This is a genomic window from Pyxidicoccus sp. M6 (assembly GCF_055568925.1).
Genome location: NZ_CM145714.1, coordinates 13,110,001 through 13,167,003 on the forward strand (window position 1 = coordinate 13,110,001; position 57,003 = coordinate 13,167,003).

Genomic DNA, 57,003 nt, shown 5'->3' on the forward strand with positions numbered 1-57,003 from the left:
CCCAACCCTGCCGCCCGTTCAACTTCTTCCCGGGCTTTTTGCTTCGTCGGGGTCGCGGCTTCTACCATCACCGCGTCTTCTGTCAACTCGCTTCGTTGACCGCCGTATTCCGTTTGTCGGTGCTGCAGCTCGCCTCCGAAGTGCCTTCCGCGCCAGTGCGCGGGCTTCGGTGCGAGGGGCGCGGCTTCTACCACCACCGCGTTTCGAGTCAACCGCTACTTGCTGACTCTTTCTTCCAGCGTGCTTCTACGACTTCCGCCCCGGCGAGCTGCTGAGATCAGCGGTTCGTTCGGAGGGGCGCGGCTTCTACCACCACCGCGTCCGAGGTCAACAAGCTTCGTCGACCTTTTTCTTTCCCCCGTTCGCCACCCGGATGAACTGCGCAGCCCGGCGACGAGCAGAGGTCCAGTATCTAACGCGTCGTGACGAGACCGTCAATTCTTCTCGATCGAAGGTACAGGTCACGCCTTCGCAAACCGGGATATATGCAGCCCGTTTCGAGGTGTGAACCCCCCTCCCCCGAAACCCACTTCCTCAGCAATTTTCGAGGTTTACCGCTCGGAGACCTGGCGGGCAGGCCCGCTCAGGCGTCCATTCCGGCCCGGGAGCTCGAGGGCTCTGGATGATCTACCCGGTTGGGAGCTCCCGGCCGCCAGGCGGTTCCAAAGAGCCAGTCCGAGAGCGGGAAGGTGATGTTGAAGTTGTACCGCTGCATCTTCGAGGGGTCGTGGTGCGTCTGGTGGTGGTGCCGGAGCCGCGCCATGACGGGCAGCCGGGCCACCGGATGCTCGGGCGGCAGGTGGTGGCAGAAGTGGAGCCACTCGTAGGTGAGGTAGTAGCCCACCGCCGAGGCCGCGAAGAGCCAGCCCACGTTCGGCGAGACGAGCGCGAAGCACAGCGCCCCCAGCGGCGTGGCGATGGCCCCCAGGAAGAAGAGCAGCAGCACGGGCGGGAAGAGCACCATCTTCACGTCGCGAGCGGACTCGTAGGCGAGCGCGTCGTGGGTGAAGAAGCGGTGGTGCTGCTCGGTGTGCCGCTTGAAGAGCAGCCCCAGCCCGCGCCGACGGTGGTGCATGGGCCCCCGGTGGCCGAGGAACTCCACCACGTTCCCCAGGAGAAAGACCGCGGGCACCGTCAGCCACTCCAGGGGACGCACCGAGTCCAGACGGGAGAGCGAGAAGCCGATGGCCGCCAGTGACGCCAGGCTGGTGAAGGCGAAGTGCGAGTGCCCGGAGTAGCGCGGGCTCACGTACTTGCGGCGGTAGTCCTCCCGGAAGGCCTTCACCCGCTCGGGAATGGTGTCGGTGGCCATGGCTACCCCCCGTGTGCCCCCAGCCTACTCCTTCGGCTGCCGGGCCTTCGTCTTCTGGAGCTTCTTCATCCGGTCCAGGATGAGCGAGCGCTTGAGACTGGACAGGTGGTCCACGAAGACGTGCCCGTCCAGGTGGTCGATTTCATGCTGCAGCACGTGCGCGAGCCGGCCCTCCGCCTCCAGCTCGTGCCACTCGCCCGTCTTGTCCTGGTAGCGCACCTTCACCCGGTGGAAGCGCGGGCACTTCTCCCACTCACGGGGGACGGAGAGGCACCCCTCCTCCATCGTGACGGGCTCCTTCTTCTCCAACATCTGCGGGTTGACGATTTCGAAGGACGTTCCGTCCTCGCGTCCCACCAACGCCACGCGCAGCGGCTCGCCGACCTGGTTGGCGGCGATGCCGATGCCCTCTGCTTCCTTCATCGACTCGGCCATCTCGTCCAGCAGCTTCTGGAGCGAGGGGCCGAAGTCCGTCACGGGCTTCGTGGGCGAGGTGAGTACCTTGTGGGGCCAGATGACGATGTCGCGAGCCATGGGGCCCGAATCTGCCACGCGCGCCCGGCCGCCGCCGCGCCATTCCGCATGGCAACGGTCCAACGGCGTACACCCCAGCCCTCGGACGCCCCCGGGCCCGGCTTCTCCTCCGGGCCCCGAGCCTTCCTGCTGCCCCCCTGAAGGCCACCATTCAGGGGAGCGGCGCCGAGGCCCGATTTCTCGGCCCCGGCGGTGGTCGCACACGGCAGCCCCCACTCCGGATGGCTTTAGCGGGCCTCCGGGAGCAGCGCGCAGTAGAGGGCCGAGAAGGGCAGCGAGGCCCGCCGGTAGCGCACCGAGTTGCCCGCCTCGGCCCACTCCAGCCATACGACGTGCGACTGCGTGCCGCACCGCGAGGTGGCGATGGAGGCCCGCTCCGAGTCCCCCGCCGTGCGGCTCAGGTTCTCCGCTGCCCCCAGCGTCAGGCCAAAGCCCACCGTGGCCCGCGTGTACACGTCCCGCTCGCCGTTGTAGCCCTCCGTCCAGATGAGCCGCACGCCCGAACCCGCCGGGACGAGCCGCGCCTCCCGCGAGTCCGCCGCCGACGCGCTCACGTTCACCGGCGCGGCGAAGGTGGCGCCCCCGTCCAGGCTCACCGAGAGGTACACATCCGCCTCGTACACGTCCTGCGTCTGCCCCACCCAGGACACGAACACGCGCGAGTCGCGCACCACGACTCTCGGTTCGAACGACCGGGCCGGGGACTGGCTCACCGTCACCTCCGGGCCGAAGGTGGCCCCGGCGTCCGAGCTCCTGCGCAGCCGCACCTCGCAGGTGGGGAAGTCACACTCGCTCCAGACCACGTAGACGCTGTTGCCCAGTACCGCGAGCTGCTGGTCTCGGGACTCGGCGTCCGTGTCGGTGAGGCGCTGGATGGGACCGAAGGTGATGCCCGCGTCCGTGCTGCTTCGGAAGAAGAGGTCCGCGCCGTCGTTGGTGCCCCCGTCGTCCCAGAGCACGTAGACGTTGTCGCCCCGTGCGGCCAACTCCACGCCACCGTAGCGGTGGTTCTCACTCAGCACGTCGAGGTCCGCGAAGACGTGCCCGGCCACGGGACTGCGGATGAAGTAGATGTCGCCCTGCTCGTCCTCGAGCGTGCGGTACCAGTCCATGTAGACGTTGTCGCCGCTGGCCGCGAGCCGGAGGCCGCTTTCGGGGTAGCTCGTCAGCTCCAGCACGGGGCCGAAGGTGGCGCCGCGGTCATCGCTCGAGCGGAACCGCAGGCCGCCCTCCACCCACGTCAGGTAGACGCGCGCTCCCTGCGCGAGGACGCGGACGTCGCGCGCTCCTGCCTCATGAGTGACTCCGTCAGCGCTGAGGTTGAGCACCGGGCCGAAGGTGGCACCGCCATCCGTGCTGCGCCGGTAGTACACGTCTCCGGCCCCCGTGGCCGCGTCCACCCAGGCCACGTGAACGTCGGCTCCCAGTGCGGACACCTGCGGCTCCTGATAGCCCGCCGCCGTCGTCGTCAGGCTGCGCGCCGGTGAGAAGACCTGGGCCCCGGCGCTTCCGGGCAGCGCCGTCACCACCGTCATCGCCGCGGTCAGCAGCGCTCCCACCGTGCCGCCGCGCTTCGGACTCCTCATGTGACCCACCCCTTCCGGCGCCGCGCCATGCGGCGCTGTGTCGGGGGAGGTATGTCCGTGCCAGGCTCAGGGAAGTGTCTCCCGGGCGCCGCCGCACCGCGGCCGGTGAACGCTGGACAGTTGGCGCACGCACACTGACAGGTCTGTTACACCTGCCGTATGCATCCGCACTCCCAGCTCATCACGGACTTCTACTCCGCGTTCCAGCGGCGCGACGCGAAAGCGATGGCCGCCTGCTACCACCCCGACGTCGAGTTCACCGACGAGGCCTTCGTCGGCCTTCGCTACGGCCGCGTCACCGCCATGTGGACCATGCTCGTCGAGCGCGGCAAGGACCTGGAGCTCACCTTCCGCGACGTCCAGGCCGATGACCGCACCGGCCGCGCCCACTGGGACGCGCACTACACCTTCAGCACCACCGGCCGGAAGGTCATCAACCGCATCGACGCCGAGTTCGAGTTCCGCGACGGCAAGATTGTCCGCCACCGCGACCACTTCAATTTCCACGCGTGGTCGCGCCAGGCGCTCGGGCCCATTGGACTGGTGCTCGGGTGGACCCCGCTGCTGAAGAAGAAGGTCCAGGGCACGGCCGCGGCCAGCCTGGACAAGTTCATGAAGGACCGCGGCCTCCAGGGGCCTTGAGTCACGCGGTGCCGGTTCACGGCCTACGCGGCGGCAGCGGTGCCACGTCCGGTGGCACCCAGCCGGCGCGCGCCGCCGGTGAATCCAGCGTCTCCTTGCGGTAGTGCCGCTCCAGGAGGCGCGAGTCGGTCAGCTCGGGCCTTGCCTCCAGGAAGGCGTCGAAGGACGTGAGGCCCGGGGCTGCTTCGAGCCCCGCCTGCACCAGCTCCGCCCAGGCCCGGGTGAGCGTCTCGTGGTACTTGCCCGTCGCCCCGAGCGCCGCCGCGTAGCGCTGGATGAGGGTGCGCACGCGCTCCAGGCCGGATTCGAAGCCGTGCTCGCGCAGGCAGAGCCAGGCGAGCCTCACGTGCGCGCGGTGCCGGAACTCCGCGCCCGGGTACGTGGCCGACTCCACCGACGCGAGGAAGTCCGCGTCCGTCAGTGCGGCCTGTGGCTTCTGCGCCGCTGAGGCGTTCACGTCCGTCGATTCCCCCTGTGACTTCCCTGCCGCTGTTGCGTTCATCCGCCACCTCCCCGGGTGCGTGATTTGCGTTTCGCGGGCGCCGCCTCCCCCGCTTCCGCGAGGGCAACGAGCCCCTTCTTGAGTGCCTCCACGTCTCTCGCGGACAGCCCCTCCAGCGCCGCCGCCTCCAGCGCCTCCAGGTGACGGTGGACGCGCGTCGCCAGCGCGCGGCCCGCCGCCGTCAACGACACCTGGAAGGAGCGCCGGTCCTCGGGCCGCAGCTCCCTGCGCACCAGCCGCTTCGCCTCCAGCCGGTCCACGTAGCTGGTGAGCGTGGAGCGCTTGTGCGCGAAGGCCGCGTGCAGCTCGCTCAGCGACGTGTCCCCCACCTCCAACAGGTACGCCAGCAGGTGGGCCTCCCCCTGGGACACGTCCAGCGGGGGCTCGGCGGCTTCGAGGTACAGGCCGATGCGGTGCGTGGCCCGGTGCACGTCCAGGACGAGGCGGAGCGGCTTCATGCTCCCCGCATAACACATGTTCCATTTTCGGAAGTTCCGAATTCGTAATAAATTACCTGAAGGCTTGGGTGGGATGGAAGCTCCGAATTCGGAATAAGTGCTCCCCCGCGGGCATGGGTGGGCCTGGATGCTCTATGCTCCTGGGGCATGACGGCTCCCGAGAACGAGACGATGGATGTGCTGGACCTGTGGCTCCTGGAGGTCGCCATGGAGCTGCCCACGCCCCTGCACATGCTCTCGGAGCCGAATCCCCACGTCGCGCTCAACATGCCGGATGACCCTCGCTTCACTCGCGAAGAGCTGTGCGAGCGGCTGTCCTTCCTCGCCGAGCGTGGCTTCATCCGCATCCATGAGCTGCCTGATGGGTTCGAGGAGCTGTACTCGCCGGACCAGATTTCACGCGCCATCGACGCGCGCCGGCCCCGCTCCTACTTCGGCTATTCGCTGACTCCCGAGGGCGGCGCCGCCTGGGAGCGGCAGGCCCGTCCCGACTGGAGCCGCTACGTCAACGCGGGCGAGGAGCCCACTCCCGATGGGGCTCCGGATGCCTGGGTCATCGAGGCCGCGAGCCTCGAAGCCGCCGAGGAGGAACTGCGGTTCCACGAGACGCTTGGCGATGGGAACCAGCCCGTGCACGAGTCGAAGCGCGGCGAGGAATTGGTTCCCTGGCAGGTCACCTACTGGAAGACACTGCCTCGCGGGTACCGACTCCGGTACACCACCGTTCCCGTGGCTCGTGATGTGAGCCGGATGAGGTCCGTGCCAGCTCGGGCTCCGTGGTTCACACAGGCCCGGCTGTGACGTGAGTCCGGACTCGGGCTCTTTGGGTTCGTCCGGCGCGCCGACGGCTCAGGCGGCGGTGGATTCCTCGAGGTGCTGGATGACCAGCGGGCCCTGGCCCTCTCTTGAGAGCCTCGCCTTGCAGCGCGGGTTCCCCATCCAGTCGAGGAACCTCAGGTCCACCGCTCCGTCCGCGTGCAGCAACATCGACGCGTAGCCGTTGTTGCCCAGCTCCGGACGCAGGCCCGTCCACTCGGGGAAGCGCGGCCTGGACTCCAGGAAGCGCACGGGCGCGGGCGCGGTGCGGCCCCGCTCTGCCCTGGCTACCGGCAGGCCTCCGTGTCCCAGGCTTGCTCCCACGAATGGCAATCCCTGTGCGCGGTCGAAAAGCGCTCCGCAGGGCGTGCCTCCCCAGCACCACAGGTCCACGCGGGCCTCGTCCACCACCAGGGCCTTCAGGTCCTCCAGCAGCGGTGAGGTCCTCGATGCTCCATACCGATATGGCGCGCCGTGGCTCAGCAGGATGTTCACCGCTCCGCGCTTCCGCCCCTCCGCGAGCACCGCTTCCAGCCAGCCCAGCAGCTCCGTGTCCCGGTGCCTGCCGGGCTCGAAGTATGCCGTGTCCAGACCGATGAGCTGGAAGCGCTCCGAGGCGAGGCAGAAGTAGCTTCCCTCCTGCACCTGGCGTGCTCTCGCGGCGCCCCGGCGCTCATCGAGGTAGCGAAAGTATGGCGAGCCTCCCGAGCGCATCTCCGCGCTCGCGTTCAGCGTCAGCAGCGTCGTCACCGGGAGGAGCGGCTCCAGCGGCTCGGCCACGTGCGCGTCGAATTCTCCCTGCCGGCCCGCGTAGTACACGCCTCCCAGGTGCACCGCGCAGTCGAGCCGCTCGCCTCGCATGAGGAGCTGCCGGGCCAGGTAGCGCGCGGGATACTCACCCGTGCCAAAGTCGGAGAAGAGCGCCACCTCCACGGGCCTGCCCTGCGCGGGCTCTCGCAGCGCGTAGCGGAAGCGGCTCGGGTGACGCTCGCTGTCGTGTCTCCGGAACGGTGCTCGTGGCACCGTGGCGCCTCGCAACCAGGCCTTGCCGGTGAAGAGCAGCCAGCCTCGCAGGTCCGCCACCGGCTCGAACTTCGTGCTCGATGGGTCGATGGGGATTTCGTCCGTCATCAGCGGGAAGCGGAAGTCCGGCGGCAGTCGCAGCGAGGCCTTTGCCTGAAACGGCGGATGCCGCAGCGCCTGGAGCGCCGCCTCCGGTGCTCGCAGGGCCTGCTCCGCTTCCTGCAACACCCTCGCGAAGTCGAGCTCGGAGATGGGCGCGCCCAGGCTCTCTCGCACGAGGTGCAGCACCTCATCTGGCTCGCTCAGGAAACGGGCTCGCAGCACCTCGAGCTCTTCCGGTTCGAGGGGTGCCAGCTCCTGAGCTTCCACTTCGGGCTGCGACTCCGTGCGTCCGAGACGTGCCGCCTTCGGCGCTCGATAGCCGAGCGCCGTGTAGAGCTCCATCCGCTTGCGGTCCATGCGGCGCATCATCCCCTACCCCGCTGACAGGTGGGAATGGAGCGCGCCCGTCCTGGAGTCCGACTTCCAGCAGTCGGGACGGCCCCGCGGCTACCGCGCGGACCAGGAGGCGAGGTCGGCGGCCTCCCACTCGTCGCGCTCCTCCTGCGCCTCGCGCGCGTCGCGGCGGTAGCCGTCACGGAAGGCATACAGCGTGTAGTACGAGCCCGTCGCGTACCCGGGCAGCTTGAACGGATTGAAGACGCTGGTGCTGGACACCGTGCCGCCCACGAAGCCCCTGGGCACGCCCACCAGCTTCAGCGCGCAGCCAGCCAACACCAGCCCCGCCTCGGGCACGTTGTTGCTCACCAGCGTGCACGTGCCCGACGCCGTGAAGCTCCCGTCCGGCAGGTTGAAGCGCGCGTAGAAGGGCACCTGCTGCCCCGGCGGGAAGGTGAAGTCCGTGAGGCGAACACACGCCGTCGCCGTGCCCGCACGCTTGCGGCCCTCGTACACCACCTTGCCGTCGCGGGGACGGTGCAGTGGCACATACACGCTCGCGCCCAGGAACACGTTCGCCTGGAACGGCGCCGCCGCGCACACCGCCAGGTCCGGAGGCGTCGCCGGGTCCTCCTCCGTACGGAACTGGTAGATGACCTCATCCGCACGCGCCTCGGATGCCACCGACACCACCGCCAGCATCCCCAGCATCACCACCGCACCACCGTGCATACGCGACATGCGAGCCCCTCCAAAACGAACCGCGAGGTTGCTTCAGCCGACTGCTGCGACGCCTCCAGCGCACGGGCACACTCCTCCCGTGCGCCCGCCCCTCCCGTCAGGGACGAGGGACGTGAAACCCCGAGCACTGATTCGTCCTTCAGTCCCGAGCCGCTACCTCGGCGCGGGACGCACGCGGCCCACCGGGCGGACCTCTCCCGTCTTCCACCCGGGCCATGCAGGCCGGGCGGGAAACGCGAGCCCGAAACGGGCCGTTACTCCCAGGACAGCGTGTACTCGGTGTCGAGCGGCCCCGTCTGGCGGCCGTGCACCTGCACGTTCTTCGCGCCCACCGCCTCGATGGCCGCCTGCAGCGTGCCCTCGTGGTAGGCGGGAGGCATGAAGTCGCGCTTCATGAAGAAGACGCCCGTCTTGTCTCCCGTCCACGTCACGCCGCGCTCGCCGTAGCTCACCGCCGCGCGGTAGCCCGCGTGCAGGTTGCCCACCAGCCGCTTCGGGCTGTCCGACGCCAACAGCAGCAGCGTCTTGCCCGCCGCGGACGAGAGGAAGTCCTGCGTCGCCACCACGCCCATGCGGCGCAGCGCTCCGTCGAAGCCCCCGTACTTGGGCCCCATCAACTGCGCCGCCGAGAAGGCCAGCCGGAGGAAGGCCGCCACCGGGTAGTTGAAGAAGTCGATGAACTTCTTCTCCCCGCTCGCCGCCAGGCAGCGCTCCACCGCAGTGTCTCCGCCCAGCACGCGTACCGCGCCCACCACGCCGTTGAAGAACAGCCCGCGCGCCGTGTCGTCCTTCGTGGCCAGCGCCAGCCGCGTCTCGAGGTCCTTCGATACGCTCGCGTCGAGCCCTTCCATGGGTTTGCCCTTGTCGCTCATAGCCTCACCAACTGCGCCCCGTAGTGGATGTTTGCTCCCACCGCCGCGACCACCACCAGGTCTCCGCTTCCCAGCCGCACCCGGCCTGATTCCAGGTCCTCGGCCAACAGGATGAGCATCCCCGCGGCCGACGTGTTGCCGTACCGGTCCACGTTGCACGCCACGGCCTCGCGGGGCAGGCCCGCTCGGTCGATGAAGGCGTCCATCACCCGCTTGTTCGGCTGGTGGAAATAGTAGCGCTGCACCTGGGCCTGCATCGCCGGGCGCGGAGTGAAAATCGTGTCCAGGCACTTCTGCATGTACTCCGGATAACTCCTCGCCACCTTGAAGCCGTCCACCACGAAGGCCATGTCCGCCGGGCGCATCCGGCCGGGCTGGTACGGCAGCTTCAGCAGGCCACCGCCCTTGCGGATGACGAGGTCCCCGTGCGCGTTGCCCGAGAAGGAGGCGAGGATGCCCGTACTTCCCACCTCCCCCGGCTTCGACTGGAGCACCACCGCGCCCGCGCCGTCGCCGAAGACGTACATGGACAGATAGCCCTGCAGGGCACGGTTGCGGCCCGGGCCCGGCGGCAGCTCGTCCGTGTACACCTCGCGATTCACCAGCGGCGACGTGAAGGCCGAGGCCACCACCGCCACCGTGCGGAAGCGCCCACCCGCCATCATCTTGTTCACCATGTCCAGCACGTACGGCGTGCCGCCGCAGCCGTCGTCCACCAGCAGCGCGAAGGCGTCCTCGCGCAGCTCCAACCGGCGGTGCAGCTCCATGGCGTCGTGGTTGAAGTGCGGCGCGTCCGGCGTGCAGGTGACGACGAAGAGCGCGTCCAGCTCGCTCGCCGCCACCCCGGACTGCGCCAGCGCCTTCTTCAGCGCCACCTCGCACATGTCCGTGTTGTTCGCCGGGTAGAAGTGGCCGTCGTTCTCCGGGGGAGGCAGCGCGCGGCCATTCACCTCGTCGATGTCCCAGAGGAAGCGCCGCTCACGAACTCCAATCTTCTCCTCGATGCGCTCCGCCGGCCACCCCGGTATGGCGCGAGCGATACGCGCGTTGCTCACAATCCGTGAAGGAACGAAGGCACCCGCACCGATAACACAGACATTGGATGTCATTTCATGGCCCCGTCATTCCACAGCCAGACTGGATGGAGGGATTTCCCTGCCTTCACGCGGTTGAGCAGGATTCAGGCCACTTTCGAAGTCATTGAAATGACATCCGTCAGGCACCGCAGGGCAATTCACTTGTGAAGCATTCCACGCCCAGGATACCGGGCAAGTACCCGAACTTCCTGGAGTGGACACTATACTTCAGGAGTGAAGTATCAATAGATGAGAATGAAGCTCCGCCAGAGAGGTTTTTCCTCTCAGTGGGCTGCCCATTCACCCCGGGTGTCAGTCATTACTCGCGAGGCCGCAATACACCGGGGCCTTCCCGACGCGGCGCCCGTGCGACTCTCCGCAGGTCCGCATGACTGCTTCCACCCTGGGTGAGGTTGTCTCCAGGGGTGACGGTTGGATCTCCCCCCTTACGGACAATGACGGCCGCGGGGTTTTTCCTTCGAAACGCCCGCTCCCCGAGTTCGCTTCCGGGCGTGCGTGCCCCGTGCAAGTCTCGGCGCCGCCACCGTGGCTTCGAGGACGGCCCTCTCGGAGCGGTGTGCCGAGGCGAAATCACACGCGTGCACACATCCCGGACCAACTCGCGCAGGTGGTGGCCGCTCGCCCGGTTGGTGCTGCTCGCCGTGGCCTATGCGGTGTTGGCCCGGCTGGGCGGGCTGCTCGTCCTGCCGCCGGAGAACGTGTCCGCGATGTGGCCTCCCAGCGGCATGGCGCTGGCGGCGCTGCTGCTCACCCGCACGCGCGAGTGGCCCGCCCTGCTGCTGGCCTCCCTCGCCGCGGGCGTCGTGGCCTTCCACGAGGGGTTTGGAAGCCTGCCGGCCGTGCTGGGCATCGTCGGGGGAAACCTGCTGGAGGCGGTGGCGGGCGCCGTGCTGCTGCGACGGCTGGTGCGGTTCCACCCGTCCCTGGACCGGGTGCGGGACGTGCTCGGGCTGGTGGGGCTGGCGGCCGTCGTGAGTTGCTCGCTCGGCGCCAGCGTGGGCATGGGGCTGCTGATGGCGCGGGGGAACCTGGGGCCGCAGGGCTTCTGGCCCACGTGGCGCGTGTTCTGGATTGGCGACGCCATGGGCGTGCTGGTGGCGGCGCCGCTGCTGCTCACCTGGCTGACGGGAGGACGGACCCGGTGGACGCTCCGGCGCGGCGGGGAGTTGCTGGCGCTGCTGATGTGCCTGGGCCTGGCCACGCACCTGGTGTTCCGCACGGCGCTCCCCGCGACTCCGAATGCCGTCGCGCTGCACCCGATGACGTACCTGGCGTTCCCCTTCCTGCTGTGGGCGGCGCTGCGCTTCGAGGCCCGGGGCTCGTCGCTGGCCACGGCGGTGCTGACCACGGTGGCGCTGTGGCACACCGCGCACGGCAGCGGCCCGTTCGCCCAGGCGGCGTGGCACAACGTCAGCCTCGCGTACCTCCAGGCGTTCCTCGCCGCCGCCAGCCTGTCCGGGCTGCTGCTGGCCGGCGCGCTCGGGGAGCGGCGCCGCGCGCAGGAGGAGGTGAGCCACCTCAATCAGGAGCTGCGCGACTCGCTGCGCACGCTGGCGGCCACGCAGGCGGAGCTGGTGCGGCGCGAGCGCATGGCCGCGCTCGGCGAGCTGAGCGCCACCGTGGCCCACGAGGTGCGCAACCCGCTGGGCGCCATCTCCAACGCGGTGGCGGCCCTGCGCCGGCTGGCGCCCACGGCCATGGTCGGGCCCGCGGGCACCATGCTGGACGTCATGGATGAAGAGGTGCAGCGGCTGGACCTCATCGTCAATGACCTGCTCGACTTCGCGCGGCCCATGGAGCCGAGGCTGCAGCCCCAGCCGCTGCCTCCCGTGGTGGATGGGGCGCTGAACGCGTCCCTGCGCTCAGGGCCCGCGCACATCACCGTGTCCCGCACCGTGGACGAGAGCCTGCCACCCATCGCCGTGGACCCGCAGCTGCTCCACGTGGCGCTGACCAACCTGTTCACCAACGCGGTGCAGGCCATGCCGGGCGGGGGCACGCTCACCACGAGGCTCGAGCCCGACACGCACTCGGGCGCGCCCCATGCGCGGCTCACCATCTCGGATACGGGGCACGGCATGGCGCCCGAGGTGCGGGCGCGCATCTTCGAGCCCTTCTTCACCACGCGGGCCAGCGGCACCGGACTGGGGCTCGCCATCGTCCGGCGCATCGTCGACAGCCACCATGGCGAGGTGGCCGTGCACAGCACCGTGGGCCAGGGCACCACCTTCACCGTGTGGCTGCCGTATGCCTCCGGGCCGGAGCCGGTGACGGGGTGAGGCGCGCGCGGTGGCGCTCGAGGGCCACCGCGGTCGCGCCAGGGACTGCGTTGCCGCTCAGAACGGGATGTTGTCGTCGTCGCCCGGCGGGGGGATGTCGTCGTCGTTGAAGCCACCGCTTCCGCCCCGGCGGCCGCCGCCGCCGTAGCCACCACCGCCACCGCCGTAGCTCTCTCCACCGCCACCGCCGCCGCCCTGCTGGCGCGCAATCTCCGCCTCGATGGCCGAGAGGAGCTGGCGCTCCTTGTCGTGCCAGCGCGACTTGCTCGGGTCATTCAGCGAGCGCCGCGCGCCGTTGGCGTAGAACTCCAGGTCCTGCATGCTCGCGCCCACGACGGGGGCGCCCTTGCTGCGGCCGTAGTTGGGGAAGACCATTCCGTCCCCGCCACCGCCACCGCCGCCCGACGCCGCACGGCGCGGAGCCGCTGCCGCCGCGTCTGGCGCGCTGCCAATCGACATCTCTCCCAGCTTCAGCGTGAAGCCCTCGGCGTTCTTGAACGCCGTGCCCACGCGCACCTGCTCCACACTTCCATCGGGACGCCGCACCGCCACGGTGACCGGATAGCCTTGCTCGCTCATGCGAGCCGAATCCCATTCCGCATGGGCACTGTCAACGACGGTCCACGCGCCGGTGTCCAGCACCGGGCCCGCTCGCCTGGAGGGGCCGGGCCACTCGATGAATGGCTCCGTCCGGCGGCCCGTCGGATAACGGCGCGAAATGGATGCTCCAGGTCCAGCGGCACCGCCGGGACGTGCTCACGGCGCGCTCACGCTGGCCGCCGGGACATGCTCACGGCCGGCAGCCAGCGCTCACGGAAGGAAAGCCCTTCCGTGCCTCAGTGCAGGGAGACCTTCTCGCCCTTGCCCTTCTTGCGCACCCAGGCCTTGGGCTTGGGCGGCGCGGCGGGCGGAGGCGGCGGCGCGGCCTCCTGCAACGCCTTGCTCGCGGCGCGCCCGCGCGGCAGCTTCAACTCGCGCACGGACTGCGGCTTCGCGTCGTCCACCCAGTCCGTCGGCCGGCGGTTGGTGCGCATCAGCAGCCGCAGCTTCTGGTAGTGCGCGGAGCAATAGCCCTTCGAGCGGCTCGGGCGCTTGCAGCCGATGACCGCGCACGGCCGAGTGCCCTCCTCCACCCTCGCGCGCTGCACCGGCGCCGGCGCCGCCTTGGCCATCGTGGGCCGGCCCGCGGCGCCGTCCTCCAGCGGCTTCCGCCCGCGCTTCGCCGCCGGGCCTCGCTTCGCCGCCGGGCCTCGCTTCGCCGCCGGGCCTCGCTTCGCCGCCGGGCCCCGCTTCGCCGCGGGCTCAGGAATCACCGAGGGCGTCCGCACGCCCGCCATCGCACCGAGGCGGCTGGTCAGCGGCGCCAGGCGATACGTCGCCGAGCGCAGCATCTCCAGCGCTTCCATTCCCTCCGCCATGCGCTGTACGGCTGTCTGCAACGGGGCCAGCGCCGCTTGAAGCTCGTGCCGGAAGATTTCCCCAAGGGCTTTCGCAAGGTCCATTGCGCCCAGGATACACGCCGTCTCATGTCTCGGGCGTGAAATCCATTGCAGCATCACGCAAAGGGTTGGTTGGCGGGCGAAACCATACATCCCCCGGGGTCGGGCTGTCCCGGGAGAGACGCCCTCAGCCCCGGGCGCTGGAGGCCGGCGCAGACGGGGGACGGGTCTCCGTCACCGACTGCGCGGGGGGCTCCGGCCGACGCTCGGGCGGCAGGGTGGCCGCCGTCACGCCGCAGGCCCGCAGCGCCATGGACAGGGTCCACACCAGCAACAGTGTCGGAACGAACGGATGCCCCACGACCGCCTCCCGCGAAAAGACCTGTCCCACTCCAGAACGCAACCGACGGCTTTCCTTGAAAAACGCCATCAGTTGGCCTTGTTACGAACGAGCCTACGTTTCCGGTCTGACGTGCCTTGGAGGGCAGGTGCGGCCTGGGCGGAGCTCGCGGGCCGGCCCCCGGGAGCCTGGCGCCCGGGCCGGGTGGCGAGCGGCCCCCCGCGGCGGCGCCGTGGATGTTAAAGGTGCCGGGACATGACTTCGGCTCCCAACCCCGTCCGCTTCCGAGGCACCGATTCCTACCTGACCAACGAGGGCCTCCAGGCCGCCGTCAATTGCGCGCTGACGCTCCAGCGCCCGCTGCTGGTGAAGGGGGAGCCCGGCACCGGAAAGACGCTGCTGGCCGAGGCGATTGCCCAGGCCCTGGGCCACCGGCTGCTCACCTGGCACGTGAAGAGCACCACCCGCGCCCAGGACGGCCTCTATGTCTATGACACCGTCCAGCGTCTGTATGACTCGCGCTTCGGCGACGGCGACGTGCGCGACATCCGCCGCTACATCAAGATGGGCCCGCTGGGTGAGGCCTTCTCCGCGCCGGAGCGCGTGGTCCTCCTCATCGACGAGGTGGACAAGGCGGACCTCGAGTTCCCCAACGATTTGCTCCACGAGCTGGACCGGATGCGCTTCCGCGTCACCGAGACGGGAGACGAGGTGGCCGCGAAGCACCGCCCCGTGGTGGTGATTACGTCCAACAACGAGAAGGAGCTGCCGGACGCCTTCCTGCGCCGCTGCGTCTTCCACTTCATCGACTTCCCGGACGCGGACCTCATGCGCCGCATCGTCGCCGTGCACCACCCGGGGCTGGACTCCAGCCTCACGGAGCAGGCGCTGAAGGTCTTCTACGAGCTGCGCGCCTTCACCCGCCTGCGCAAGCGGCCCTCCACCAGCGAGCTCATCGACTGGATTGCGGTGCTCAAGTCCCAGGGCGTCACCGACATCAAGCTGGATGAGAACCTGCCCTTCCTGGGGGCCCTGCTGAAGAAGGAGCAGGACCTGGTCTCCGTGGCGGAGGCCTTCGGGCGCGGCCGGCGTTCCCGGGCGTAGAGAGAGGAAGGCGCCATGTTCCTGCCATTCTTCTACGAGCTGCGCAGGCGCGGGCTGAAGGTGGGCGCGCAGGAGGCGCTCGCGCTGGCGGGGGCGCTCCAGGCGGGGCTCCACGACAGCAGCCTGGATGGCTTCTACCACGTGGCCCGCGCGCTCCTCGTCCACTCGGAGACGCAGCTCGACACGTTCGACCAGGCGTTCCTCGCGCACTTCAAGGGCGTGGAGACCGCGGGCCTGGAGCTGACGCAGGAGCTCCTGTCCTGGCTGGAGGACGCGCGCGAGCGGAGGGATTTGTCCCCCGAGGAGATTGCGCTGCTGGAGCAGCTGGACCCGGAGGAAATCCGCCGACTGTTCGAGGAGCGCCTGCGCGAGCAGCAGGAGCGCCACGACGGCGGCAACCGGTGGATTGGCACCGGCGGCGCGTCTCCCTTTGGGAACAGCGGCTTCGCTCGCGAGGGCATCCGCGTGGGCGGCAAGGGCGGCCGGCAGGGAATGGCGCTGATGCAGGCGGGGGCCCGTAAGTACGCGGGCTACCGCGATGACCTGGTGCTGGACACGCGGCAGCTCGCGGTGGCGCTGCGCAAGCTGCGGGCCTTCGCGCGCGACGGCGTGGCGGAGGAGCTGGACATCGATGAGTCCATCGCCGCCACCGCGAAGAACGCCGGCGAGCTGGAGGTGGTGACGCGGCCTCCGCGCCGGCCCAACACGCGCGTGGTTCTGGCCATGGACGTGGGCGGCTCCATGGACCCGTACGCGGCGGTGATGAGCCGGCTGTTCAGCGCGGCGAGCCAGGCGACGCACTTCAAGGAACTGCGCATCTATTACTTCCACAACTGCGTCTACGGAAAGCTGTACGCCACGCCGCAGCTCACCGGCGGCATGACGGTGCCGGAGTTGCTCGCGCAGGTGGGCCGGCACCACAAGCTGGTCATGGTGGGCGACGCGTCCATGGCGCCGTACGAGCTGGGCATCCGCACCGACGCCGAGGGGCACTACAAGGCGGACGGGCTGGAAGGGCTGACGTGGCTGATGCAGCTCTCCCAGCACTTCGAGCGCAACGTGTGGCTCAACCCCGAGCCGATGGGCACGTGGCGCTCGGGGACGATTTCGGTGATTGCCCGCGTGTTCCCCATGTTCCCCCTCACCGTGGAGGGCCTGGGCGAGGCCGTGACACACCTGACGCGCGGACGCACCGTGAAGGGCGTGGCGGCGCGGCGGTAGAGCCTGGCGGCGTCCATTCCCCTGCCCCACGGGGCCATGAATTCCCGGTGCCCCGTGGACTGCCGGACGGCCGGAGGGGCGGGCTCGCGTTTCGTGCCCCACTTCGACCTCAGTTACGGCATGGTGCGCCGCACGCGAGCGGGAACGCGAGGACACCATGACGACCGACAAGCAGGACGTGCTGGCCATCAACACCATCCGCACCCTGGCCATGGATGCGGTGCAGCAGGCCCACTCGGGCCACCCGGGGGCTCCCATGTCCCTGGCCCCCGTGGCGTATCAGCTCTGGCAACAGGAGCTGCGCTATGACCCGTCCCACCCCATCTGGCCGGACCGCGACAGGTTCATCCTCTCCAACGGCCACGCCTCCATGCTGCTGTATGCGCTGCTCCACCTCGCCGGGGTGAAGCGCGTCACGCGGCAGTACACCGTCGAGGACGCCCCCACCGTCTCCCTCGACGACATCAAGAAGTTCCGCCAGCTCGACTCGTCCACCCCGGGCCACCCGGAGTACCGGTGGACCAGCGGCGTGGAGACCACCACCGGCCCCCTGGGCCAGGGCATCTCCAACAGCGTGGGCATGGCCATCGCCAGCCGGTGGCTCTCCGGGTACTTCAACCGCCCCGGCTTCGAGATGTTCAGCTACGACGTCTATGCCATCTGCGGTGACGGCGACCTGATGGAAGGCGTCGCCTCCGAGGCGGCCTCCGTCGCCGGACACCTCCAACTCCCCAACCTCTGTTGGATCTACGACTCCAACCACATCTCCATCGACGGCAGCACCGACCTCGCCTTCACCGAGGACGTGGGCCGCCGCTTCGAGGGCTACGGCTGGCGCGTGCTCCGCGTGCCCGACGCCAACGACCTCACCGCCCTGGGCGAGGCCCTGCGCACCTTCAAGACGATGCGCGGCAAGCCCACGCTCATCATCGTGACGACGCAGATTGCCTTCGGCGCGCCCAAGCTCCAGGGCTCCGCGAAGGCCCATGGCGAGCCGCTGGGCGAGGAGGAAATCAAGGGCACCAAGCGCAACTACGGCTGGCCCGAGGACGCGAAGTTCCTCGTCCCCGACGGCGTGCGCGAGCGCTTCCAGGAGCGCATGGGCAACCGTGGCAAGCAGCTCCGCGACGCGTGGTACCAGCGCTTCACCGAGTACCGCAAGCAGTTCCCCGAGCTGGCCGACCAGCTCGAGCGCATGCAGCGCCGCGACCCGCCCAAGGGCTGGGACTCCGAGCTGCCCACGTTCCCCGCCGACGCGAAGGGCATGGCCACCCGCGAGTCCAGCGGCAAGGTGCTCAACGCCGTGGCCAAGCACTACCCGTGGATGGTAGGCGGCTCGGCGGACCTGAACCCGTCCACGAAGACGTACATCACCGGCTCCGAGTCGATGAAGCCCGGTGAGCACGCCGGCCGCAACATCCACTTCGGCGTGCGCGAGCACGCGATGGGCTCCATCGTCAACGGCCTGTGCCTCAGCAAGCTTCGCGGCTACGGCGCCACGTTCCTCATCTTCAGTGACTACGAGCGCCCCGCCATCCGCCTGTCCGCGCTGATGGAGCTGCCCGCGCTGCACATCTTCACGCACGACTCCATCGGGCTCGGCGAGGACGGGCCCACGCACCAGCCGGTGGAGCAGCTCGCCAGCTTGCGCGCGATTCCGGGCATCATCGTGCTGCGCCCCGGCGACGCGAACGAGGTGGTGGAGGCGTGGCGGGTGATTGGCGAGCAGCGCAAGCACCCGGTGGTGCTGGTGCTCACGCGGCAGCCGGTGCCCACGCTGGACCGGAGCAAGTACGGCGCGGCGTCCGGCGTGAAGCGCGGCGGCTACGTGCTGGCGGACTCGGACGGTGGCAAGCCGGAGCTCATCCTCATCGGCACGGGCAGCGAGGTGCAGCTGTGCCTCGACGCGCACGAGAAGCTCAAGGCCGAGGGCATCAAGTCCCGCGTGGTGAGCCTGCCGTCCTGGGAGCTCTTTGAGGAGCAGCCGCAGGAGTACCAGGACAGCGTGCTGCCTCCGGACGTGAAGGCCCGCGTCGCGGTGGAGAAGGCCGCCGCCTTCGGCTGGGAGCGCTGGGTGGGCCTGTCCGGCAACGTCGTCGGCATGCGCAGCTTCGGTGCGTCCGCGCCCATCAAGGCCCTGCAGGAGAAGTTCGGCTTCACCGTGGACAACGTGGTGAAGGTGTCCAAGGACACGCTGGCGAAGCTGAAGAAGTAGGCCTCGTCCGCGCCGCCATCAACGAGGGGCCATCTCCAGCAAGAGTGGATAGGCTGGAGGTGGCCCGCGGTTCACGGGCCCGGGCAGCCCGGAGACGAGCATGGGATTCACATTGGAGGTCGAGAACTACCGCGCCTTGCGGAAGGTGCGTTGGAGCCCCTCCGGCGTATGCGCCGTCACCGGCCCGAATGGCTCGGGCAAGACGACCCTGTTGTCGGTCCTCGAATTCCTTTGATATTTTCTGCAGAGGGGCATTCTCGCTGCCGCGGACCTGTCCGGAGGCGCCTCCGGAATCAGGAATCAGCAGGCCTCCGCCCACGCCCCCATCTCTCTTCAGCTCCAACAAGGCGACTGGAGATGGCTCACCCGGCTTGCGCCCGCGGCCCCATCCCTGGCAGCTGACGACTTCCTCTTTCACGGCGACACACGGGTTGCCGAGCAACGCAAGGAGTCGGAAGAGGCGCGCGTGGGCAACCGAGAGCTCGTGTATACGGGAGACTCCGCCCTCTCCACCGCGATGATGTTCCTGATGGACGATGAGCGTGAGTCGCCCGCAAGGTTCCACAACCTCGTATCCGGCTTTCGCCTATACCAGTACCCGGCCATCGGAACCCTTCGAGCCACGGGCTCTCCCGCCAAAGCCGAGGTCGTGCTCGAGTCCGATGGCCTGAACGCGTTCTCCGTACTCCGCAACTGGAAGGCCGGGCGACGTGAGCATGAGGAGCGGTTCCAATTCGTGCGGCAGAGCCTGCGCGAGTGCTTCCCGGAGCTCTTCGAGGACATGGAGTTCCTGGCGGCGGGTCAGACAGTCACCGTGCGTTTGTTCCTCCGCGGCCTCCGCGAGCCGGTGGACGCATTCGCCGCTCCTCATGGACTGCTCGTCGCGTTGCTCCATCTGTGCGCCATCGCCTCCGCGCCGGACCACGGTGCCGTGGCCATCGACGAACTGGAGAACGGTCTGCATCCGTTCGCCATCCAGACGCTGCTGGAACTGATGCGCTCGCGCGCCCAGGCGAGGGACCTCACCATCCTGCTGGCAACGCACTCGCCCGTCGTTCTCAACACCTTCAACAGCGACCCGGGACGCGTCTACATCATGGAGCCCGGGCACGAGGTGCTCCCCGTTCCGCTCGACAAGCACTCCGACCCGGAGTGGCTCTCCCACTTCGCACTCGGCGACCTCTACGCGAATCAGAGCTTTGGCGCTCAGCGGCGCCCCCCTGAATGACAACGCGGGTCCAGCTCATCGTCACGGGCGAGTTGGAGAGACTCGCACTGCACGCCTCGCTTCAACGGCTGTTCACCAGCGTGGGTGCCGACGTGAAGTTCCTGGAGCCGTTGAAGACCCAGGACTTCACGTCCAACCGCGTGGGCCGCACCCTGAGCGGGCCCGATGCCGCCCACTCCCTGGCCGCGAAGCTCGCGGGCAGCCTCGTGGCCAGCGTGCACCCCGGTAGAGGAGGCCCACAGCAGGCGGACCTCGTCCTCGCGGTGGACGACCTGGAGCTGACCAACGCGGACCAGCCCGAGCACGTCATCGACTACTTCCGTCATGCGGTCCGTGCGTGTGTCGACGAACGTTACTCAGCACAGGCCGCTCGTGAGCGTGTGTACCGAGCGCTGTCGGAGCGCGGCTCCGGTGAGGGGCTGCTGCGGAACATCTGACCGCTGAAAAAGACAGGGCCTCGGACCATCCCCCAACGGTCCGAGGCCCTCATTTTTTGTACCGCGGAAGTGCAGGCACCTCGAATCGCCCCCCGGCAATCCGCCGGCACCTGCACCCCTCTTGTGCTGCGTGGGTGCCTCGAACTGCCCCCCGGCAATCCGCGCACCTCGAATCCCCCCGTGTACTGCCCGGTGCCTCGAACTGCCCCCCGGCAATCCGTGCACCTCGAATCCCCCCGCGTACTGCTCATGCTCAGTGCTCCGAATCGCCCCCCGGCAATCCGCGCACCTGATTACGAAAGGCCTCCGAGCCGCCCCCCGACGACTCGGTGGCCTCGGGCCTCGTGCCCCCCCGGACACAGAGCCCCATTCACAACTCCTGGCTTACTCACGCCGCGGGACTTGCGGCCCCCCGCATCCCGGCCCCCGCCGGGTTCCCGCGACGTGAGTCCGCCAGGAAACCTCTCACTCACGCGACGATGTGCGTGGGGCGGTGCACCGGCTCGCCCACCCGGCTCATCTCGCGCAGCATCCGCTGGAAGTCGTTGTTGTTGATGCCCGTGCTGCCCGCGGACATCGCCTGCGTGGCGTACTTCTCGTAGATGTCGAGCACCTTGCGCGCGTCGGGCCCGAGCCGGCTGTAGTTGTCGCGCATCCACTTCTGCAGGTCCGCGAACTCCACGCCCGCCGCCTGGCCGTCGAGGTCCCCCGCGCCCTCCTTGATGGCCGCCGTCAGGTCCTTCGCGGAGATGCGGCCGTCCTTCACGTCCAGCTTGTCCAGCGCGGTGCGCATGGAGTCGTCACGGAACGTCTTGAACTTGCCCATCTCCTTCACCATCTCGTCGAACTTGCCCTGCGACAGGCCCGCGGGCCCCGCCTGCTTCGCGTACTTCTCGTACGTCTGCAGCACCTGCTTCGCCTCGGGCGTCAGGCGGTCCTTGTTCTTGCTGGCCCAGTTCTGGAACTCGCGCAGCTCGGACGTGGAGGAGTGGCCGTCCGTGTCGGAGACGCCCTCCTTGATGGCGTCCACCAGGTCCTCGCCGGAGATGGGGCCGTGCTCCTTGTCCAGCTTGTCCAGCGCCTTGCGCGCGCTGGCGTCGCCGCACACGTCGCGCATCTCCTTCTTCATCTGCGCCCACTCGCCCTTGGCGATGTCCTTGTCGCCGTTGGCCAGCGACTTCGCCGCGTGCTGGCCGAAGACGTTCAGCACTTCCTTCGCCTCGGGCGACAGCTTGTCGCCGTTCTTCTTCGCCCAGTCGCGGAAGGCGTCGAGCTCGGCCTTGGTGTTGCCGTCCTTGTCCTTCACGCCGCTCTCGATGGCGCGGGCCATGTCGCGGCCGGAGATGGGCGTGGGCAGCCGGTCCAGCTTCGCCAGCGCGCGCTTCGCACCCTGGTCCCCCACCTTCGCCATCTCCGCCTGCATCTTCTGGCTGTCCGCCTGGGAGATGCCCGTCTCGCCGCGTGCCTGCGCCTGCGCCGCGTACTTCGAGTAGATGTCCATCACCTGCTTCGCCTCGGGCGTGAGGCGGTCGGCGTTCTTCTCCGCCCACTCGGAGAAGGCGCGGTACTCACTGGAGGCCGCATGGCCGTCCAGGTCCGCCGTGCCGTTGCGGATGGCGTCCGCCATCTGCCCGCCGGTGACGGGGCCCTTCGTCTGGTCCAGCTTGTTCAGCTCCACCAGCGCGCTCAGGTCCAACGGCGACCAGCCGCCCGGCTTCACCGGCCCCGGCGTGCCGCAGTGGCCGCCCGGGAAGGGGGACGGCTGGGGCTTCGGGAAGGGCAGCGGGTGCGGGTGGTGCGGGAAGTGGCCGTGGTCGGGCGGGAAGCAACCCCCGGCGACGATGCCGTGGCGCGTGTCCAGCTGGTGGGGCTTCACCGGCTCGATGGCGGGCTTCGTCACCGCCTGGGAGAAGGAGCCGCGGACGGCCGGAGCAACGAGGTTCGTCGGGATTCGGGTGGTCATTTGAAATCTCCGTTTCGTTGGAGCGTGATGACCATCCCTATTGCGCGCAGCGTGCCACACACCTGACCCCGTGGCCGCACTTCCACTCCTCAGTCATTTCAATGACTTGGACGCATGGGGGTGTGTCCTGGAGACCTCGATGGGGGTGGTGACAACTGTCACCACCGATGACACCTGTCATCACCGGGCCCGCAGGGGTGGTGACGGTTGTCACCGGCTCCGCGCCAGCGTCCTGCGCACGCGCTGCTTGCCCTGGGGACGCACCGCGGCATGCGTGAAGCCGTGCTTCAGGAAGAACGGCAGCGTGCCCATGTAGGCCGAGGCATGGGTGATACGCACGGCACCGTCAGGCAGTTTCACGGGATAGCCCTCCACCACCTTCGCGCATTCACAGGCCTCCGCGGAACTCGGTCTCGCTCCAGAGCGCGCCGTCCCGCTCGCGGAGGAGGAAGGTGAGGCGACCTTGATGGAAGCCTCGCACCGGCGCCTCCGGGTCGGGGAAGCCGGGGGGCAGCTTCCAGTCGGGTGGTTGGATGGCTCCCAGGGGAATGCCTCTCTCACGGCGGAGCTCGCCTACGTCGTGGTCCGTGAGCATTCGCGCCCGGCACCAGGGCAGCAGGTCGCGTCCATGCGCTCCGAGGCGCTGCCCGAGCGGCGGGTCTTCCCATGGACCTATCGCAGTGCGCTTCAGGGCCGCGAGGTGCGCACCGCAACCGAGCATGCGACCGATGTCTCTTGCCAGTGAGCGCACGTAGTAGCCGCCTCGGCACGTCATGAGGAGACGGCTTGAGTGCGGCAGCGCGTGGGAGAGCCATTTCGCTGAGTGCAGGTACACGCGCGACGGTGGAAGCTCCACCACCTCGCCCCGGTGGGCCTTTCGGTAGGCCGGCTCTCCGCCCACCTTCTTCGCGCTCGTGGCCGGGGGCACCTGTTCCTGCCAGCCGACGAAATGCTTCAGCACCGCGTCCAGTGCCTCGGGCGTCAGTGTGGAGGCGTCGCCCTCGTGCACCGTTCTTCCGTGCAGGTCTCCGGTGTCCGTCTCCCGGCCCCAGATGACCTCGGCCTCGTAGGTCTTCGGCACGGAGTGGAGCAGCTCGAAGAGGCGCGTGGCCCCTCCCACCAGCACGAGCAGCAGCCCTTCCGCGAACGGGTCCAGCGTCCCGCCATGGCACACCGGCACGCGCTTGCCCGGACGGGCCCGCGTCTCCTCCAGGAACGACTGCACCACCGAGAAGCTCGTGGAGCCCACCGGCTTGTGCACCCGATAGATGCCGGGAGTCATTCGTCCTCACCCGTCGACTGCTCCGCCACCTCCGTGGCGCCTCCATGCTTCACCAGGTGCACCGGCTCGCAATGGGAGCGCTCCGCCACCGCCTTCGCCAGCGGCTCCGCGTGCGTCGTCACCCAGACCTGGCTGTGCTTCGCCGCACGCGTGATGAGCCGGCCCAGCGGCTCCAGCAGGTCCGGATGCAGGCTCGTCTCCGGCTCGTTCAAGGCCAGGAACGGTGGCGGCCTCGGGCTCAGGAGCGCGGCCAGCAGGCACAGATAGCGCAACGTCCCGTCCGACAGCTCCGCCGCGCCCATCGGCCGCATCAACCCCGGCATGTGCAGGAACAGGCTGAAGCGCCCCTCCGGCGAGCGCACCTCGAACCTCGAGCCCGGGAATGCATCCTCCAATCCCTGCTCCAGCGCGCGCCTGTCCCCTATATCCCAGATGGTCATCAGTGCCGCGGCGAGGTCCTTTCCATCGTGCGACAACACCGGCGTGCGCACGCCCACCTGCGGATGCCGCATGGGCGCGTCCGGGTCCGTGCGGAACTGATGGTAGAAGCGCCACGCTCGCAGCGTGCGCTGCACCTCGGAGAGGCGGGGGAAGCGGTACGGCTCGGCGAGCTGGTCCATCACCGACTCCGAGCTCCAGAGCTGCGTGGGGAACGTCACCCGCGTCCCCTCCGAGTCCCGCAGGAAGGCCGTGCGGTCCTTGCGCTCCATCAGCACCACCTTGCGCCCTCCGGAGAAGGCCCACAGGTGCTCCTCCTTCACCTCCGGGTCCAGCGCGAAGTGCCCCTCCACCGGCGGGACGATGCCGCAGCTCAGCTCGTACGCGAGGTCCCCCATTTCCACGCCCACCGTCATCCGCACGGGCTTCTTCCCGTCGCGCGGGCCCGCCCACAGCACGCTCGGCGTGCCGCCCTCCTCCGCCAGTGTGCGCGCCAGCCTCCCTTCCGCCGCCGCCACCAGCAGGTAGAGCGCCCGGTACAGGTTCGTCTTGCCGCTGCCGTTGGGCCCGACAATCACATTCACCGGCCCCAGCTCCAATGACAGCCGCCGCACCGAGCGATAGCCGGCGATTTCCAAACGCGTGATGGGCATCACCCGTCAACCATCCTTTCCAGGCACGTCAGCCCCGGCCCTAATCTCAGACACTCCACCGCGCCCGTCTGCCCACGGTGCGCCCCTTCACGGACCCACACCCCATGATGCTCCCGACCCGACCTGCCTGGGCGTTGGCGCTCGCCTGCTCCATCGCACTTTCCGGCTGTGATGACGACCCCCAGCCCACTCCCTCCGACGCGGGCACCGGCGAGGCCTGGGACGGCGGCTACACCGTCCTCGAAGAGCGCGGCGACTACACCGAGGACCCCGGCGTGCTCGCACCGTGCTCCTTCCTCCCCGCCGTGGGCACCACCCCCGACACCTGCCCCGAGCTGTCCCAGTTCGACCTGTCCGCGTGCACCCGTGCGTCGCTCGGCTGGCTGCCTCGGGACGGCAAGTACCGGCTGCTCGTGCGCCAGGAGATTCCGCTCGAAGATGGTGGCAGCCGGGGCTCCGCCTTCACCACCGCCATCACCCTGCGCTCGGACGGCGGACCCGACACCCTGGTCGACACGCGCATCACCTCCAAGGTGCAGGAGGGCGGCGACTTCCGCCTCTACACCGAGACGCTCCAGCCGGACGGCGGCAGCAACCGCCACCTCTTCGTCGGCTGTCAGGTGACGGCGCCGGACCGCTTCGTCGGCTGTTGGGGGCGGTGCGTCAACGGCCGCGTCCGCGCTCGCGCCACCTTCGAGGCGTACCGCACCACGTGGCCCAACGGGAATGGCGAGCCCGAGTCCTCCGGCGGCCTCGACCTCGTCTCCGAGTCGTACGTGACGCAGGGTCTGCCCGTGGACATCTACGTCGCGAAGGAACATGCGTACGTCGTCTCCATCAACTTCCCCACGCGTCCCGGCAAGGCCGGCGGCCTCACCGTGTTCGACGTGAAGGACCGGAAGCACCCGGTGCTGAAGAAGGTCATCAGCCTGCCGACGGACAACTACTGGAATGGCGTGTGGGCGAAGGGTGACGCGCTCTATGTGGCCAGCGAGTCCTCCGGCGTCGTCGTCTTCGACATCTCCGACCCCGGCAACCCCACCTTCGTGCGCAGCGTGCCCTCGGGTGCCGCGCCCCTCAACATCCACACCGTGCTGGTGGACGGAGACCGGCTCTACGGCATGGCTCCCTCGCCCGAGGGCTCCACGTTCGTCTTCGACGTGTCCCGCCCGCTGGAGCCGGTACTGAGTCAGAAGATCCACTTCCCGCCCACCGCGTCCTACGACGGGCCGCATGACGCCTTCGCGTACAACGGCCGCCTCTACATCAACCACACCTCGGCCGGGTACTACGTCGCGGATGTCAGCAACCTGGAGGACGTGAAGCTGCTCGGCAGCTATGCGTATGCGAACAGCTTCAGCCACCACAACGCGGTGGGAACCTTCGCCGGGCGCACCATCGCATTCGAAGGCGCCGAGGGCCCCGGCACCCACCTGCGCGTGCTCGACGTCGCCGACCCGGCGCACATCGTGAAGATTGGGGAGTACAAGAAGCGCCCCGTCACCTCCATCCACAACATGCTACTGGTGGGCTCGCGCCTCTACATCGCCTGGTACCACGAGGGCGTGCGCGTGCTCGACGTGTCCAACCCCACGCGGCCTCACGAGGTGGCGCACTTCAACACGTTCCGCGAGACGGACCCGGAGCGCAGTGACGACACGTACGAGGGCGCCATGGGCATTCGCGTGCCGGGGGATGGGTATGTGTATGCCGTGGACACGTCGCGCGGGTTGATGATCTTCAAGCAGCCGTAGCCCTGTTGCCCCGTGGGCCGGGGTACCGCGGCCTGTGCAAATGGCGCCCGCGCATCGGTGGGCCATGGACCTGCCATGTCCGAGGCATTGATGCCTCTGTGCAATGCCAGGACCAGGAACGCCTGGAGGTCGCCTGAGCCAGCACACTCCGGCGGGACTCCCTCTCACGGCGCAACCATTCCCAACGGGCTCCCATATGCCGGGCCCGCTTGGACGTTTCTCACCCGCACGCCCGCGACCCGTGCGGCGCGACCTGCCCATGAGGCCCCGTCATGACATCGTCCCCTCGCTCGCCGTGGGCGCTCCTCTGCGCCTGCGCACTGAGCCTGCTCGCGCTCTCCGCCTGCACCGACTCTCCCGACCCCGAGCCTGGGAAGGACGCGGGGACGATGGACCCGGGCACCGACTCCGGCACCGCCGAGGACGCGGGCACTGACTCCGGCACTCCTGACGACGCGGGCTCCGCGGACGCAGGCACGAACGACGCGGGCTCGGACTCCGGCACTGCCGACGCGGGCCGGGAGCCCTGGGACGGTGGCTACACGGTGCTCGCGGAGACGGGCAACTGGGTGGACCGTGGCCCGTATGCGCCGTGTGCCTTCAACTCCGTGGGAGACCCGACCACCGTCGCCTGTGACGACCTGTCCCGCTATGACTTGTCACAGTGCTCACCGGACGCGCTCGCCTCCGTCCCACCGCAGGGCATCTACATGACGGACCTGCGCTCGGAGCGGCGTCTCGCGGACGGCGGCACTCGCGTCACCCCGTCCTTCATCGGCTTCCAGCTCCGCGCGGATGGCGGCACCGACACGATGACCGGCTCGCCGCTCGTCCAGCGGCGGACGGACGGCGGGACGTTCTTCGTCGTCGGAAAGAACTCCATCAGCGGCACCGTGACGGCGCTCGCGGGCTGCAAGGTGCCCACGCCCGGCATCGTCACCGGCTGCTTCACCCGCTGCATCGACGGGAGGTTCTCCGTCACGGGCACCTTCGAGGCCCATGACGTGGCCACGCACCCCGGCGAGGCCGAGTCCTCCGGCGGACTGGAGCTGCTCTCCGAGTCCCCCGTGGCGCTGGGCCTGCCCGCGGACGTCTACGTCACGAAGCACCACGCGTATGTCGTCTCCTTCTACCGCGCCGGCGTCGACGGCGGCCTCACCGTCTTCGACGTGAGCGACCCGCGCCACCCCATCTTCAAGACCTCCATCAGCCTGCCCGGCGACAACTACTGGAACGGCGTCTGGGCCAAGGGCGACGCGCTCTACATCGCGAGCCTCGACTCCGGCCTCCTCGTCTACGACATCACCCACCCCGAGGCGCCGGAGTTCATCCGCAGCTTCACCACCGGTCCCGAGGGCGTGCACACCGTGCTCGTGGACGGCGACCGGCTCTACGCCATGTCGCTCGACAGCGCGACCTTCGTCTACGACGTGTCCAACCCACTGAGCCCCGTGCTGCTCCAGAGCATCGCGCTACCAGAAGCGCTGTCCTCGGGAGGCCCGCACGACGCCTTCGCGTACGAGGGCCGCCTCTACGTCAGCAACGGCTTCGGCGGCCTGTCCGTCCTGGACGTCACCGACCTCGACAACGTGCGGCACCTGGGCCAGTTCGTCCACGGCGGCAACGCCTACGCGCACCACAGCGAGGTGGGCACCTTCGCCGGCCGCACCATCGCCTTCGAGGGCGGCGAGACGAATGGCGCGCACCTGCGAGTGCTCGACGTCACCGACCCGGCGCACATCATGAAGATGGGGGAGCTCCGAATGCGCCCCATCACCTCCATCCACAACTTCCTCCTCCGGGGCACGCGGCTGTACGTCGCCTGGTACCAGGAGGGGCTGCGCGTGCTGGACGTGTCCAACCCCACGAAGCCGCGGCAGGTCGCCCACTACAACACCTTCCGGGGAGGTGACTCCGGACGGACGGACAACCTCCTCCAGGGAGCCTTCGGCATCCGCGTGCCCGGTGACGGGGCCGTGTACCTCGTCGACTCCGCGCGCGGCCTGCTCATCTTCAACGAGCCCTGAGCATCGAGTCCCGCCCCACACCCCGAGGATTCACCATGTCCCTGCGTGCCCACGTGCTGCTCGCCGCGCTCGCCGCGTCGCTCTCCGCCTGCTCCGAGGACGAGCCCGAGCCCGTTCCCTACGACGGCCCATGGACGCCGCTGGAAGAGGCCGGTGACTGGGTGGACTCAGGCCCCCTGTCCGAGTGCTCCGTTCCGGCGACGACGGGCACCTGCGGAACCCTGACCACCTTCGACATCTCCGCGTGTGATTCGGGCTCGCTGTCGATGCTGGAGCGCAACGGCGCCATCTACCGCGCGGAGATGCGCTACGAGTCGTCATCCGGAAGCGCGCCGGGCCTCGGCGGCTTCGAGTTCGCAGCCGATGGTTCCCTGTTGAGGGTCATGGGCGCGGCGGCCTCCCCCGCCTGGTCGGACGTGAGGCCCGACATGCTGCGCCTCTCGTCGAAAGACGGGGACCGCTTCACCTTCATCGGCTGCAAGGCCACGGGACCGCGCACGCTCACCGGGTGCTTCGCGTGGTGCCGGGACAACCAACTCCGCTACCGCGCCACCTTCCGCGCCGAGCGCATGGCGTGGCGCGCGGGCGAGGCCGAGTCCTCCGGCCTGGCGCTCGTGTCCGAGTCCTACGTGGAGCTCGGCAAGCCGGCGGACGTGTACGTCACGAAGGGCCACGCCTATGTCGTCTCCATCACCCGGGGACAACGTCACGGCGGTCTCACCGTCTTCGACGTGAGCGACGCGCGCCACCCCGTGATGACCGCATCCCTGGAGCTGCCCGGCGACTTCTACTGGAACGGCGTCTGGGCGAAGGACCACGCGCTCTACATCGCCAGCCAGAAGGCGGGGGTGCTCGTCTTCGACATCACCGACCCGGCCCACCCCGCCTTCGTGCGAAAGGCCACCGTGCCCGGCAAGAACGGAGCCATCAACGTGCACACCGTGTTCGTGGAGGGAGACCGGCTCTACGCCATGGCCCCGTCCAGCGTGGAGACGTACAGCTTCGACCTCTCGAACCCGCTCGAACCCCAGCTCGTCTCGCGCTATGCCCTGCCCGAGTCGAAGGGCTATCCGCACGATGCCTTCGCGTACGAGGGCCGCCTCTACATCAACCACGCCTTCGACGGCTTCCTCGTCGTGGACCCGCGGAGCGAGGAACCGAAGCTGCTCGGCAGGTACAGCTACCCCCACGCCTTCAGCCACGCGAACGCGGTGGGGACATTCAACGGGCGCACCATCGCCTTCGAGGGCGGAGAGAACCTGGGTGCGCACCTGCGCGTGCTCGACGTCACCCACCCCGCGAGCATCGCCAAGGTGGGCGAGTACCAACTGAGGAACATCAATTCCATCCACAACATGGTGCTCGTGGGCTCGCGCCTTTACGTCGCGCACTACCAGGAGGGCGTGCGCGTGCTCGATGTCGCGGACCCGACACAGCCTCGCGAGGTGGCGCACTTCAACACCTTCCGTGAGTCGGACCCGGACCGCACGGACAGCATGTACGAGGGCGCCATCGGCATGCGCGTGCCCGGTGACGGACACATCTACGTCATCGACACGTCGCGCGGTCTGCTCATCTTCGATGAATAATAAGACGCACGGCGGAGGCGGGCTCCTGTCCGCTTGCCTCCCCGCCAGCGCGGCGTCGCTTCCCGTCGCGGAGGAGGCCTCTTAAGCTCACCGGCCGAGTGCCCGCGGCCGGTGCGGGCAGCAAGAGGGGAACCCGCCCATGTCGTTCCGTGCCGCTCGAGCGCTGCTGGCGCTCGCCTGTGCCGCGTCGCTGTCCGCCTGCTCCGATGAACCGGAGGGCACTCCCCAGCCCGCCCCGGACGCCGTTCCCTACGACGGCCCGTGGACGCCGCTCGCGGAGAACGGCGAGTGGGTGGACCCCGGCGCCCTGTCCACGTGCTCCGCGAGGGCGAGCGGCAGCGCCGCGTGCGGCACCGAGGCCTCCTTCGACCTGTCGAGCTGTGACAGCGCCTCGCTCGCGGGGCTGGAGCGCGAGGGCGCCATCTATCGCGCGGAGCTTCGCTACGAGGTCCCCAACAGCTCGGGCGGCGTGGACTTCGCCCCGGGCAGCGGCGGCTTCCAACTCGACGCCTCCGGTCAGCCGCTGAGCCTCATGGGACAGCCGGTCGGCCAGTCCTACGTGGACACCGGGACGTTCCTCGTCTCGTCCGTGCTGCAGCGCGCCGCCAACACCGAGGACCGCTTCACCTTCGCCGGCTGCAAGGCCACGGGGCCGCGCACGCTCACCGGCTGCATGTCCTGGTGCCGCAACGGCCAGCTCCGCTACCGCGCCACCTTCCGCGCCGAGCGCATGACGTGGCGCGAGGGCGAGTCCGAGTCCTCCAGCCTGGCGCTCGTCTCCGAGTCCTTCGTGGAGCGCGGCCTCCCCGTGGATGTCTATGTCACCAAGGGCCACGCCTTCGTCGTCTCCATCCCCACCCGGGACGAGCCCGGCGGCCTCACCGTCTTCGACGTGAGCGACCCGCGCCGCCCCGTGCAGCGCGTGTCGTTGGACCGGCCCAATGACGATTATTGGAATGGCGTGTGGGCGAAGGACGACGCGCTCTACATCGCCAGCGGCGCCAATGGCGTGCTCGTCTACGACATCAGCGACCCGGCCCGCCCCGCCTTCGTGCGCAGGGCCAACGTGCCCGGCATCACCGGCACGCTCAACGTGCACACCGTCTTCGTCGAGGGCAGCCGCCTCTACGCCATGGCGCCGTCGACGCGTGAGACGTACGTCTTCGACATCGCGAACCCGCTCGCGCCGCAGCTCCTCGCCCGCTACTTCTACCCCGGCGGAAGTGGCTACCCGCATGACGCCTTCGCGTACGAGGGCCGGCTCTACGTCAACCACACCGTGGACGGCTACCTCTCCGTGGACGTGACGGGCGCGACGCCGGCGCTGCTGGGCAAGTACACCTATGGGAATGCGTACAGCCACGCCAACGCCGTGGGCACGTTCAACGGGCGCACCGTGGCGTTCGAGGGCGGCGAGACGCTCGGCGCGCACCTGCGCGTGCTGGACGTCACGAATCCGGCGGGCATCGCCAAGGTGGGCGAGTACAAGCTGCGCGGCCTCACGTCGATTCACAACATGGTGCTGACGGGCACGCGCCTGTATGTCGCGTACTACCACGAGGGCGTGCGCGTGCTCGACGTGGCGGACCCGACGCAGCCTCGCGAGGTGGCGTACTTCAACACCTTCCGCGAGACGGACCCGGGCCGCTCTGACGGCATGTACGACGGGGCCATCGGCATGCGTGTGCCCGGTGATGGACACCTCTACGTCGTGGATACGGCTCGCGGGCTGCTCCTGTTTGACGAGCCGTAGACAGTGGGCCTTTCCGGCGGCACACCGGCTTCCCTACACTGCGGAGTCCTTGCGCACCCGCGGGCCGGAGCGGGCGCCGTCCGGAGGATGTGCCGATGCCGCCTGTTCGCGCCGCGTGGACGGTTGTGCTGGCCTGCGCCGCGTCCGTGCTCGGATGCGGCTCGTCGGAGGAGACGCCCTGGGACGGCAGCTACCTGCCCATGGAGGAGCGGGGCGACTGGGTAGACACCGGGCCCCTCTCCGCGTGCCGCGTGCTGGATGACGGCGACGCGGCCTGTGGCTCGCTGGAGTCGTTCGACCTCTCCGCGTGCCGGACCCGCACGCTGGAGGACCTGCAGCGCCAGGGCGTGTTCCGCGCGGAATTGCGCTACGAGCCGCGCGGCGCCACCGCGCTCCCCCGGGCCGCGCCCGCGGGCTTCAAGCTGGGGGCGGGTGGAGCGCCGCAGCTCGTGCTCGGGGCTCCGCCGGTGGCCGGCTCGTGGAGCGCGCGGTCGCTCTACTTCTCCAGCCGCGACGGCGATGCACTCCGTACCTTCGTGGGCTGCAACGCGGTGAACGAGCGCGTGCTCACCGGCTGCTTCTCCGTGTGCCGGAATGGACGGCTGGAGGCCGCGGCCACCTTCCGCGCGGAGCGCATGAGCCGCTTCCAGGGTGAAGCCGAGGCGGGCGGCGGGATGCGGCTCCTCTCGGAATCCTTCGTCGCCCTGGGCCGGCCAGTGGACGTGCTCGTCACGAAGGCACATGCCTTCGTCATTTCCGAGGGCCGGCCGGGCCGCCCCGGTGGCCTCACCGTGTTCGACGTGGGCGACGAGCAAGCGCCCGTGGCCGTGGCGACGCTGAGCCCGGAGGGAAATGCGGACTGGAAGAACGCCACGGTCCTGGACGACACGCTCTACGTGGCCACCGCGGACTCGGGCATCGCGGTGGTGGACATCACCGAGCCGTCGCATCCGTCGCTCGTGCGCACCGTGCCCGAGGGGCGCGTGCGGGTGGGCAGCGTCAGTGTGGAGCGTGCGCGGCTCTATGCCACCGTGGAGACGCCCGAGCGCGCGACGCTGGTGTTCGACGTGTCCTCGCCCCGCGAGCCCCGGCTGGTGGGGAACGTCTCGCTGGCGGCGCGCGACGAGAACCGGGTCTACGCGGGCCATGGGACGGTGGCGCGCGAGGGGCGCCTCTACATCAACCAGCAGCAGGACGGCTTCAAGGTCGCGGACATCAGCAGCCCGGACCGGATGTCGCTGCTCGGGAAGTATACGTACCCGCATGGAAGCAGCGCCGCGAGCGCGGTGGGCACCTTCGCCGGCCGCGCGATTGCCTTCGAGCTGGGCCGGGGCGTGGGCGCGAGGCTGCGCGTGCTGGACGCGAGCGAGCCCGCCTCCATCCAGAAGATTGGCGAGTACGGCCTGCGCCACGTCGTGTCCCCGCGCGGCCTGGAGCTGCGGGGCCGCCGCCTCTATGTGACGTATCACCAGGAGGGACTGCGCGTGCTGGACGTGTCCCTTCCCACGCGCGTGCGCGAGGTCGCGTGGTTCAACACGTACCGCGAGACGGACGCGGGCCGTGGAGATTCGCTGGAGGAGGGTGCCACCGGACTCCACGTTCCCGGGGATGGCCGTGTCTACGTGGTGGATACGGCGCGTGGATTGCTCGTGCTGAATGAGCCGCCGTAGGCAACGGCTTTTTGTCAGCCGCCCCGCGCTCTGGATATACAGATGAAGCCATGCGCGCCTCTGGCCGGAAGGCGCGTGCCTTGGAGTGGCAATGTCTTCCTGGATGATGCGTTTGACGGGAGCCGCGGGCGTGACCTGCATGCTGGCGCTGGTTGGCTGTGGCTCTGATGAGCAGGCGCCGTGGGACGGGAGCTCTTCGGCGCTGGAGGAGTATGGGGACTGGGCGGACACCGGCCCCTACGCGAGCTGCTCCATGAACCAAGGCGCGGCGGACCCGTGTGCCGCGTCCGTGGAGGCCTACGACCTGAGCGGGTGCCATCGCTCGACGCTCGGTGGGGTGGACCGCAAGGGCATCTACCGCCTCAAGATTCGCTACCCCATCATGGACGATACCGGGGACTTCAACGGGTACTACGGCGTGGGCTCGAGCATCCGGTTCGGTGAGGATGGGGCACCGGTGAGCGTCCTGGGGTACCCCGCCGCCGACTGGCAGACGGATGCCCAGACCTTCATCGTCAGGGGACAGCGCTCCGCGCCGGGCAGCCGGCTCTTCACGGGCTATACCCTCGTCGGCTGCGAGGCCCCCTCTCCCTGGGTGCTCACGGGCTGCTACACCTACTGCGCCTCCGGGGTTCCCCTGTACGACGCCACCTTCCGCGCCGAGCGCTTGGTGTGGGGCCGCGCGGAGCCAGAGTCCTCGGGTGGCCTCCGGCCCGTCTCCGAGTCCCCCGTGGACCTGGGCGTGCCCGTGGATATCTACGTCGCGAAGGACCACGCGTACGTGGTGTCCATCAACGGAAGCGAGGTGACGGGCGGGCTCACGGTGTTCGACGTGAGCGACCGGGCGCACCCCGTGTTCAAGACGTCCATCAGCATCCCGGGGGACAGCTACTGGAATGGGGTGTGGTCGAAGGGGGATGCGCTCTATGTCGCCAGTGGCGCCTCGGGCGTCATCATCTTCGACATCTCGAATCCCGGCGCGCCGGCCTTCGTGCGCAACGTCCCGGGGGGCGCGGCCCTCGACGTGCACACGGTGCTGGTGGACGGAGACCGGCTCTATGCCATGTCACCGTCGCCCAACGCGGAGACGCTCATCTTCGACGTGTCCACGCCGCTGGAGCCCCGGCTTCTCGGGCGGCATGTGCTCGGAGTGATGGGCTACCCGCATGACGCCTTCGCCTATGGGAATCGGCTGTACATCAGCCATGGGACGGGCGGGTACCAGGTGGTCGATGTCACCGACCCAGCCAACGTGAAGCGCCTGGGGGGCTACTGGTTCGAAGGCGTGTTCGCCCACCACAACGCCGTGGGCACCTTCGCGGGCCAGACGATTGCCTTCGAGGGCGGCGAGCGCATGGGCGCCCACGTGCGCGTGCTGCAGGTGGATGACCCGGCGCACATCGTGAAGATTGGCGAGTTCAAGCTCCGCGACGTCACGTCCGTGCACAACCTCATCCTCAAGGACCAGCGGCTGTACGTCGCGTGGTACCAGGAGGGCGTGCGCGTGCTGGACGTGTCCAATCCCACGAAGCCGCGCCAGGTGGCCCACTTCAACACCTTCCGAGATACGGACCCGAGGTCAGGCACGGGGATGTACGATGGCGTGCTCGGCATCCGCGTCCCCGGCGACGGGTACGTGTACGCCGTCGACGACGTGCGCGGGCTGTTCATCTTCAAGGAGCCGTAGCGCGGACGTCAGCGTCTGGAGGTGGGGTTGGGAGGCCCGGACTTGAGTTGCTTCAGTTGCCGCTCCGAGGCCGCGCTGCGCGAGTCCGTGCGTTGTTGAAGCCTCGCCTCCCCACAACCACGCCGGGACGCTCCCGCCACCCCGTGCTCCGTCTCCACCGCGTGGTGTCTTTCTGAAGCTCCTTCAGCAACTCCTCCACTCGCCACGCCGCCCATTCCTCCAGCACCTTCGGCAAATCATCGATACGAGCAGCAAATGAACTCGTAGTGGGTGACTTGCCAGGAAGAGCGGCCATCACCCACTCCCGTTCCTCCTGCGTCATCCCATCCCACTCTGCCTGGGATGGAGCCATGGGAAAGCCGTCCTCGTCCAGCTTCAGCTCACGCTTCATGGCATGAAGCATGTCGAGCACAACCCTGGAGGTCAATCATCATCAATACGACCTCTAGCATCCACACAGCCCGCGCAGCCCTTCTCACGTCTCGATGCGATTCCGCCCGTTCGCCTTGGCCCGATAGAGCCTCGTATCCGCGGCCTTCAGCAACTCCTCCACGGAAGCACCGTCCGCGGGTGACACAGCGATGCCCGCGCTGAACGAGATGCGGAACGACTCTCCCGCGTCTCCGTCGAACGTCATCCCCGAGAGCTCCGCCGCCGTGCGCGACAGAATCTCCTTCGCGCTCGCCGCCGTCTCTCCCAGCAGCGCCACCACGAACTCCTCGCCACCCCACCGTCCGCGCACGTCCTCCCGACGGAACCGCGCACCAAGCAACCGCCCCAGCCGCGTCAGCACCCGGTCTCCCGCGAGGTGCCCGTACTTGTCGTTCACCTGCTTGAAATGGTCCACGTCCAGGAAGCCCACCGCCAGCGGCTTCCCCAGTCGCTGTGACTCCGCGAGCCTCGCCCTCATGCCGTCCACGAACGGCCGGCGCAGCAACAACCCCGTCAGCGCGTCCCGCTCCGCCCGCTCCTTCGACAACCTCGAGCGCTCCAGCCGCGCCTGCACGCGCGCCCTCAACTCCTCGCGCAGCACCGGCTTCGACAGGTAGTCGTCCGCTCCCGCCTGGAACGCCGCCAGCCGGAACTCCAGCCCCACGTGCGCCGTAATCAGCAGCACCGGCAGCTCCTGCCACTCCGGCGTCGAGCGCAGAATCCGGCACAAATCGAACCCGCTCGGCCCCGGCATCTGCACGTCCAGCAACAGCAAATCCGGCCGGTGCTCCGACAGCGCCTCCATCAGCCCGTGCGCGTCTCCGAGCCCCACCACCTCGATGCTGTCGCTCGCCAGCGCGTGCGTCAGCGCCGCAATCGCCTCCGGGTCGTCATCCACCACCAGCACCCGTGCGCGCTCCGGACGCCGCGCCGCCACCATGCGCTCCGCCGCCGCCGTGAAGTCCTGCGACGTAAAGGGCCTCGGCAGGAACAGCGACGCTCCCGCGTGCGCCGCCGCCACCCGGTCCTCCAGCGCTCCGCTCGCTCCCGTGAAGGCCAGCGGCAACAACCCCAGCCCCTCCTCCCCTCGCAGCGCGTGCGCCGCCGTGATGCCACCCAACGGCCCGCCCAGGTGCATGTGGATGAGCACTCCATCCACCCACTGCCTCCGAGCCACCGCGCACGCCTCCTCCGCCGTGCGCGCCGTCAGCACCCGCACCACGTGCGCGCGCCCCAGCCGCTCCGCATCCGCCAGCACCGCCGCGTCCCCGTCCACCACCAGCAGCACGCCCTCCGTCGGCAGCACCGGCGACGGCGTCTTCGCCGGCATGGGTGCGGGCTTCACCGGCACCGACGCCTGCGCCGCCACGTCGCGGAAGGCCGTGTCCATCGCCGCCACATCCAGCGCTCCACCCTCGCGCGCCGGCTTCAGCACCAGCTCCAGCCGGCCCGCCGCGGAGCTCACCTCCGCGAAGCCGTAGCTCCCCGCCGTGCCGTGCAACTTGTGGACAACCGTGTACGCCTCCTCCAGCGCCTCCTTGTCCCCCGCGCGCACGCGGCCCAACAGCGCCTCCAGCCCGGACACCTTCTCGCGCAGCTTCGCGCCGTACTCCGCGTTCAGCGCGGCGAGGCTCGCGGCCAGGTCGTCTCCCTGCGCCTCCACCTCCTCCATCGCTTCGGGCGGCGGAGGCGGCGGCGTGACGGGCGCGAAGAGCTGCGCCACCCAGACGAGCAGCTCCTCCGGCTTGTAGGGCTTGTGGATGATGCGCGCCACGCGGAGCTGCCGAGTCAGCAGCTCGTGGCTCTTCAGGTCCTTCCAGAAGGCGGACGCGAAGAGGATGGGCAGGTCCGGGTGCGTCTTGCGCAGCTCGCGGATGAAGTCCGCGCCCGTCATGCCCGGTAGGAGGCCATCCACAATCGCCGCGTCCACCGGCACGCGCGAGAGCACGGCCTCCGCCTCGGCGGCGGTGCGCGCGGGCTCCACGCGATAGCCCTTCTCGCGCAGGAACGTGGACACCAACGTCTGCAAATCCTTGTCGTCCTCGAGGAACAGGAGCGTCCGAGTGCTGCTCATATGAAACCCTTCAGACCTTTCTCGCCGCCGCCGTCGCGGAATCCCGCCGCGCCAGCAGGCCGTTGAGGAGCTCGCGCACGGAGGACACCAGCTCGTCCTCCGAGGAGCGCGCCTTCGTGAGATGCCGGGTGATACCCAGCGTCAGTTGCCGCTCGTCCGTGCGGGACAGCTCGCGGCCGGTGAAGACAATCAATGGCGTGGTGCGCCCCTTGCCCTGGCGGAGGATGTCCACCACCTCGAAGCCATCCAGCCGGGGCAGGCCCACGTCCAACACGATGAGGTCCGGCGTCGTCTCGCGCGCGAGTGCCACCGCGCTCTCTCCGTCCGCCGCCTCGAACACCTGCACGCCGCCCAGCCGCTCCAGCTGCGCGCACAACACGCGCCGGGTGGCCGCGTCGTCGTCCACCACCAGCACGCGCGCCTGGCCGGGCTGCCGCATGGCGTAGCGCAGCGCCTTGAGCAGCCGCGTCTCCTCCAGCGGCTTCGTCATCCAGTCCACCCACATGGGCATGCCCACGCCCTCGCCCTCCGCCGAGCGCCCGGACAGCACCAGCACCGGCAGCTCGCGCGTGCGAGGCTGCTCGCGCAGGTTGCGCACCCACTCCAGCGCCTGCCCGTCCGGCATCTGCGTGTCCACCATCAGCGCGTCCGGCAGCCCCTCCTCCAGCGCCTTCGCCGCCTCCGAGAGGCTCGCTGCGCGCACCACGCGGTAGCCCTCGTTCGACAGCAGACCGCGCAGCAGCGTGGACAACTCCGCGTCCGCGGTGGCCACCAGCACGTTGTAGCGGGACTCGTCGCGAGGCACCGACGCGGGCGCCACCTGCACCTCGGGCTTCAGCGCGTCCAGCGCGAAGGTGAAGGTGGAGCCCTTGCCCTCCTCGCTCTCCACCTCGATGCGGCCACCGTGCTGCTCGACAATCGCCTGCGAAATCGCGAGCCCCAGTCCCGTGCCGCCCTTCGAGCGACTGTCCGAGGCGTCCAGTTGCTGGAAGCGCCCGAAGAGGCGGCTGCGCTGCTCGGGAGGAATCCCCGGCCCCTGGTCCACCACGCTGAAGCGCACCCGCCCGCCCTCGACATCTCTCACGCGCACCACCACCGCCGAGCCTCGCGGAGAGAACTTCACCGCGTTGGACACCAGGTTCGTGAGCACCTGGATGAGACGGTCCCTGTCGCCACGGATGCGCGGCGCGCCCTCCACGTCCGAGCGCAGCGCCACCCCGGCCCCGTCCGCCATGCCCTGCACTCCGGAGAGCGTGGCCTCCACCAGCTCCACGCACTCCTGCGGCGCCAGCTTCAGCTCCAGCTTCCCCGCCTCCATCTTCTCCAGGTCGAGGATGTCGTTGATGAGGCGGATGAGCCGCTCGGTATTCGTTCGAGCGATTCGCACCATGTCGAGCGCCTGCGCGGGCAGCTCGCCCATGATGCCGCCCTCCAGCAGGCCCAGCGAGCCGCGGATGGAGGTGAGCGGCGTGCGCAGCTCGTGGCTCACGGTGGAGATGAACTCGTTCTTCATCCGCTCCACGGCCTTGCGCTCGGTGATGTCTCGCACGAAGACGGTGATGCGCGACGCGCCCTCCCCGGGCACGCGGGCCAGCGTCAGCTCCGCGGGGAACACGGTGCCGTCCACGCGCTGGCACTGCGACTCCAATCGGGTGGAACGGCCCGCGGGCGCCTCCAGCGCGGCGGCCACGCGCTCGCGCTCACCGGCCGGCAGCGACGCGGGCAGCGCCAGCGTCAGGAAGTCCTTCCCCACGCCCTGCCCGCTGGCCAGCCGCAGGGAACGCTCTGCGGACGGGTTCAGTTCCAGCAGGCGGCCCTCTCCGTCCAGCAGGAGGATGCCGTCCGCCGAGGCGTCCAGAATCGCCGCCTTGCGCGCCTCGCTCGCGCTCAGCTCCGCGTTGGCCATGGACAGCGCGGCGGTGCGCTCCTCCACGCGCTGCTCCAGGCCTTCACTGAACTCGGCCAGCTCCTTGCTGGCGCGCGCCAGCCGCACCAGCACCACCACCACGTACCCGCCCAGCAGCAGCGACACCACGAAGAAGACCACGCGCGAGCGCTCGTTGCGCCCCTGGGCCCGCTCGTAGAGCTGGAGGTACGTGGTGATGAGGCGCTCCGCCTGCGTGCTCGCGGTGCGCTCCAGCAGGGCCTGCAACGCCGCGTTCGCCTCGCGCCGCTCGCCTCGCGCGTCCGCGTCGCGCGAGCGGGCCAGCAGCGCCTCCGCCTCCTTGAGCGCGCGCTCGTACGCATCCAGCGACGCGGTGAGCGTCTGGCTGTCCTCGTCCGTCAGGAAGGAGGGGAAGTCGCGCAGCGCCTCCGCGCGGGCCCGCAGCGCGGCGAAGTCCGACGCGTCCGAGCCGTGCACCTCGGGCAACCCCTGGCGCGCGCGCAGCACGTCCAGCTCCAGTTCGGCGCTGGCCACGCGGAGCTGCCGCAGGGACGTGCGGTAGCGGTCGTTCTCCGCCACCGCCCACGGACGCCCCACGATGAACAGACCACACAGGAGCAGCAGCGCGCCCGCCGCCAGCACCACCGACCGCCTGGACAGGCGCGTCTTCTTCATGCGGGCACCAGCTTGCGAATCTCCGCCGGCAGCGTCATGGGGTCGAACGGCTTGCCGATGACGCCCAGCGCGCCCAGTTCCAGATAGCGCGCCACCTCCTGCTTCTGGATTTTCGCCGTCATGAAGATGATGGGCGTGCTCGCGGTGGCCTCCTGCGCGCGCAGCTTGCCGAACGTCGTGGGCCCGTCCATGCCGGGCATCATCACGTCCAGCAGGATGAGGTCCGGCTTCTCCGCGGCCGCCTTCTCCAGCGCCTCCGCGCCGGAGGAGGCCAGCACCGTCTGCCAGCCGCCCACCCGGCTCAGGCTCAGGTTGCCGATGGTGCGGATGTCGTCCTCGTCGTCGACGAGCATCACCTTGCGCAGCGTGGTCATGGTTTCAGCCTCGGTCCGGGGTGCGGGGCGGGGTACGGATGCAGCGGGTTTCCGGATTCATTTCGCCTCTGGAGGGCATTCAGGCAAGTCGAACCAGAAGGTGGTGCCGGCGCCCGGGGCACTGGAAAAGTCCAGCGTGCCGCCCAGCCGCTCCACCAGCGCGCGAGCGATGCTCAGCCCCAGGCCCGTGCCCCCGCGCCGCCTCGAGTCCGAGCCGTCCGCCTGCGCGAACTTCTGGAAGATGCGGGCGCGGAAGCCGTCGGGCACGCCGGGCCCGCGGTCCTTCACGCTCACTCGCAGCGCGCCGGCCTGGCGGGACAGGGACAGGGTGACGGCCTCGCCTCGCGGAGAGAACTTGAGGGCGTTGGAGAGGAGGTTGGCCAGCACCTGCGCCAGCCGGTCCGGGTCCACCCGCGCGCGGGCTCCGGGCGCGTCCAGCAGCATCTCCACGCGCACGCCGTGCTCGCTCGCGTAGCCCTGGTGCGCGTCCGCCGCCTGGGCGAGCAGCGGCGCCAACTCCGCCACTTCCAGGCAGAGGTCCAGCTTGCCGGCCTCCATCTTGTCCAGGTCGAGGATGTCGTTGATGAGGCGGATGAGCCGGTCACTGTTCTTGTGCGCGATGCCCACCATCTCCGCCACCGGCGCGGACAGCGGCCCCGCGACTCCGCCGGCCAGCAGGCCCAGCGAGCCGCGGATGGAGGTGAGCGGCGTGCGCAGCTCGTGGCTCACGGTGGAGACGAACTCGTTCTTCAGGCGCTGCTGTTCTTCGAGGGCCTCGCGGGCCAGGCGCACGGTGACGGAGTCGAGCTCCAACTCCACCCACGCCGCCATGTCCGCGAGCGTGGCGCGGTCCGCGTCGGAGAACTCTCGCGGCTTCGAATCGATGAGGCACAGGGTGCCCACGCGGCTGCCGTCCGGGGCCCGCACCGGGTGGCCCGCGTAGAAGCGGACGAAGGGCTCTCCGACGACGAACGGGTTGTCGTGGAAGCGCGCGTCGCGCACGGCATCCGGCACCACGAAGGTGCTCGAGCCGAGGATGGCGTGGCCGCAGAAGGAGACGTCTCGCGCCGTCTCGGACGAATCAATGCCCACGCGGGCCTTGAACCACTGACGGCCCGCGTCGAGCAGCGACACCAGGGAGATGGGCACGCCGAACAGTCGCGCCGCGGTACGGACGATGCGGTCGAAGCGCTCCTCGGAGGGCGTGTCCAACACGCAGAGGCCACGCAGGGCCTGGAGGCGCCGGGCCTCGTCCGGGGGGAGTGGGGGCGGAGTCATGCGGAGCGCCCCCAGTGCTAGCCCACATGCACGCGGATGGGGAGAGGGCGACCGGCGGAGGCACGCTCCAAGCGGCGTCGGGCTGACGGGCAGGCGGGAGTTTTTATCTCCGAGCGGACGGGCGGGCAGAGCAGGGTCCGCCCGCCTGCCCCGGAAGAGAGCGCCTCACCGAGCCACGGTCCGTCCGCGCGGGCCGGCGTGTGCGGTGTACGGCTCGACACCGCCGCACGCCCACCGGCACCGCGACGGGCTCCTCCAAGGCACTGCCTGCCGAGCCAGAAGCCGCTGGAGTCCCACCGGAGACTGCCGCCCCGTCGAGGTCAGTGGACCTTGTAGCCAGCGCCGTGCGCGTCCTTGGGCAGGTCGTTCTCGCTCTGGAAGTCGTAGCGGCCGGACCCGTGCTTCTTGAGCTTGATGGACTTGACGTAGAAGTACCAACGGCCGGGGTACTCGGAGCTCGGGTCGGTCCACACGAAGTTGTGGACGATGGTGGCCCACGCCGTCGTCTTCTCGTAGCTCTTGTACCCGTTGGGCTTCCACTCGACCTTGCTGCCCGCCGCTGCCTTCTTCGGCCCGTAGAACGCATAGGTGTGGTTGGAGACGGGCTGGCCCTCGGGGTGGGCCTTGGAGTTGGGAGCCCCCTCCTCCGGCGCGGAAGGAGCTGGAGTGGCTTCGGGTTCCTGCGCGGCGGCCGTCGAGTCCACTCCACCCGCTACGAGCCATGCGGCGCACGACACCGCCAGGAAGGTGATTCTTCGCCTCATGTGGATACCCCCAGGATTGGCTGCCGGATAAGCGCGCGAGCCGTGTGCCTCGGTGATGGACCCACGGTCTGCGCAAGGCGCCATCGGCTGAACACATCGCGAGAAAGGGAATCCGCACGGAGGAGCGTCAAGGCTCACGCCGCGCTCACGGATGCCCCGGCGTACGTGTCTGACGTGCGTGCTAACAACAAGGTTGCATTTGACACCCAACATGCGCTGACTTCACCATCGACCTCGCAATGACAAACCAGCCAATGCCAGTGCGACTCGCGGGCGTCCTGCTCGCCTCTGTCTTCCTCTCCTTGACGGCATGCGGGGACGACGACTCTCCCGGGCCTGATGCCGGCTCGACCCCGGATGCATCCATCCGGGATGCGGGCACCGACGCAGGGTCCCAGACCGATACCGATGCCGGTGTCGACGCGGGCACTGACGCGGGCGTCGACGCGGGCGACAACGACGCGGGTGTCGACGCGGGCACGGATGCAGGCGCCGATGCAGGCACTGATGCGGGGACCGATGCTGATGCAGGCACGGACGCGGGCACCGATGCAGGCACCGATACCGATGCAGGCACGGACGCGGGCACCGATGCGGGGACCGACGCTGGCACTGATACCGATGCAGGCACGGACGCGGGCACCGATGCGGGGACCGACACCGATGCAGGCACGGATGCGGGGACCGACGCGGGCTCCGATACCGATGCAGGCACGGATGCGGGGACCGATACCGACGCAGGCACGGATGCGGGCACCGATACCGATGCAGGCACGGACGCGGGGACGGACGCGGGCACCGCCGAATGTGGCGATGGCGTGTCCCAGGCCTCGGAGCAGTGCGATGACGGCAACGTCACCTCGGGCGACGGCTGCAGCACGGTGTGCACCGTGGAACCCGGCTACAACTGCCCGGTGTCCGGCGGCCGCTGCCGCGCAGCGCAGTGCGGTGACGGCATCATCGCCGGCGACGAGGAATGCGAGGACGGCAATACAGTGGCCGGTGACGGCTGCAGCGCCGTGTGCCGCCTGGAGGAAGGCTACAAGTGCCCCACCGTCGGCCAGGCCTGCCAGCCCACGGTGTGCGGCGACGGCGTGATTGAGGGCACCGAGGAATGCGATGACGGCCCCAGCGGCGTCCACGACATGGGCGATGGCTGCTCGCCCCTGTGCAAGAAGGAGCCGCAGTGCACCAACGGCGTCTGCACGGCCACGTGCGGCGACGGCGTAATGCTGCCCAACAGCACCGCCGAGGAGTGCGACGACGGCAACACCCGCGCCAACGACGGCTGCTCTCCGACGTGCAAGCTGGAAGAGGGCTTCTTCTGCACCGTCGTCGAGGAGGACCCGCCGCAGATGGTGACCATCCCCACCGTCTACCGCGACTTCCGCGGCCATGACCTGCCGGCCACCTCCACCCTGCCGTGGGGACACATCGACTTCGAGAACAAGAACTCCGCCGAGACGGGCATCGTGGCGTCCACCCTGGGCGCGAACGGCAAGCCCGTGTACGCGAAGGAGAATGTGAGCTCCGCCACCACCCACGGCAAGGCGTCGTTCGACCAGTGGTACCGGGATGTCGTCAGCGTCAACAAGACCGTCGTCGGATATCTGGAGCTGGCGCGCCAGTCCGACGGCTCGTACGTGTTCGACGACCCGACCTTCTTCCCACTCGATGGCAAGGGCTGGGTGGCCTCGGGCGACGAAATCTCTCGCCCCGACAACGTTGACGGCACGCCACGCAACTTCAGCTTCACCAGCGAGGCCCGCTACTGGTTCGAGTACAAGGGCACCGAGGTGCTCGCCTTCCGCGGCGACGACGACGTCTGGGTGTTCATCAACAAGAAGCTGGCGATGGATTTGGGCGGCGTGCACGGCGCGCAGACGGGCACCATCGTCCTGTCCCAGGAAGCGGCCGACCTCGGCCTCACGGTGGGCGGCATCTACGAAGTCGTCGTGTTCCAGGCCGAGCGCCACACCGTCGGGTCCTCGTACAAGCTCACCCTCAACAACTTCACCACCCGCCGCACCGTGTGCATCACGAGCTGTGGCAATGGCATCGTAGACTCGGGTGAGGAGTGCGACGACGGCGTGAATGACGGCGGCTACGGCCAGTGCGCCCGCGGCTGCGTGTGGGGCCCCCGCTGCGGCGACGGCACCCTCCAGCCCGAGAGCAGCGAGGAGTGCGACGACGGCAACACCACCAGCAGGGACGGCTGCAGCGCCACCTGCAAGCTGGAGCTTGGCTGAGCGCCGAGGCGTCAGCTCGGCGGAGCGGTGAAGTCCCCGGCCGCTGCCGCCGCATCAGCGGGTGAGGCTCCCTCCAGCGGGAGGGAGCCGAGGGGATGAAGTGCAAGAAGGCGGGGTTGGGCGGGTGAACCCGTTGGAGCACTGTGAGCGTGGAGCGGCCTTCAGTCAGGCATGGTGGTGCTCAGCCCGGGCGCTGCACTGCCGGTCAGGCTTCCTCGTCGGGGAGGAGCGTCAGGAGTAGCTCGTCGTCGGGGCCGCGCGGGCGCCAGCCCGCAGGCGGTGGATTGGCGCGGAGTGCGGCCATGACCCGGTCAGCGCGCTCCTGATAAGACTCGGGTATGTCGGCGGACCAGCAGCCGAGCGCCTTGGCGACATGGAAGCGATTTGCGTCGTCTAGCACGGCCGGCCAGCCGTTCGGGAGGCTCTCAGCCAACTCGCGCACGAGCACATCGCGCACAAACCGAGTGACCTGCTTGCGCCGCTCCGCCTCAACGAGCAACCCCGTCAATACCTGTACGCCCGCGACATCATCCTTGCCAAGTTCCTCGGCAAGCTCATTCAGCGGGACAGCAGGACGCGCTTCGGCAAAGGCCGTCAGCGAATCGTAGCCCCTCTCACGAACCCGGTCGTACAAACGGACCCTCCAGTTACCCTGCCAGGAACGGCCGTCGGTCATCGCCCTCTTCCTGGAGTGAAGTTCATGGGGATGTCGTAGCGCCGCATGCGCTCCGCCACGATGTTCAGGATCTCGTTGCGCGTCAACATCCGGCCAACCTCTCTCTCTGCATTGGTCAGGACCCGCATGATCATCTGGTTCCACTCGTTGGGCCACATCCGCCCCAGGCGCCAGTCGCCACCGCCGTGAATCGCTTCGTGGTGCGCCTTTTCCAGTTGGACACAGAAGTTGTCGATGTCCATGTCGCCCTCGAAGCCGCGCTGCTCGAACCATGCGCGGCGCTCTCGCGGCATGACGTGGTGCAGAGGGTTCTCGGACATGCCCGCCCCGGCTCTGCCCGTCTCGTGCATGCCGCGAACTTCGGGACTGTCCCCCAGCGCGTCGCGTACACCGTCCGGCAGGTCCCCGTTCGACTGCGCCATCAGCACCTGCCCGCCATGGATGCGGACCGCGGCGCTCACGGCGGGGATGGAGATGACGCCCGCCTGCACGAGACGTCGAATCATCTCCACCCACTCGGCGGAGACGACGAGCTGCGAGCCGGCCATGACACCGCCCGAAGTCATGACGAGACTCACGCCGAGCGTCGCCGGCGCGGCTGGCGGCAAGCGAGGCAGTGACATCTTCAGCGCCGAAATCATGGTGACCATGTCCACGAGCTGCATCACCGCCATGAGCTTTTCGCTGCTCTCCATGGACTTGCGCGCGCGGTCACGGATGGAGCCGAATTCGCGGGCGAGCTGCCCCATCAATTCGGGCATTGCCGTGGCCGCTTCCTCCGCCCTCTCGGCGTCTCCGGACGCGAGTGCTTCCATGGTGGGCGCTATCCGCTGCTGCACCCGATGCATGTCCACGAGCAAGGTCTCGACTCCGCAAGTGGGGCACTCGCGGAGAACGACGTCCGCAAGCTGGAGGAAGTCGAGCCATGCGGCCAGCAGCATGGAGCCGAACATGGCCGACTGAAGGCGCGGGCCCGTCATCCGGAGGATGCCCAGTTCCATGTCCACGTCGCCAACCTCCTCGGCAACCGCCACCAGTGCCGTCGTGCCGCCGACCGCGCCTCGCAACCAGGGCAATTGGTTGGAGCCGTAATCCAGGTAGCGTGAAAAGGCCCCGTTGAAGCCAGTCAGGGTCCGGTTCCCCAGGCTCGCGGGTGGACGACTGGCCAGCTTCGAGAGTGCGCTGGCGATGGTGTCCGTGGAGCCCTTCACGTCATCCACCGCCTCGAGCACCGCGTCCCGCGCCTGTGAGGCACTCGCGGCAGTGCCACCCGCCACGCCGCCCGAGGCGGCCCCTGTCAATCCACCCTGTGGCGCTTTGCGACGCATCAACCGACGTTGAATCGCATCCCCCGCGATGGAAGGCGGTGAAGCCTCCCAGGAATGCGGGGGCACCTCATGCGGTGGTTGCGTCAGTGCCGGCGGTACGCGCGGCATGTAGCGCAGGCCTCCGCTTCGGCTCGGGGCTAGCGACTGTGACGCGCAGCTCGTGGAGAGCATGGCCACGCACAGCAGCAGGACGTCAGCGCGCATTGTCCACCCCCAGGTCCACGTGCTGAAAGAACTCGTAGGCGGTGTCGCCATGGCGGAAGAGGACGACACCCTCGGGGGCCCCGGGGTCGAACACGTCAGACATGGAGGCGGCTCCGTGCGGCGCGTGCCCGGCGGTGGCAGCGCAAGGACAGACGGAACGCTACCCGCGCCCTCCTTCAACCTGAAGGATGCGTCAGGTTCCGCAGCTGCGCTTGCTCATTCTGGACCGTGCGCCCCGCATGACCGAGCCACAATCGCCGCGAGAGCCGGCCCCGCACGGAGGACGCCGGGACGACCCGATGATGCTCGACCATGAGCCATCGAGAGCTCGCCGCGCTCGCACGCGTGCCCCGCCCCGGCGGTCCTTCACATCATCGTTGGAGCGGCGCTACGCCGTCGCGCGGCGCTTGCGCGCGGGCCGCACGGGAGCGGCATTACCGGAGCGTGGCATCACCGTGACGACGGCGTTCACCACCCGCGACACCGCGCGCAGCTGCGCGGGCTCCAAATCCCGAAGCTTGCGCGTCATGCGGCGCAGCTCCAGCGGGTCCTCCTGCGCGGCCTTGCGAGGGGCCAGCGGCACCGGCGCGCCCGAGCGACCCACGCCGAGCAGCGTGTCCGCGGACACCTGCAGCACGTCACACAGCCGGCGGAGCGTCTGCGCGCGGGGCAGCATCTTCCCGCGCTCCATCCGGCTGTAGACCTCCATGGCCATGCCCATGCGCTCGGCCACGTCGCCCTGGGTGAGCCCCAGACGCTGGCGGGCCTCGCGAGCGGCCGCTCCCAGCAGGATTGCGAGCTTGTGGTCGACGGGCTCACGCATGGCGGATGAGCGTCGCATGGCCCTCCGGGCACGCAAGTTTCCCGCCCTGCTGCATGCGCCGTGGACTATCTCCGCAGCAGGCCGAGCGCGCCGTGGACGACCTGGGACACGGCCCGGAGCTGCTCGGCGTCCAGCACCCGGAGCGCGCGCACGAGCCGGCGCAGACGGGGCGGGTCCTCGCCCGGCGCGGAGGTGGGAGCGGGCTCCTCCGCGGGGACATCCATGGCCTCCACATCCAACCCCAGGAGCACGTCCGCGCCGATGCGCAGCACCTGGCAGAGGCGCCGGAGCGTGGTGACGCTGGGCAGTACCTTGCCGCGCTCCATGCGGCTGTAGACCTCCATGGCGATGCCCACGCGCTCGGCCACGTCCGCCTGGGTCAGCCCGAGCCTCACCCGCGCGGCCCGCGCGGCCGTCCCCACGGTGATGGCCAGTTCCTCGTTCATCGTCCTCGCGCCTCTCCCGGATGAGAACCGTTACGTCCCATGGCGGGAACCCTACCGTCCAAGGCAGGAGACTACCCGAAGAGGCGTCCCACGTGCTATGGACCTCACAGGTTGAATTCACATGCCACGCACGATGCCACCTGTCTTCATTTTCAGACGAACCCTGGACCTCCGACATCCTCCCGCTTCCACCCCGCGTGCAGGGAGAGGAATCCCATTGACTCGCCTCTTCCCGCAGCGGCTGTTCGCACGCGCCGCCGTGACCTGGGACGTCGGGCTCGGGAAGCGCCCACGCGCCGGGCTCGAGCTCGGGAGGTTCGCGCCATGACGCCGCAGCCCGAGGACATGCACCCGCTGCTGCTGCGCAACTCGGAGGAGATTGGCGCCTTCCGCATCGTCCGGAGGCTCGCCATCGGGGGTTACGGCGCCATCTTCCTCGCCGAGTCGGAGACGCGCCGGCCCGTGGCGCTCAAGTTCGCACTGCAAGGCCCCACCTCGGAGGACGACGCACGCGTGGACGCACGCACGATGAAGGAAGCCCACGTGCTCATGCGACTGATGCACCCCAACGTGGTGGAGCTGCTGGGCTATCGCCGCTGGCCGGACGCGCGCGATGGCTACCTGGTGCTCATCCTCGGCTATGTGGAAGGGCCCACGCTGTCCCAGTGGGCCGTGCGCTCGAGCCCCACGGCCCGGCGCGCGGTGGAGGTGTTCTCGCAGGTGGCGCTCACGTTGGACACCATCCACCGCGAGGGCGTGCTCCACCGCGACATCAAGGGCAGCAACATCATCATCCGTGTCTCGGACGGACAGCCGGTGCTGGTGGACTTCGGCTCGGGGGAGCATGCGTGCGCGGCCGTGATTACCGAGGGCAGCCTGCCCCCGGGCACACCGAGCTACCGCAGCCCCGAGGCCCTGCGCTTCTGGACGGGGACGCGAGAGCCGGGCACGCGGTACCAGTTCCAGCCCACGGATGACCTCTACTCGCTGGGGCTCGTGCTCTACGAGGTGCTCACCGGTGGCTTCCCCTACCCCGCCAACATGTCGCCCTCCGCGCTGCTGGCCAGCATCGAGTCGGCGGAGCCGAAGCCACCGTCCGAGGTCAACCCGCGAGTCCCCGCGGCGCTGGACTCCATCGCGCTGCGCCTGCTGCACAAGCACGCGGAGGACCGCTACCCCACGGGCGCGGAGCTGTACGGCGCACTGAGCGCGGCACTGGAGACGGCGGATGCGTCCTGGGACGAGCCGCTCTTCCCGCCGCGCCCGCTGCAGGACGCCGTCACCGAGGAGTCCGAGGAGTTCTTCGACGGCGACGAGGAGGCGCGCGACCTGCGCCGCTGGATGCGCGCTCCGGAGCAGCCGGGTGGAGACTGGGACACGGACACGCTCCCTCCTTCGCGTCGGCGCACGCCGGCCACCGAGCCCGGGCCCCTGGCTCCGGAGGAGCGGCGGCCCGCGCTGTGGCAGCTGTGGCTCCAGAGGAGGTTGGGGACGCTGAGGCGGGGACTGGCCGCGCTGCGCTCCCGGAAGCGGCACTGAGCGCAGGCGGAGGTCCAACCCACGACCCTCCAGGTTGAATCATCATCATCCAACTCAGGAGGTTCCCTGCGGGCCTGCATTCGTGCTACCTCAGGAGTCGAGCAGTCCCAACTCGACTTCACAGGTCCAGAGGCAGGAGATGACGACGCCCGACACGACGACGGAGGAGATTCCCGGAGTCCCTCGCCGGCCACGGGTGCTGTTCACCGTGGGAGGCACGGCATTCGAGTTCGTCCGCAAGCTGGAGGTCCGCTCCACCGGCGAGCTCCTCATGCTCGCCCGGCGGCGCTACCGCGGCGGGCTCGGAGGTCCGGTGGTGGTGAAGCGCCTCAGCAACCCGGCCAGCTTCGTCGAGCGCCGCAGGCTCGTCGAAGAGGTGGAGCTCACCTTCCGGCTCAACCACCCCAACATCGCCAAGGTGTACCACCTGAAGCTCTACCGAGGCGCTCCGCACGTGGTCATGGAGTACGTCGAGGGCCGCTCGCTCGACACGGTGCTCAACCTGGCCGCCATGCGGCGCAGCCCCATGTCCCCCGCCTTCGCCGCCCATGTCACGTCCGAGGTCGCCGAGGCCCTGCACCACGCCCACTGCCTCACGGATGACCTCAACCGCCCGCTCCACATCGTCCACCGCGACGTGAGCCCCCGGAACATCCGCGTGGGCATCCACGGTGAGGTGAAGCTCACCAACTTCACCGCCGCCGCGTCCACGCTCACCGGCCGCGAAGTCACCAGCCGCCCGCTCGTGAAGGGCGACATCACCTATGCGTCACCCGAGGCGCTGCGGAGGGCGCCGGTGGATGCGCGCTCGGACCTGTTCTCCCTGGGGCTGGTGCTGCTGGAGCTCCTCACCAGCCGGCACCCGCTCATGGTGGAGGACACGGTGCCCGTGCCTCCGCTGCAGCCCGAAGGCGGCGAGGAGGCGAAGCCCCTGGAGGCCCAGGGCCCCACCTGGATGCCGGTGAACGAGGTGGCCGCGAGGATGGTGCGCCTCGGCTCCGAGCAGGTGGCGCGGCTCGCGGTGAGCCTGCCGGAGGACCTGCGGGACATCGTCCTCCGCGCACTGAGCCAGGAGCCGGCACAGCGCTTCCAGTCGGGCGAGGAGATGGCGGCGGCCCTGCGCGCCTGGCTGCGCGCCCACGCCCCGGGCTACGGACGGCACGACGCGGCGGAGGAGCTCGCCCGCGCGGCCAGGGAGGCCACGGCCCGGCGCAACCAGGCGGAGCTGCTCGAGGGCGGCCTGCACCCGGAGGGGCTCACCGCCGAGGAGGCCGCGGTTCCCCTGGAGCCGGAGCCTCCTCCGGCGAGCACCGCGCCAGAGGAGACCGGAGACCCGAGCGCACCGGAGCCCATGTCAGGAGGCCAGACGAGCCCCGAGGACGAAGACCCGGAGCCCTGAGCCCTACCGCCCGAACACACCCAGCACCATCAGCACCACCAGCACGAGGAAGAGCACCCCTGCCACCACCGCCGCCACACGCCATCCGGAGATGGGGGCCTCGCCGAGGACGACTCCGGCGTCCTGCCCGTGCACCACCACGCGGTACGCCTTGCCCTTGTACCGGTACGCGAGCACGTACGCGGGCAAGGCAACCCGCGTGGTGTGCAGGCTGGAGAGGGCCACGGCGACATGGACGTTCCGGAAGCGCCGGCCGGGGATGACTCCCTGCTGGAGCCGCTCTCGCGACAGCCGCTCCACCGCCTCCAGCACCGTGCGCCGCGCCCCCGAGCGCGTGGCCTCGAAGCGCTCCACGTGCGCGCCCTCGGGGCCTCGCGGCGCGCCTTCCGCCGTGTCCCGCCGGTAGTGCGGCGCGAGCGCCTCGCACTCCTTCACCTTCAGCCCCTTCGAGGCGGGCACGGCGACGTTCTCGAAGTCGAAGTGCGTGCGCCCCGCGTGCGGCGCCCAGTTAGAGCGCCCCGAGCCCGCATCCGAGTCCGCCGTCCAGCTCGCGTCCACGCCCGCCTGGAAGCTCCACGCCGGCCACCACACCGGGCGCAGCGACTCCACCGCCGCCTCCTCGGCCAGCCCCTTCGGACGGAAGAAGCCGCCCTTCCCCAGGAAGGCCATCAGCGCGCCGCGCGCCGCCGACGGCTCCACCGTGAAGGGCAGCCATACCTGCGCCTGCTCCACCGGGTCCGCCGTCGTCTCCACGCGTGTCGTCGAGCCGCAGTAGTCACACCTCGGCGCCTTCGCCTCGACGGAGTACTCCATCGCCGCGCCGCAGTTCTCACAGCGCACCACCCGCGCCGCCTCGCGCTCCACCGCACCGTGCTCGGGAGGCGGCGTGGGCAGCCCGCAGATGGGGCAGCGCAAATCCTCCGCCTCCAGCGCGCTCGCACAGCGCCGGCACGGCGCCGCCATGGGCACGGCCGCGCTCACCGTCCACCTCCCTGCGACAGCAGCCACGCCACGGCCACCAGCGCCAGCACGGCGAGGACCGCGAGCGTCACCTTCCACGCGGAGAGGGGCGCCTTGCCGTGCACCTCGCCTGTCTGCCCATTCACCAGCACCCGCAGCGGTGGCTCCCCTTCCGCGTAGCGCACGGCCAATACCCAGACGGGCAGCAGGCACACGTCCAATGCCTCCCAGTCCAGGCGCGACTCGTGTTGCAGCTCGCGGTGCGAGTCCCCCGGCATGAAGCGGCCCAGCCGCTCTCCCACCAGCTCCTCTGCTTCCTTGCGCGCCTGCACGAGGCACTGCTCGCGGGTGAGGGACGGCTCCTCGGCCACCCAGCCGGAGATGAGGGCCGGCGTGTACCTCGCGAGGCCTCGCAAGTCGAAGGGCTCCAGCGCCTCCAACTCGTCATTGCGCAGGCCGGTGGACGCGGTGACGAGCACGTCCGCCACGTACCCCTTCAGCTCTCCGGACAGGGAGCGCCACTCGGTGCGCGTCACCGTGCGGGTGCGCGTCACCGTCTTCCCGTTCTCCGTCGTCGTGTACGTCTCCTGCTCCTGGTAGTCCTCGCCGATGGAGGCGCGGAAGCGCGCGTGGGCCAGCACGCTGTACAGGTACGCGGGCACGTAGACGCCGCGCACCTCGCCGGGCTCGGCGGTGCGGATGCCCGAGCGCGTGAAGCGGCTGCGCGTCTTCAGCCACCGCGCCACGTGCTCCTTCGCGGCGCCGTGCGTGACGGTGAAGCCGAGCGCGAAGACGGGCTCCGGAACGCCGGGCACGGGCGGGCGCTCCACCACGTTGGGCGCGGCGCAGTACGGACACCGCGTGGTGCGCAGCGAGGCCTCCACCACCAACTGCGCACCACACGACGGACAGCCCAGGTGCAGCCTGGGCCCGGCCACCGCGGACGTCGTCTCCCTCGACTGCTCGACCATGCGCGCTCCCCCGTCCCGTTGGAGTTTCCGGCGGCAGCCTACTGCGGGAGACGCATTTCAGTGCGCGGCCGTCACCTCGTGGACAGGACACCGGGAGGACGCCACCGGCGCAATCGCATACACGGCGGGCACGGAGGCCCCTCAGGACGGGCGCACGCCCGCCCGCCTGCCCTCCGGACGTCACTGCGGGACCGAAGGCCCCATTGCGGCTCGCATTCCCAGGCACGACCGTAGGGTGACGGAGGACTTCGACATGGCCGAGCGCGACAAGAAGCAGCCAGGCATCCAGCCCCCGGAGGACTACTACGGGCGCGAGACAGGTCCCCGGCATGGGGGCCCAAAAGACGAGGAGAAGCGGACCGGAACGCGGGCTCCCGCGCCCAACGAGGACCGGGAGCAGGAGCAGCACGCACACACCATCGACCCGACCGAGCGCACGCCGGGCGCCATCCTCGATGAGATACCGGACGGCGATGGCCCGCGCAGCGACGCCGGCACCAACCCGCTGCCCGACGTCTACTGGTCCGCCTACCCGGACCGCAAACCCGGCGAGGACTGATTCCTCACACGGCAGGCGCTCCAGGCACGGGGACATGACTGGAGCGCCTGCCTGCCCCACGTCTCACGCCTCCTGCCCCGCGGGGCATCGGTGATGATCCACTCCCGAGAGCTCGCGGCGTCCCTCCGAGGACCTCCAGGGTCCTCTTCCCCCTCCTGAACCACGAGCGCACCCGCGCGTCCGAAGCCCCCGGACACGACGGCGGGTTTCCCTCGGGGAACCCCACCCGCGAGCACGTCACACCGGGCGCGTAGCATCAGGACTCGGCCCCGTCCTCCAGGGCGCGCGGCCCGGGCCGCCCCGTGACGTCCGGTCTCCCAACCGCGACCTACGCGGCCCGTCTCGCCCATGATTTCAAGTACTCACGTTGTCTCATGAATGTCAGACCCCTTCTGTACTGTGAGCACATTCGCCAGCACCCAGGGGGAGTCAATCCATGGCGGAAATCCGTGAGTTGCCGCGTGTGTCTGTGAACAAGCTGGGTGAGTACCTCACCGCGACGCCCGCGCGTCGTAAGCGCATCATCTACGACCAGAAGCACCCGCCGGAGCAGCAGTACCTGCGCTACCCGGAGGCGTCGCATGCGATTACCGACTTCCTCTGTCGGGGGCTGGACCTGTCCATCCTGAAGGACCACCAGCGCCGCTTCGCGTGCAGCGTGCCGCAGACGGAGTTCGAGGCGCAGCGCCTGCAGCTCTGCTCGGAGGCGCTCGAGCGCTTCGCGGACCTGGTGCCGTGGCTGGACTTGAGCGAGACGGTCATCAGCGCGGTGGGCGCCGAGCCGCCGGTGCTGGAGATGGCGGGCGTCACCATCAGCGTGCGCCCGGAGGTGGTGCTCCAGCGCATGGACAAGCACGGCAACGCGCGCGTGGGGTTGATGAAGCTCTACTTCTCCAAGCACCACCCGCTGGACGAGCGCTCGGCGCAGTACATCGGCACCATGCTCCAGCGCTTCGCGGAGCAGCACCTGTGCCAGCTCGGGCCGTGTGACCACCGGCTCATCCAGGTGGTGGATGTCTTCGCCGGCACCATCTTCACCGCGCCGCGCGCTCACATCCGCCGGCTGAGCGACGTGGTGCTCGCCTGCGAGGAAATCGCCGAGCGCTGGTCCGTCCACTGACGGCCGCGCCGCGGCTGACTCGGGGTGCCGGGGGACACCCACCCGGTACGCTTCGACTCGCAATCATGGCCGCCGGGCGGCGCGTCGCGCGTCGCGTATGAATTGAATGGCAGACGTCCGTGCACGTCAGGGATTGGGCCATGATGCCCTTTCCCGTGCGCGAGCTCGAAACCACCCATCTGAACCGGCAGTATGACGCGGAGATGGTCTCCACCTCCGCCGGGCGCAAGTCCCAGGAACTGTTGAAGGAGGCTCGCGCGCTCTTCCAGGACGGGCGGCGGCGCGAGGCGCTGGACCTGTTCCGGCAGGCCGTGGCCCAGCACCCCGAGGACGATGTCGGCGCCGCCGCGGCCACGGCCCGTCATGACCTGGGCCACATCCTGTCGGAGGGCGAGCACATCACCCTCCGCGCGCTGCGCCAGGCGGAGGACCTGCTCCGCAAGGCGGCGGCCTCCCCTGCCAGGGCCCGGGTTCCCTACCGCCATGCCCAGACCGAGAACACGCTCGCGGTGACGCTGCGCCGCATCGCGCTCGTGGTGCACGAGGACGGCGCGGACGGGGAACCGACGCCCCTGCTCGACGAGGCGGAGCGCCTCTACCGAAGCGCGCTGGAGAAGTACGAGCGCTGCGGGGACATTGCCCTGCAGCAGCGCGCGGAGACCCACCTCAACCTCGGCAACCTCCGCTGGCAGCACCGCGACGACACCGAGGGCGCGCTCCGTGAGTATGAACGGGCGATGCGCGAGATTGCGCAAGCGGGCTCCCTCTTCGAGCAGGAGACGGGCCACGTCACCCACCGGGTGCGGCTGGCCTGGGCGGAGCTGCTGCGGGAGCGGGGACAGCCGGCGGACCTGGAGAAGGCCGAGCAGCTCCTGACCGAGGCACTCCGGGAGCGGGATGAGCGGTTCGAAGCGAAAGAGCAGCTCGCCCTGGCCCGGGTGATTCTGGACGGAAGCGCTCCGGACCGCGTGGCGCGGGCCCAGGCACTGCTCATGCGCGTCCGGCTGCAAGACCTCACGGGCGCGGACACGTGGAAGGAGCTGGCCCGGGTGCTCCGCCTCGCCGAGGCGCCCGACGCGGCGCTGGAGCGACTGCATCGCTTCATCGACAGCGCCATCATCGAGCGCGCGAGGAGCACCATCGCCAACTTCCACGCGGACGCGGCGTCCGTGCCATTCCAGTCCGCCGCGTCGCTCGCCGCCCGTATCGCAGCTCACGACAAGGGGGACGCGGTGGCGGCCTTCCTCGTCCTGGAGAACACCAGCGGCCTCCGCTTCGCGGAAGAGATGTCCAACCACATGTGGAGGCCCCGGAGCCGGGTCGGCCGCGAAGTCCATGAGCGGCAACGGGCCACCAATCAACGGACGTACTGGCTGGCGGAGATGGCCGGGGCCCTGGAGTCCGCCTCACCTGGCGCGCAGAGGGCGTTCCTCGATGAGCTCATCCGCAAGCAGGCGGAGCTCCCCCGGGGTGATGGGGACGAGGCTGAAGACGCGGCCGCCGTCGTGGCCATCCTGCGCGAAGCCCGCGCCCACTCCGTACCGGTGCAGCACCTGAAGGAGCACGCCGACGTGGGCGAGAAGCAGGCCGCGGCCTTGCTGCATGCCCTGGCTCGTACCGAGCCGGGCTTCGTGCACGCCAGGAGCGTCAGCGGCCGGGAGATGACGGCGGAGGACCTGCGCGCGTTGCTGCGCGAGCATCCCGACCACGTGTTGCTCCGCCTGGACCTGCGGGAGGACCTGCTCGTCGTGGCGGCGTGGCTGGAAGAGGGGCAGTTGGTGGGCCGGTCGATTTCGGTGCCCGTCCCGCCCGGGCTCTTCCCCTTGCTGCATGAAGCGACGGAGAGCCTGGACAAGTTTGCCCATGCCGAGCGGCTGTCCACGCTCTTCGCGAGCATGGACCTGTCCCCGGTGCTCCCCACCCGGCGCGCGAGCCGGGTCGTGCTCCTGCCCTCCAGCGACGCGGCGCGCCTGCCGCTCGCGGCCCTGGGCCCCGAGGGCGCGCGGCCCATCGACCGATTCGACTCCCTCATCTGGCTGCCCTCCCTGTACCCGATGCGGCTGCGGCCGGCGGCCGTTCCTCCCCGCTCGGAAGCCGTGGTGGTCATCCCCGTCCCCGCGCCACGTCCCAAGGGGGCGGGCAGGGGC

The 57,003-nt window shown here is 69.5% G+C and carries 48 protein-coding genes (1 of these 48 only partly in view); 21 read left to right on the top strand and 27 right to left on the bottom strand.

Annotated features, from left to right (window positions below; translation table 11 throughout):
• Positions 1-583 precede the first annotated feature (583 nt).
• From ACVTJA_RS51860 to ACVTJA_RS51870, 3 genes are all read right to left on the bottom strand, one after another.
• Positions 584-1,312 (bottom strand): sterol desaturase family protein, encoded by a 729-nt coding sequence (locus ACVTJA_RS51860; protein ID WP_465832277.1) that lies wholly within the window; start codon positions 1,310-1,312, stop codon positions 584-586.
• Positions 1,313-1,336: 24 nt separating this feature from the next.
• Entirely contained in the window at positions 1,337-1,846 is a 510-nt protein-coding gene (def, locus tag ACVTJA_RS51865) for a peptide deformylase (protein WP_465832279.1), read from the bottom strand.
• Between the two features lie 227 nt (positions 1,847-2,073).
• On the bottom strand, positions 2,074-3,432 hold the full coding sequence (locus tag ACVTJA_RS51870) for a sialidase family protein (RefSeq protein ID WP_465832281.1): 1,359 nt from the start codon (positions 3,430-3,432) through the stop codon (positions 2,074-2,076).
• Between the two features lie 159 nt (positions 3,433-3,591).
• Here ACVTJA_RS51870 and ACVTJA_RS51875 point away from each other — a divergent pair, with 159 nt between their 5' ends.
• Positions 3,592-4,074, top strand: coding sequence for a nuclear transport factor 2 family protein (locus ACVTJA_RS51875; RefSeq protein ID WP_465832283.1), 483 nt, complete (start codon positions 3,592-3,594; stop codon positions 4,072-4,074).
• A gap of 16 nt (positions 4,075-4,090) precedes the next feature.
• On the opposite strand, the gene ACVTJA_RS51880 is transcribed toward ACVTJA_RS51875, so the two are convergent.
• A complete protein-coding gene (locus tag ACVTJA_RS51880; protein ID WP_465832285.1) occupies positions 4,091-4,531 on the bottom strand; it encodes a hypothetical protein in 441 nt (146 codons plus the stop codon).
• A 41-nt stretch (positions 4,532-4,572) separates the two neighbouring features.
• Positions 4,573-5,034 (bottom strand): MarR family winged helix-turn-helix transcriptional regulator, encoded by a 462-nt coding sequence (locus ACVTJA_RS51885; RefSeq protein ID WP_465832287.1) that lies wholly within the window; start codon positions 5,032-5,034, stop codon positions 4,573-4,575.
• Positions 5,035-5,181: 147 nt separating this feature from the next.
• Here ACVTJA_RS51885 and ACVTJA_RS51890 point away from each other — a divergent pair, with 147 nt between their 5' ends.
• Positions 5,182-5,835: a hypothetical protein gene (locus ACVTJA_RS51890; protein WP_465832289.1), complete on the top strand. Its 654-nt coding sequence runs from the start codon at positions 5,182-5,184 to the stop codon at positions 5,833-5,835.
• A gap of 48 nt (positions 5,836-5,883) precedes the next feature.
• Here the strand turns inward: ACVTJA_RS51890 and ACVTJA_RS51895 are convergent, their stop codons facing one another.
• From ACVTJA_RS51895 to ACVTJA_RS51910, 4 genes are all read right to left on the bottom strand, one after another.
• Entirely contained in the window at positions 5,884-7,332 is a 1,449-nt protein-coding gene (locus ACVTJA_RS51895) for a hypothetical protein (protein WP_465832291.1), read from the bottom strand.
• Between the two features lie 90 nt (positions 7,333-7,422).
• The gene (locus ACVTJA_RS51900; protein ID WP_465832292.1) at positions 7,423-8,052 is read right to left on the bottom strand and encodes a hypothetical protein; all 630 of its coding nucleotides are present in this window, start codon (positions 8,050-8,052) and stop codon (positions 7,423-7,425) included.
• A gap of 254 nt (positions 8,053-8,306) precedes the next feature.
• The gene (locus ACVTJA_RS51905; protein ID WP_465832294.1) at positions 8,307-8,924 is read right to left on the bottom strand and encodes a DUF2378 family protein; all 618 of its coding nucleotides are present in this window, start codon (positions 8,922-8,924) and stop codon (positions 8,307-8,309) included.
• Positions 8,921-10,033, bottom strand: coding sequence for a 3-oxoacyl-ACP synthase III family protein (locus tag ACVTJA_RS51910; protein ID WP_465832296.1), 1,113 nt, complete (start codon positions 10,031-10,033; stop codon positions 8,921-8,923). The genes ACVTJA_RS51905 and ACVTJA_RS51910 overlap by 4 nt, the downstream gene beginning before the upstream one ends.
• A 566-nt stretch (positions 10,034-10,599) precedes the next feature.
• Here ACVTJA_RS51910 and ACVTJA_RS51915 point away from each other — a divergent pair.
• Entirely contained in the window at positions 10,600-12,300 is a 1,701-nt protein-coding gene (locus ACVTJA_RS51915) for an MASE1 domain-containing protein (protein WP_465832297.1), read from the top strand.
• Between the two features lie 57 nt (positions 12,301-12,357).
• On the opposite strand, the gene ACVTJA_RS51920 is transcribed toward ACVTJA_RS51915, so the two are convergent.
• The 3 genes from ACVTJA_RS51920 to ACVTJA_RS51930 form a co-directional block, all read right to left on the bottom strand.
• On the bottom strand, positions 12,358-12,879 hold the full coding sequence (locus ACVTJA_RS51920; RefSeq protein WP_465832299.1) for a hypothetical protein: 522 nt from the start codon (positions 12,877-12,879) through the stop codon (positions 12,358-12,360).
• Positions 12,880-13,136: 257 nt separating this feature from the next.
• Positions 13,137-13,718, bottom strand: a complete 582-nt coding sequence (locus ACVTJA_RS51925; RefSeq protein ID WP_465832301.1) for a vegetative protein — start codon at positions 13,716-13,718, stop codon at positions 13,137-13,139.
• 208 nt (positions 13,719-13,926) lie between these two features.
• The gene (locus ACVTJA_RS51930; RefSeq protein ID WP_465832302.1) at positions 13,927-14,100 is read right to left on the bottom strand and encodes a hypothetical protein; all 174 of its coding nucleotides are present in this window, start codon (positions 14,098-14,100) and stop codon (positions 13,927-13,929) included.
• Between the two features lie 234 nt (positions 14,101-14,334).
• On the opposite strand from ACVTJA_RS51930, the gene ACVTJA_RS51935 reads away from it, so the two are divergent.
• From ACVTJA_RS51935 to ACVTJA_RS51960, 6 genes are all read left to right on the top strand, one after another.
• Positions 14,335-15,183, top strand: coding sequence for an AAA family ATPase (locus ACVTJA_RS51935; RefSeq protein ID WP_465832304.1), 849 nt, complete (start codon positions 14,335-14,337; stop codon positions 15,181-15,183).
• 15 nt (positions 15,184-15,198) lie between these two features.
• Positions 15,199-16,404 carry a vWA domain-containing protein gene (locus ACVTJA_RS51940; protein ID WP_465832306.1) on the top strand — a complete coding sequence of 402 codons (1,206 nt, stop codon included), beginning with the start codon at positions 15,199-15,201 and terminating at the stop codon, positions 16,402-16,404.
• A 157-nt stretch (positions 16,405-16,561) separates the two neighbouring features.
• A complete protein-coding gene (gene tkt, locus ACVTJA_RS51945; protein ID WP_465832308.1) occupies positions 16,562-18,619 on the top strand; it encodes a transketolase in 2,058 nt (685 codons plus the stop codon).
• Positions 18,620-18,719: 100 nt separating this feature from the next.
• Positions 18,720-18,854: an ATP-binding protein gene (locus ACVTJA_RS51950; RefSeq protein ID WP_465832310.1), complete on the top strand. Its 135-nt coding sequence runs from the start codon at positions 18,720-18,722 to the stop codon at positions 18,852-18,854.
• A 231-nt stretch (positions 18,855-19,085) separates the two neighbouring features.
• Positions 19,086-19,847 (top strand): AAA family ATPase, encoded by a 762-nt coding sequence (locus ACVTJA_RS51955; protein WP_465832311.1) that lies wholly within the window; start codon positions 19,086-19,088, stop codon positions 19,845-19,847.
• Entirely contained in the window at positions 19,844-20,284 is a 441-nt protein-coding gene (locus tag ACVTJA_RS51960) for a hypothetical protein (protein ID WP_465832313.1), read from the top strand. Before ACVTJA_RS51955 ends, ACVTJA_RS51960 begins: the two co-directional genes overlap by 4 nt.
• A 469-nt stretch (positions 20,285-20,753) precedes the next feature.
• Here ACVTJA_RS51960 and ACVTJA_RS51965 read toward each other — a convergent pair whose 3' ends face one another.
• The 4 genes from ACVTJA_RS51965 to ACVTJA_RS51980 all read right to left on the bottom strand — a co-directional run bounded on the left by ACVTJA_RS51965 (position 20,754) and on the right by ACVTJA_RS51980 (position 24,620).
• Positions 20,754-22,247, bottom strand: coding sequence for a hypothetical protein (locus ACVTJA_RS51965; protein WP_465832315.1), 1,494 nt, complete (start codon positions 22,245-22,247; stop codon positions 20,754-20,756).
• Between the two features lie 210 nt (positions 22,248-22,457).
• Positions 22,458-22,607 carry a hypothetical protein gene (locus tag ACVTJA_RS51970; protein WP_465832317.1) on the bottom strand — a complete coding sequence of 50 codons (150 nt, stop codon included), beginning with the start codon at positions 22,605-22,607 and terminating at the stop codon, positions 22,458-22,460.
• 28 nt (positions 22,608-22,635) lie between these two features.
• Positions 22,636-23,529, bottom strand: coding sequence for a tRNA pseudouridine(55) synthase TruB (gene truB, locus ACVTJA_RS51975; protein ID WP_465832319.1), 894 nt, complete (start codon positions 23,527-23,529; stop codon positions 22,636-22,638).
• The gene (locus tag ACVTJA_RS51980; protein ID WP_465840732.1) at positions 23,526-24,620 is read right to left on the bottom strand and encodes an AAA family ATPase; all 1,095 of its coding nucleotides are present in this window, start codon (positions 24,618-24,620) and stop codon (positions 23,526-23,528) included. Before ACVTJA_RS51980 ends, truB begins: the two co-directional genes overlap by 4 nt.
• Positions 24,621-24,724: 104 nt before the next feature.
• Here ACVTJA_RS51980 and ACVTJA_RS51985 point away from each other — a divergent pair, with 104 nt between their 5' ends.
• The 6 genes from ACVTJA_RS51985 to ACVTJA_RS52010 all read left to right on the top strand — a co-directional run bounded on the left by ACVTJA_RS51985 (position 24,725) and on the right by ACVTJA_RS52010 (position 35,100).
• Complete coding sequence (locus ACVTJA_RS51985; protein WP_465832320.1) at positions 24,725-26,374, top strand: LVIVD repeat-containing protein; 1,650 nt, start codon at positions 24,725-24,727, stop codon at positions 26,372-26,374.
• Between the two features lie 272 nt (positions 26,375-26,646).
• Positions 26,647-28,401, top strand: a complete 1,755-nt coding sequence (locus ACVTJA_RS51990) for an LVIVD repeat-containing protein (RefSeq protein ID WP_465832322.1) — start codon at positions 26,647-26,649, stop codon at positions 28,399-28,401.
• Positions 28,402-28,436: 35 nt separating this feature from the next.
• The gene (locus ACVTJA_RS51995; protein ID WP_465832324.1) at positions 28,437-29,990 is read left to right on the top strand and encodes an LVIVD repeat-containing protein; all 1,554 of its coding nucleotides are present in this window, start codon (positions 28,437-28,439) and stop codon (positions 29,988-29,990) included.
• A gap of 139 nt (positions 29,991-30,129) precedes the next feature.
• Positions 30,130-31,743 (top strand): LVIVD repeat-containing protein, encoded by a 1,614-nt coding sequence (locus ACVTJA_RS52000; RefSeq protein ID WP_465832325.1) that lies wholly within the window; start codon positions 30,130-30,132, stop codon positions 31,741-31,743.
• 95 nt (positions 31,744-31,838) lie between these two features.
• A complete protein-coding gene (locus ACVTJA_RS52005) occupies positions 31,839-33,413 on the top strand; it encodes an LVIVD repeat-containing protein (RefSeq protein ID WP_465832327.1) in 1,575 nt (524 codons plus the stop codon).
• Positions 33,414-33,504: 91 nt separating this feature from the next.
• The gene (locus ACVTJA_RS52010; protein WP_465832329.1) at positions 33,505-35,100 is read left to right on the top strand and encodes an LVIVD repeat-containing protein; all 1,596 of its coding nucleotides are present in this window, start codon (positions 33,505-33,507) and stop codon (positions 35,098-35,100) included.
• Between the two features lie 475 nt (positions 35,101-35,575).
• Here ACVTJA_RS52010 and ACVTJA_RS52015 read toward each other — a convergent pair whose 3' ends face one another.
• From ACVTJA_RS52015 to ACVTJA_RS52035, 5 genes are all read right to left on the bottom strand, one after another.
• Positions 35,576-37,606: a response regulator gene (locus ACVTJA_RS52015; RefSeq protein WP_465832331.1), complete on the bottom strand. Its 2,031-nt coding sequence runs from the start codon at positions 37,604-37,606 to the stop codon at positions 35,576-35,578.
• 10 nt (positions 37,607-37,616) lie between these two features.
• Positions 37,617-40,166 carry an ATP-binding protein gene (locus tag ACVTJA_RS52020; RefSeq protein ID WP_465832333.1) on the bottom strand — a complete coding sequence of 850 codons (2,550 nt, stop codon included), beginning with the start codon at positions 40,164-40,166 and terminating at the stop codon, positions 37,617-37,619.
• Positions 40,163-40,540 (bottom strand): response regulator, encoded by a 378-nt coding sequence (locus tag ACVTJA_RS52025; RefSeq protein ID WP_465832334.1) that lies wholly within the window; start codon positions 40,538-40,540, stop codon positions 40,163-40,165. The genes ACVTJA_RS52020 and ACVTJA_RS52025 overlap by 4 nt, the downstream gene beginning before the upstream one ends.
• Positions 40,541-40,597: 57 nt before the next feature.
• Positions 40,598-41,818 (bottom strand): GAF domain-containing sensor histidine kinase, encoded by a 1,221-nt coding sequence (locus ACVTJA_RS52030; RefSeq protein WP_465832336.1) that lies wholly within the window; start codon positions 41,816-41,818, stop codon positions 40,598-40,600.
• 320 nt (positions 41,819-42,138) lie between these two features.
• On the bottom strand, positions 42,139-42,582 hold the full coding sequence (locus ACVTJA_RS52035; RefSeq protein WP_465832338.1) for a hypothetical protein: 444 nt from the start codon (positions 42,580-42,582) through the stop codon (positions 42,139-42,141).
• A 254-nt stretch (positions 42,583-42,836) separates the two neighbouring features.
• On the opposite strand from ACVTJA_RS52035, the gene ACVTJA_RS52040 reads away from it, so the two are divergent.
• Entirely contained in the window at positions 42,837-44,831 is a 1,995-nt protein-coding gene (locus ACVTJA_RS52040) for a DUF4215 domain-containing protein (protein WP_465832340.1), read from the top strand.
• A gap of 205 nt (positions 44,832-45,036) precedes the next feature.
• On the opposite strand, the gene ACVTJA_RS52045 is transcribed toward ACVTJA_RS52040, so the two are convergent.
• The 4 genes from ACVTJA_RS52045 to ACVTJA_RS52060 form a co-directional block, all read right to left on the bottom strand.
• Positions 45,037-45,507 carry an NUDIX hydrolase gene (locus ACVTJA_RS52045; RefSeq protein WP_465832342.1) on the bottom strand — a complete coding sequence of 157 codons (471 nt, stop codon included), beginning with the start codon at positions 45,505-45,507 and terminating at the stop codon, positions 45,037-45,039.
• A complete protein-coding gene (locus ACVTJA_RS52050) occupies positions 45,504-46,718 on the bottom strand; it encodes a DUF2380 domain-containing protein (protein ID WP_465832344.1) in 1,215 nt (404 codons plus the stop codon). Before ACVTJA_RS52050 ends, ACVTJA_RS52045 begins: the two co-directional genes overlap by 4 nt.
• A 709-nt stretch (positions 46,719-47,427) precedes the next feature.
• Positions 47,428-47,880, bottom strand: a complete 453-nt coding sequence (locus ACVTJA_RS52055) for a helix-turn-helix domain-containing protein (protein ID WP_465832346.1) — start codon at positions 47,878-47,880, stop codon at positions 47,428-47,430.
• Between the two features lie 47 nt (positions 47,881-47,927).
• Positions 47,928-48,308 (bottom strand): helix-turn-helix transcriptional regulator, encoded by a 381-nt coding sequence (locus tag ACVTJA_RS52060; RefSeq protein ID WP_465832347.1) that lies wholly within the window; start codon positions 48,306-48,308, stop codon positions 47,928-47,930.
• A gap of 324 nt (positions 48,309-48,632) precedes the next feature.
• On the opposite strand from ACVTJA_RS52060, the gene ACVTJA_RS52065 reads away from it, so the two are divergent.
• Both ACVTJA_RS52065 and ACVTJA_RS52070 read left to right on the top strand, forming a co-directional pair.
• Complete coding sequence (locus ACVTJA_RS52065) at positions 48,633-49,847, top strand: serine/threonine-protein kinase (protein WP_465832348.1); 1,215 nt, start codon at positions 48,633-48,635, stop codon at positions 49,845-49,847.
• 139 nt (positions 49,848-49,986) lie between these two features.
• On the top strand, positions 49,987-51,246 hold the full coding sequence (locus tag ACVTJA_RS52070) for a serine/threonine-protein kinase (protein ID WP_465832350.1): 1,260 nt from the start codon (positions 49,987-49,989) through the stop codon (positions 51,244-51,246).
• Between the two features lie 3 nt (positions 51,247-51,249).
• Here ACVTJA_RS52070 and ACVTJA_RS52075 read toward each other — a convergent pair whose 3' ends face one another.
• Together ACVTJA_RS52075 and ACVTJA_RS52080 are read right to left on the bottom strand one after the other, a co-directional pair.
• On the bottom strand, positions 51,250-52,227 hold the full coding sequence (locus tag ACVTJA_RS52075) for a TFIIB-type zinc ribbon-containing protein (RefSeq protein WP_465832351.1): 978 nt from the start codon (positions 52,225-52,227) through the stop codon (positions 51,250-51,252).
• Positions 52,224-53,177, bottom strand: coding sequence for a TFIIB-type zinc ribbon-containing protein (locus tag ACVTJA_RS52080; RefSeq protein ID WP_465832352.1), 954 nt, complete (start codon positions 53,175-53,177; stop codon positions 52,224-52,226). The genes ACVTJA_RS52075 and ACVTJA_RS52080 overlap by 4 nt, the downstream gene beginning before the upstream one ends.
• Positions 53,178-53,430: 253 nt before the next feature.
• Here ACVTJA_RS52080 and ACVTJA_RS52085 point away from each other — a divergent pair, with 253 nt between their 5' ends.
• From ACVTJA_RS52085 to ACVTJA_RS52095, 3 genes are all read left to right on the top strand, one after another.
• Positions 53,431-53,736, top strand: a complete 306-nt coding sequence (locus tag ACVTJA_RS52085; RefSeq protein WP_465832354.1) for a hypothetical protein — start codon at positions 53,431-53,433, stop codon at positions 53,734-53,736.
• Positions 53,737-54,172: 436 nt separating this feature from the next.
• Complete coding sequence (locus ACVTJA_RS52090) at positions 54,173-54,856, top strand: hypothetical protein (RefSeq protein ID WP_465832356.1); 684 nt, start codon at positions 54,173-54,175, stop codon at positions 54,854-54,856.
• 140 nt (positions 54,857-54,996) lie between these two features.
• Positions 54,997-57,003: the 5' end (the start) of a CHAT domain-containing protein gene (locus ACVTJA_RS52095; protein WP_465832358.1), read on the top strand. 3,513 nt of this gene lie beyond the right edge of the window; only the first 2,007 of its 5,520 coding nucleotides appear in the window; it begins with the start codon at positions 54,997-54,999; its stop codon lies beyond the right edge, outside the window.

What these genes read in the sequence shown, in the direction of transcription:
- ACVTJA_RS51860 (WP_465832277.1), bottom strand. Translation starts at nt 1,312, where the DNA reads ATGGCCACCGACACCATTCCCGAGCGGGTGAAGGCCTTCCGGGAGGAC.
- def (WP_465832279.1), bottom strand. Translation starts at nt 1,846, where the DNA reads ATGGCTCGCGACATCGTCATCTGGCCCCACAAGGTACTCACCTCGCCC.
- ACVTJA_RS51870 (WP_465832281.1), bottom strand. Translation starts at nt 3,432, where the DNA reads ATGAGGAGTCCGAAGCGCGGCGGCACGGTGGGAGCGCTGCTGACCGCG.
- ACVTJA_RS51875 (WP_465832283.1), top strand. Translation starts at nt 3,592, where the DNA reads ATGCATCCGCACTCCCAGCTCATCACGGACTTCTACTCCGCGTTCCAG.
- ACVTJA_RS51885 (WP_465832287.1), bottom strand. Translation starts at nt 5,034, where the DNA reads ATGAAGCCGCTCCGCCTCGTCCTGGACGTGCACCGGGCCACGCACCGC.
- ACVTJA_RS51890 (WP_465832289.1), top strand. Translation starts at nt 5,182, where the DNA reads ATGACGGCTCCCGAGAACGAGACGATGGATGTGCTGGACCTGTGGCTC.
- ACVTJA_RS51895 (WP_465832291.1), bottom strand. Translation starts at nt 7,332, where the DNA reads ATGGACCGCAAGCGGATGGAGCTCTACACGGCGCTCGGCTATCGAGCG.
- ACVTJA_RS51900 (WP_465832292.1), bottom strand. Translation starts at nt 8,052, where the DNA reads ATGTCGCGTATGCACGGTGGTGCGGTGGTGATGCTGGGGATGCTGGCG.
- ACVTJA_RS51905 (WP_465832294.1), bottom strand. Translation starts at nt 8,924, where the DNA reads ATGAGCGACAAGGGCAAACCCATGGAAGGGCTCGACGCGAGCGTATCG.
- ACVTJA_RS51910 (WP_465832296.1), bottom strand. Translation starts at nt 10,033, where the DNA reads ATGACATCCAATGTCTGTGTTATCGGTGCGGGTGCCTTCGTTCCTTCA.
- ACVTJA_RS51920 (WP_465832299.1), bottom strand. Translation starts at nt 12,879, where the DNA reads ATGAGCGAGCAAGGCTATCCGGTCACCGTGGCGGTGCGGCGTCCCGAT.
- ACVTJA_RS51925 (WP_465832301.1), bottom strand. Translation starts at nt 13,718, where the DNA reads ATGGCGGAGGGAATGGAAGCGCTGGAGATGCTGCGCTCGGCGACGTAT.
- ACVTJA_RS51935 (WP_465832304.1), top strand. Translation starts at nt 14,335, where the DNA reads ATGACTTCGGCTCCCAACCCCGTCCGCTTCCGAGGCACCGATTCCTAC.
- ACVTJA_RS51940 (WP_465832306.1), top strand. Translation starts at nt 15,199, where the DNA reads ATGTTCCTGCCATTCTTCTACGAGCTGCGCAGGCGCGGGCTGAAGGTG.
- tkt (WP_465832308.1), top strand. Translation starts at nt 16,562, where the DNA reads ATGACGACCGACAAGCAGGACGTGCTGGCCATCAACACCATCCGCACC.
- ACVTJA_RS51950 (WP_465832310.1), top strand. Translation starts at nt 18,720, where the DNA reads ATGGGATTCACATTGGAGGTCGAGAACTACCGCGCCTTGCGGAAGGTG.
- ACVTJA_RS51960 (WP_465832313.1), top strand. Translation starts at nt 19,844, where the DNA reads ATGACAACGCGGGTCCAGCTCATCGTCACGGGCGAGTTGGAGAGACTC.
- ACVTJA_RS51965 (WP_465832315.1), bottom strand. Translation starts at nt 22,247, where the DNA reads ATGACCACCCGAATCCCGACGAACCTCGTTGCTCCGGCCGTCCGCGGC.
- truB (WP_465832319.1), bottom strand. Translation starts at nt 23,529, where the DNA reads ATGACTCCCGGCATCTATCGGGTGCACAAGCCGGTGGGCTCCACGAGC.
- ACVTJA_RS51980 (WP_465840732.1), bottom strand. Translation starts at nt 24,620, where the DNA reads ATGCCCATCACGCGTTTGGAAATCGCCGGCTATCGCTCGGTGCGGCGG.
- ACVTJA_RS51985 (WP_465832320.1), top strand. Translation starts at nt 24,725, where the DNA reads ATGATGCTCCCGACCCGACCTGCCTGGGCGTTGGCGCTCGCCTGCTCC.
- ACVTJA_RS51990 (WP_465832322.1), top strand. Translation starts at nt 26,647, where the DNA reads ATGACATCGTCCCCTCGCTCGCCGTGGGCGCTCCTCTGCGCCTGCGCA.
- ACVTJA_RS51995 (WP_465832324.1), top strand. Translation starts at nt 28,437, where the DNA reads ATGTCCCTGCGTGCCCACGTGCTGCTCGCCGCGCTCGCCGCGTCGCTC.
- ACVTJA_RS52000 (WP_465832325.1), top strand. Translation starts at nt 30,130, where the DNA reads ATGTCGTTCCGTGCCGCTCGAGCGCTGCTGGCGCTCGCCTGTGCCGCG.
- ACVTJA_RS52005 (WP_465832327.1), top strand. Translation starts at nt 31,839, where the DNA reads ATGCCGCCTGTTCGCGCCGCGTGGACGGTTGTGCTGGCCTGCGCCGCG.
- ACVTJA_RS52010 (WP_465832329.1), top strand. Translation starts at nt 33,505, where the DNA reads ATGTCTTCCTGGATGATGCGTTTGACGGGAGCCGCGGGCGTGACCTGC.
- ACVTJA_RS52015 (WP_465832331.1), bottom strand. Translation starts at nt 37,606, where the DNA reads ATGAGCAGCACTCGGACGCTCCTGTTCCTCGAGGACGACAAGGATTTG.
- ACVTJA_RS52020 (WP_465832333.1), bottom strand. Translation starts at nt 40,166, where the DNA reads ATGAAGAAGACGCGCCTGTCCAGGCGGTCGGTGGTGCTGGCGGCGGGC.
- ACVTJA_RS52025 (WP_465832334.1), bottom strand. Translation starts at nt 40,540, where the DNA reads ATGACCACGCTGCGCAAGGTGATGCTCGTCGACGACGAGGACGACATC.
- ACVTJA_RS52030 (WP_465832336.1), bottom strand. Translation starts at nt 41,818, where the DNA reads ATGACTCCGCCCCCACTCCCCCCGGACGAGGCCCGGCGCCTCCAGGCC.
- ACVTJA_RS52035 (WP_465832338.1), bottom strand. Translation starts at nt 42,582, where the DNA reads ATGAGGCGAAGAATCACCTTCCTGGCGGTGTCGTGCGCCGCATGGCTC.
- ACVTJA_RS52040 (WP_465832340.1), top strand. Translation starts at nt 42,837, where the DNA reads ATGCCAGTGCGACTCGCGGGCGTCCTGCTCGCCTCTGTCTTCCTCTCC.
- ACVTJA_RS52045 (WP_465832342.1), bottom strand. Translation starts at nt 45,507, where the DNA reads ATGACCGACGGCCGTTCCTGGCAGGGTAACTGGAGGGTCCGTTTGTAC.
- ACVTJA_RS52055 (WP_465832346.1), bottom strand. Translation starts at nt 47,880, where the DNA reads ATGCGACGCTCATCCGCCATGCGTGAGCCCGTCGACCACAAGCTCGCA.
- ACVTJA_RS52060 (WP_465832347.1), bottom strand. Translation starts at nt 48,308, where the DNA reads ATGAACGAGGAACTGGCCATCACCGTGGGGACGGCCGCGCGGGCCGCG.
- ACVTJA_RS52065 (WP_465832348.1), top strand. Translation starts at nt 48,633, where the DNA reads ATGACGCCGCAGCCCGAGGACATGCACCCGCTGCTGCTGCGCAACTCG.
- ACVTJA_RS52070 (WP_465832350.1), top strand. Translation starts at nt 49,987, where the DNA reads ATGACGACGCCCGACACGACGACGGAGGAGATTCCCGGAGTCCCTCGC.
- ACVTJA_RS52080 (WP_465832352.1), bottom strand. Translation starts at nt 53,177, where the DNA reads ATGGTCGAGCAGTCGAGGGAGACGACGTCCGCGGTGGCCGGGCCCAGG.
- ACVTJA_RS52085 (WP_465832354.1), top strand. Translation starts at nt 53,431, where the DNA reads ATGGCCGAGCGCGACAAGAAGCAGCCAGGCATCCAGCCCCCGGAGGAC.
- ACVTJA_RS52090 (WP_465832356.1), top strand. Translation starts at nt 54,173, where the DNA reads ATGGCGGAAATCCGTGAGTTGCCGCGTGTGTCTGTGAACAAGCTGGGT.